Origin of the sequence: Dyadobacter arcticus, assembly GCF_011762185.1 — a bacterium.
GTDB lineage: Bacteria > Bacteroidota > Bacteroidia > Cytophagales > Spirosomataceae > Dyadobacter > Dyadobacter arcticus.
Genome location: NZ_JAASQJ010000008.1, coordinates 1 through 40,714, shown reverse-complemented (window position 1 = coordinate 40,714; position 40,714 = coordinate 1). Strand labels below are relative to the sequence as shown.

Genomic DNA, 40,714 nt, shown 5'->3' with positions numbered 1-40,714 from the left:
AGTGGGCCCACCTGGAATCGAACCAGGCACCTACTGATTATGAGTCACGTAAAAATAGAATTTTTTACTACTTTCTTATTTTTTGATATTTTTTCAAATGTTAATATATCAGGTAGTTAATAACTTTTTGGCTACTTTTATTTTTTGTTGTTTGTGGATATTTTCTAAATTTGTATTGCAAGTCTATTGCAACCACTACCAAATGACAAGAAATCATGGGTGTTATAACGGTTAATTTATTTCTGGACAAACGTACCTCAAAGGAGGGCGCAGGTATCGTAAAATGGTTGGTTTCCTTCGACGGAAAACAGAGACTTTTTACAACTGGAATAAAGGTGCAGGATGAGGATTGGGCGTTCCTGAAAAAACATAAAAGTGGAATTCCCGGCCAGGTCAAAAACGATTATCGAAGGAAGTTGTGGAACATGCTTTATGGCAACTATTTTGAAGAAGAGTACACTGGTAAAGAGGTTGAAGGTTTCCTTGCTCGTGCCAAGTCTATTATCTCCAATTTGGGAGATGATTTTAGCTTCGAGCTGTTTGCCTATAAAATAGGTATGTTTGGTCAGGAGCGCAAACCAACAGAAAACGGGAAGGATAAAAATAATGTAGTCGCCGCCCTCAAATTGAAAGCTGCGTTCATGACTGAACAAGGTAGAATCGGGAATGCTACCAGTTATTTGTCAGCGGCTGCTTCTCTTATCCGGTTTTCAGAATCCTTTACTATTATCCAAAGGCATGAATATTTAAACTTCATTGCTCCAAAGGGCAAGACTGTTGCCGCTGAGGATTTGGTAATGAAATTCGAACACCTGACACCGCAGTTGTTAACCATCTATGAAAGATGGATGCTCAAACACGGCAAAGCTGCAAAAAGCAAAAAAGGGAAAGCTTTGCCTGCTTCGTTAACTACGGTAGGTATCTACGGTCGCCACATCCGTTCGGTGTTTAATGATGCTATCGAAAATGGAATCGTTGGCCGGGACTTATATCCATTCACCAAAAATCGTTATACCATCCCAGCCGGTAACAACACAAAAAAAGCATTGACGAAGGTGGAAGTACTAAAAATTATGGAGTACCAATGTACGCCAGGTATGGAGCAGCGTAGTCGTGATCTGTGGGTATTTTCATATTTGTGCAACGGTATGAATATTAATGATATTTGCCGATTGAGATGGGAGGATATTCAGGCCGATAAATTGACCTTTGTCCGGCAAAAGACGGCGAGAAGTAGAAAGAGCAATCAGACACGTATCAAAGTGACTCTATTTCCCGAGACATTATCAATCATAGATAGATGGACAAATGGCGACAGACATCCTAGAAAGCACGTCTTCCCATTTCTTGAAAATGATATGGAAGCGTTAAGAGAAAGGATTATTATTAGCCAGGTAATCAAGATCACCAATCAATATATGAGAGGAATTGCGAAAGAGCTTAAAATCGAGCGTGATGTAAACACATATAGCGCCAGGCATTCCTTTGCAACGATCCTTCTGCAATCCGAAGCGCCACTCGCATTCATCAGTCAATCGCTCGGTCACACATCAATTTCAACCACGGAAAGCTATTTAGGTAGTTTTGATGATGAAAAAACGAAGAAATATCTCAGCGCGTTGTTATAGTCCTAAGCCTTGAACATCGTCTAGGTAGCCAGTATTGAAATTTCAAAGCATGAAGCACTTCAAGGAATATTTCACCTTTTTACAAAAATTTGACCTTCGCCTTTCAGAAATCAGGGATAAGCGCGAGCCTGCGGAACTTGGTCCAGTCTTTAAACCAGGATATGATATTACCCATCAGACCCGACATTTCTCATTGCAGTTTGCAAAGCGCCTGCAGATTTTAAAGGATTTGGCTATAATCGACATTATTGGAGCAGATACCAAGAGTCGAAAAGCATATCTGAATCAGACAAAAAAGCTTCAATCCTTATTCAACAGGTTTTGGGAGAATTACTTCCGCTGTTATCCTGCGAATAGCGAAAACTTTCAGGACAACTTTTTGCTTGTTATCGAATTCGCAGAAATCTTCTACACTGACCTTTTAGAAACCAATAAGACAGATGCGATCGTCACACCGGAGTTTTTGGAAGACCTTTGCGATTCGGTCCGGGAAAGAGAAGAAAGCCTGTCGGCCTTCATAGAGGAAGTCACTGTACTTGAAGAAGTAGGAGAACGTGATCTAGAGGTAGAAAAGATGACTGCTGGCGAAACATCAGCAATGCGAATTCGCCGTTTCCCTGTATTTATCGAAGGAATAGCAGATCAGTTTTTTAAAATCTTCAAGGAATATTTTGATGAGAAAGAACAGCAGCCATTGTTCTCGCTGCTGACCAACAACATTTCACCTAACCAGAAACTACTTTTTAATAGCAATGGCAACCAGCTGGCTGATGCTTTCAAGCAGCTCATAGAAGCCAATCTGATCGTTTCTTGTAACAAGGCAGAGCTTGAAAGTTGGATCATTGAGCATTTTCAGTATGTTTCAAATGGCCAGGCCAAGCCCTTCACAACTGGATATTTGAATGGAATCATTTCTTCGGATACTAAAATTTGCAAGTCGCCAATTCTTGATGTCATCAGGAACAGCGCCAGTGGCTTTGCCTTGGCTGCTGTTGGCAGAAGCAAAAAAGGGAGTGACAATTAAATAAAAATCAAAAAATATCGGTAGGCAAACGTGGGGTAACACTGCTTCCAACTTGTAACCCACCAAAACAAGCACCTAACATTGCGGTATCAAACAAAAAACGCTATTGTTATGGAGCAATACTCATTTGACCAGCTGCCCCGCGCAGTTTCAGAACTTCACAAAAAGCTCGACAGCATCCAGGATCTTCTTTTGGAATCCCGGCCGCCCATCCCCCCAGCCGTGGAGCTCTTGACGATTTCCCAGGCCGCTGAGTTTCTTAATCTTTCCGTGCAGACGCTGTATGGAAAAGTCTGTCACCGGGAGATCCCGGTCAGCAAGAAGGGCAAAAGGCTTTACTTCTATAAATCCGAATTAGAGGAATGGATCAAATCCGGCAAAAAGAAGACCATGACCGAACTCCGCGAGAAGCTTCCGTCCCTGGTGAGCACAGGCAAAGGAAGACGTCACTAAGCTGTTTACCTGATGATGTCAGCCAACAACTATCCGTTGAACCTGCCAGGCAGCTATATACGGGTGCAGACCGGCTATTACAAAAAGTGTATGCAGCCCACGGTCAGCAAGGAGTTTATGGAGATGTGGATCCCGTGGTCGGCCGAAATGCTCAGACAGGACCTAGAACCCAGTCAGATCAAGAAGATCAGAAAGTTTGATGGTTTCTGCTGTGTTCCCGACCACCTGGATTACAAAGAGATCGTCGGAAACTTTTACAATCTCTACCATCGGCTGGAAGCTAGGCACGAGCCAGGTGACCCAGCTGTTACGCTCGCGTTTATACAGCACATTTTCGGGGAACAGTTTGAGCTTGGCCTGGACTATTTAAGCCTGCTTTACCAGAGACCAACACAAAAGCTTCCGGTGCTGTGCCTGGTTTCCAGAGAGCGTAAAACCGGCAAGACAACTTTCTTAAACTTTCTGAAAATGATCTTTGGCAAGAACATGACCTTTAACGGCAACAGTGATTTCCGCTCGCAATTCAATTCCGACTGGATGAACACGTTGATCATTGCTGTCGATGAAGTGCTGCTCGATCGAAGGGAGGATTCAGAAAAGATAAAGAACCTGAGTACTGCCAAAAATTCCAAGGTTGAAGCCAAAGGAAAGGACAGGAAAGACACGGAATTTTTCGGCAAGTTTGTGCTGTGCTCCAACAATGAAGAAAACTTCATTGTCATCGACCCAGCCGAAACCCGGTATTGGATACGCAAGGTGCCGGTGCTTCCATCCGAAAACATCCATCTGTTGGACTTAATGGCTAGCGAGCTTCCATCCTTTCTGAATCACCTGCTTTCCCGGAACCTCTCAGTCCCCATACCTCAAACCAGGATGTGGTTTTCGGAAAGGCAGATCCGGACGGAAGCGTTGATGCGCGTCATTCGTAACAACCGAAACCGACTGGAAACGGAAATGCTCTTTATCCTTCGCGAGATCTTCGAGAATACGGGCATCAGCAAGCTCGAATTCACCAATAAGGACATGCTTGAACTTTTGAAACGGAATATGCCAAGGTTGACGCGCCAGCAGGTTTCCAATGTGCTGCAAAATGATTGGGGCTTAAAACCGGTGGCTAACAGTTTGAATTACCAGACCTATTTGTACAACAGCTGCAATGACCTTGCTGCGGTGCATTCAACCGGCAGGTATTACAGTGTTTCTATGGACTGGATTAGCCAAAAGTTTGATGAGGGGCTGTAAACTGCCACTTAACTAATTAAATATCAGCAGATAACATGCTCATCAAAGTATATCTATTTATGATGAGGTTTGATGAGCACGATGAGAAAACTCATCATGGCGAATATGCTTGATGAGGCTTTGATGAGCCCATAACTTACATGATTATCAATTATTTATATTCATTTCTCATCGTCTCATCATAAAAACGGCTTCTACCAGCCAGCTTAAAACGAGTGTTTGCTTATCAAAAAATAAAAACGTGAATATCAAGCAATTAAACCAGCTACCCATCACTGATTTTCTAAGTAAAATCGGCATCGAGCCCAGCTATAAAAGGGGTGAAAACCAATGGTATGTATCTCCTATCCGAGAGCCGGAGCATTCCCCATCGTTTAAGGTGAATACATCTATCAACAGATGGTATGACTACGGGCTTATGCAGGGCGGCAAGTTATTTGACCTGGCCGAAAGGCTCTATCCAAATCAGGAAGCAAGTAGTCTGATAGAAAAATTGAACAGTCTTTTTCTATTTGAACAGCAAATCCCAAACCCTTCATTGAAGGATAAGCCTATATGGCAAAGCGTTACTGAGAAACCAGTCAATGCTGCTGCAATTACAATCAACGAGATTAAGCCCTTGGGAAACAATCTGGCAATAACGAGCTATCTGGAAAGCCGGGGTATTCCGGTGGAAATTGCAAGGCCCTACTGTAAGGAAGTGTATTACCAGTTGGATGACAGAAAATATTTCGCTGTTGGATTTGAAAACAGGTCGGGCGGTTATGAGCTCAGAAATCCTAATTTTAAAGGTTCATCATCACCCAAGGATATTACGCACATTGACAACGGAGGCAAGTCCATCTGTGTGGTGGAAGGGTTCATGGACTTTCTTTCACTGCTTACTTTGCAGAAAAACGAGCATCCAATCCGCAGTGATTTTCTAATCCTGAATTCGGTAGCACTAGCAGACAGGAGTCTGAATATTTTGGAAGGTTACCGCAGCATTTTCCTGTACCTGGATCATGACAATGCTGGCAGAAAAACGCAGGAAAAATACCAGTCCGCAGGGCTCAAAACGGTTGACGCCTCGATCATTTACAAGCAGTACAAGGATGTCAATGACTATTTAGTCAGTCAGAAATCAAGCCAAAAAGAAGTGAAAAAGCAACAGACTTTCAAAAAGTCTGGAGGGCTGCATTTGTAAAAGTCTTCAGAGAGCAAGTTTGTGTTTTCGCTTCGCAAAAACCCGCCCCGCTCCCGCGTGACCGGAAACTTGCCTTTCTCTCCCGTTGGTCGCAAAAGGTTTAAAACAGATAATGGAATGTGAGATGGAAAAGACAGAAATCAAAGACCCAAAGCCCTATAATCCCAAAGGTGGAAGGCCGCCGAAAAAAGTAAAACGGCAGAGCCAACTAATGGTAAGGCTGACAGAAACCGAGCGCTTTCTGATCGAAGAAAAAGCAAAAGATGCAGGGATGAAACCAAGTGCCTGGTTGAGGCAAGCTGCCAAGAAAGCGAAAGTCTTAGCCAGGCTCCAACCGGATGACCTCAGACATCTGAGGACACTGACGGGTATGGCCAACAACCTCAATCAGCTCGCGCACCTTGCCCATAAAGAAGGATTGATATTTATCCGGCAATCCTGCAGAGAGCTGCTTTTGCAAATCGATTCGATCCTAAAAAAACTCGGCAGCGATGATCGGTAAGGTAACGATTGGCAGCAGCTTCGGAGGTGTAGTCCGGTATGCGATGGAAAAGCAGGATGCCAGTCTGCTACTGGCCGAAGGTGTGAGAACGGATCAAGTCCGTTCCATTATTGATGACTTTAATATGCAAAGGAAACTGAACCCCAACCTGACAAAGGCAGTCGGGCATATCTCACTCAGTTGGAACAGGGAAGATGCGGTCCACCTATCGCCTGAGATTATGCAGCAACGTGCTTTGGAGTACATGAAAAAGATGAAGATTACCGGCACGCAGTTTATCCTGGTGGAGCACCGGGACAAAAATCATCCGCATCTGCACATTATCTATAACCGGGTGAATAACGAAGGCAAGACAATCTCAGACCAGTTTCAAAAAGAGAGGAACCACAAAGTCTGTAAAGAGATCACGCTCAAATACGGATACCATTTGGGAAAATGCAAAAATCAGGTCAACCGGCAGCAGCTTAAAGGCGCAGACAAAGTCAGATTTGAATTATATGATGCAATTAAAATAGCAAGCGCTACCGCTGCAAGCTGGAATGAGTTGAACGCCAAGCTGGAAAGGCGAGGCATCGAAGCCATCTTCAAATACAAATCTGGCACCAACGAAATTCAGGGAGTCAGCTTCACCAAAGGCGGTCTTCAATTCAAAGGGTCTAAGATCGACCGGAGTTTGAGCTTTAGGAAGCTGGATGCAGTGATCCAGCAAAATCAAAAACAAGCGATGATGCAGCAGTTTCAAATCCAGCCAGGATATCTACCCGACCGCCCGCAAGAAAGATTCCAGCTCGCTACTCTCTCCCAGCAAACCATTGATGACAAAATACTTGATGACTTGCTCCGCCCTGTCCAGCAATATGACCAGCAGAGTACGAATCCAATAAAAAAGAAGAAACGTAAAAAATACTTAGGACAAAGCTTATGAAAAAGATAGAAGAACAACTCGAATCGATTGAAGAAGTGCTTTCACTTGTGATCAGGAAAAACGCGTCGATTGAGAATCTGATCCAAACTGCGGCCGAATCGCAAAACAAAACGCTTGCGGATACCCTGATTGACATAAAAAAAGATTTAAAACAGTATTCGTCGAGTCAAAATTTAGAGACTAACCTTTCGGAAATAAAGCAAGCAGTTGCAAGTGTGCCAAAAACTCCGGAAGTCCAGCACCACCATCACTTCGACCTTCAATCGAAGGGCTTTATTATCTCCGCAGCATTGCTGTTGCTCTCAACGGCCATAAGCATCGCAATGGCCATCAGCAACTACAACGAAAGCAGCCGACTGCAAGAAAGCGATACTAAATTCCGCATTGCCAGGCAGCTCAGTCCAGCTTTGATCGCAGAGGTCGATAGTATTTACTATGAAGATCCTGACCGGGCGGAACTTGAAACACAGAAGCGTGAGGCACATGAGATAACAGTCAGAGAAGCCGAAAAACTTTTGAAACAGAGGCAAAATGAGGCGAAGCAAGCGCGGGAGTTGCTTAACCATCTTAAAAGGGATTGATTTTGACTTCTGTTGTCGGATAATCTTCTTTGTTGATTTAAATGAATGAATTCGGCAGTAAAAGTTTATGAAAGGTAGTGTTGGGGCCACTTAGTTAAGCATTGTACCTGACTGGCCGCACCCTAGACGAGCAAGATGAGTAAAGGTGAAGTATTATTACGTCCTCGTAAAACAGCCCATTCGCTACGGCTTATTAACATTTATAAATTTATTGTAAACTTGAATTCTAGATCCAGAAAATGCAGAATCAAATAGAAATCTACCAAAGCCAGGACGGGCAGACACAGATAGAAGTAAAATTCGGGGAAGAAACCGTTTGGCTGGACGCTCATTCTTTAGCTGAAATATTTTCGGTTCAGCGTCCCGCTGTAGTAAAACATATCAGTAACATATATAAATCCAATGAGTTAGATCCTGCTGCAACCTGTTCCATTTTGGAACAGGTTGCAGCAGACGGAAAGAAAAGAAAGATGCACTTGTATAACCTGGATGTTATAATATCTGTTGGCTATAGGGTGAATTCAACAAAAGCCACTCAGTTCCGGCAATGGGCAACCCAGCGCTTAAAAGACTACCTGATCAAGGGTTATGCGATTAATGAGAAACAACTGAATCAAAAGCAGCAAGAGGTACAAACCCTAAGGGACGGAATCCGTATACTAAGCCGGGCAATTGAAACAAAGATGGGCGATAAAGATTTGACATTGCTCGACCAATTCGCCAAAGGTCTTGAATTACTAGACGACTACGATCATGAAAAATTGGATCCGAAGGGTATTACAACTCGCCAGGCGAAGTATCCGCAGGTATTAGATTACCGAAATATCATTGAGAGTATGAGAAGGGATTTCGACTCAGATATTTTTGGTAAGGAAAAGGATGATAGCTTCCAAAGCTCCGTAGCACAGATAAGCAAAGGGTTTGGAGAGATAGACTTTTACCCTTCAATTGAAGAGAAGGCCGCCACATTACTTTACCTGATCATTAAAAACCATTCATTTGTTGATGGAAATAAGCGAATTGCTGCTGCTTGTTTCCTGTTGTTCCTAGAAAATAATGACCTTTTAAAATCGGGGGCCGGGACGGCACTTATCAGCAATGAAGCTCTTGCAAGTTTGACGCTTTTTGCTGCGGCCAGCAAACCAGAAGAGATGGATACGGTTAAGAAGTTGATTATTAGTGTACTTAATAGGAATCAGTGAACTTCTTATTTATTTAAAAGGCCTAGGGTAACAGACTCATAACCCCTCGGTATTTTTTAGGTAAATACTGAGCAGAGCCATCTCCTTTCTAAATGATTTTACTATAGTGGGTACAGAAATACCGTGGTTAAAATGAAATATGGTAAATTTTTTTTTACCATATAAGAGGCTTTGGGCTGACAATATAGTACAGTTAGAAGCTTTCGTTAAACGTTTAATCGTACTTGTACAATCGTTATCCTTTTGATTTCGCCGAATTACTCAGTTAGGAATGTAGATAGATAAAAGAATAAATTAAAGTGATTGCTATGAACACGGTTTAGCGGTATTCCGGATTGTCAAAATGCCATCTCGCTCCGTCATCCCACGCTTCCCGGGAATTGCCGTAGGACGGATACCCGCCCTGCTCTTTGAGCATTTTGGCCAGGTGCATCAGGTTGTAGGTCATGAAGGTGGTGTTCCGGTTGGTGAACTCAGAGTCAAAACCTATCGGGGTAGACAACTTGTCTCCCTTCCACTCCGTATCCCCGTAGCTGGGTCCCGGGCCTACTGCGCCGATCCAGCCGCAATCTGCCTGGGGCGGGATTGAGTAGCCTACGTGCTGGAGCGAATACAGAATACCCATGGCACAATGCTTGATGCCATCTTCATTTCCTGTCACCATGCAGCCGCCCGCTTTGCCATAAAACAGGTATTGACCCTTCTCGTTCACTTGTCCACTCATGGCATACAGCCGCTCGATCAGCTTTTGAGCAACGGACGATTTTTCACCCAGCCAGATGGGCGTTCCAACGACCAGAATATCGGCATCCATAATTCGGGCAAACAGGGTGGGCCACTCGTCTTTTTCCCACCCGTACTGGGTCATGTCTGGATACACCCCACTGGCCACCTCGTGGTCGACCAGCCGAATCTGATCTACGCTTACGTTTTCTTTCGTCATTATGCGCATCGAGACCTCCATCAGGCTCCCAGTGTGGCTGGTGTCCGGCGATTTCTTAAGAGTGCAGTTGACGTATACTGCTTTCAGGTTAGAAAAATCGTTTTTCTTCATTTTGTAATTAGGTTAGTGTTTTGAAGTAGAGAATACGGTGCCACAGAGCACTCCATTCCGTGGCAGGTTGGTTCATCCCACCTTTGGGCAAATCCTGCTACTTTTAATGCCAAAAAATTGACCAGACGAAAACTGAATGACAGCTTCTACTTCTGGTCAAAATCAAAAATTGAATATCTTCCCGGTTATACTTGCAAGGCCTTATAGGTCGAATCCTGCCAAACCTAAGAAATTATACTTTCCAGCAATACCTGCTCCCGCAGACGTTGTTTTCAAAAAAGTTTGTGATTTATAGGCGGCACCCGATCCTGAATTCTCGAAAAGATTAATTGAGAATGATTGGAAAGCGCCAAGATTGTAGACATACTTATTATCCGGAGAAATCCACAATTCTTTGGAATCACCATTGGGAGCAATACCACTTCTGGCCTCTGTTTTTGTTAGCATTAACCCGGATGAGCCTACATTGAATGTCGAAACAAGATTGGTTTGAAAACTGGCGACGAATAATTTATCACCCGTAGAGTTCAATACGGTCCAGCAAGCTTCGTCAATCGCTGATGGTGAAGAAACCCCGTAATTGGCGGCCTTTGCTACTATAGAGCCGTTATCGTCCAAAACTGTTACACTATTGTCTAATTTAGCAGGAATCAGGTTAAAGTTCGAAACAAATAGTCTTGAATTGCCCGAAATAGCCCAATTGAAACCTATGGTCCCTGAAATACCCGGTTCTTCAAAATAACGCCGATTACTGACTGATCCATTGGCAAAATCATACACATAAACCCGGCTTGGATGTTGTTCGTCGAGCGAGGTTAATTTGGTAGCAAAATGGGCTATTCCCCATGTCGCTACGGCCAGTTTTTTTCCATCCGGGCTAAAACTTACCGTTGTAGGACCTCCATTTTCGCGAACGTACTTATCTAATTGCTTCTCAGGGCTTAGAGCTCCGGTTTTAGCATTAAATGTAAAAAGCTGAATGTTTCGTTCATTATCAGTCGCATCGGGCTGTGTCAGGTCCTGCGCATGAAATGCATTGTCCGGATAACGTTCAATTGCGGCTCCATCTTTTTGTACATTGGGATTATTCCATTGATTGCCAACAACTACCCAATACTCGTCGTCTATCCCTGATTTTTTGGTATAGGCTATACTTACGGGCCTGGTTCCTCCCGAAATGGTGTTGCTTTTAAAGGCGATATCGCCATTGGATTTATTTAGCGAAAAGACTGAAATTTGATTGCCGCCTGCGTTGGTATTGAGCAAATAATCGCCAATGATCTGAACGGCCCCCTGGGCGTCAAAATCGCCATGAGCATCACCACCAGCTTTTACATCAGCTCCACCCTTACTATTGGTGGGATATGCAGTTTCATCTGACAACGAACCATCTGCATGACGGGAAAATTTTACGACCTGATTTATATCTTCCCCATTTGTGGTCGTATAGAGATAGCCGACAACTTGAATAGATGGATCCGGGTTGTGGTCTTTTATACAGCCCTGAAAGAGTAAAATACTACATACGACTACGGCTTTGAGCAATTTTGATTGATATCCCATTTTGTGAATTTGAATTGGTTTATGATTGTATGAATTGAAATGCGGACTTGTTGAAAATAATCGAGCAAAATTTAATTACTGATGACAGGTCATCAGGTACTGATATTCATCATACAGATGAAATGATCAGTCTGATATTTCAGCTGTAAACCCAAGGTTAACTAGGTATTTGTCCTCAGGATCAAACCCCTCGAAGCGGCTAATGCTTCGCCGGCCGACCAAACCGATGCGCCAAACAAGACGACATCCTTGGCCAAAAATTGACCTGGAAGAGCAGAAAGGAACGGAAACCCATATCCTTCCTGTATTACGCCGGGAGTAGAAATCATGAAAGTCAGCGTGATAACAAAGGTTAGGACAGCTGCGATGCTGCCAATCGCGGACGCCTTTGGAGAGAAAGGTCTGCAAACGATCAGGATTCCGATGACAATTTCAATAAAGCCAAGCAGTCCTGAAAAAGAGGTAACGCTTAAAAAGTTGTAAGTCCATGAGAGCAGTGGACTATGCTCAACCAGGGGCTTAATCCCTTCGGCTTCGTAGGTGGTAAATTTCAGGATGCCTATCCAGATGAACACGATCGCCAGACCATATCGGATTAGTTGCGTTCCTATGTTTTCCAGCTTGGCGTCATTGGGAAAATCAACAGGTAAAGTTGTGTTTTTCATACGTTCCAAAAGATTAAGTGCTAGCCCTTTAATCTCTTAGTCGCTGATTAGACTAAACCTTACAACTATTTTTGGGTTCTATAAATATCTGCTTCCTTCAAGCCTGGTTTTTATGTGTGACACTGATTGCAACTACCTAATAATCAATTCATTAATTATAGATTATTTCTCATCTAACTGCGTAGTAATTTTCTCCTGCAGAGCTTCCTTGAATTGCTGATCCAGGCCAGTATCATCATTCAACTTATTATCCAGAAGTTTCTTTATACTACGATTTATCATAAGGCTCTGCTTTTGATAAGTCCGGCAAGGGTTACAGCATGCCAGGTGAAGCAACAACTCCAGGTGCTCACTAAACCGAATTGAATCAATCTGCTTCTTTTCGATCAGAAAAGTCGCTTTGCGGCAATTACAGTATATCTTTTTTAAGGAGTTCATGTTGGTTTGCTAGTTCAAATTTTTTTGAAGACAAGCCCTCAGATTCAATTTGGCCCTATGAATAATCACCCAAAAGTTAGCTGGCGTTATGGAGAGTTCATCGCAGATTGTAACCGTTGGCTTCTCATCCATATGCTTCATCGTAAAAACTGAAAACCAGAGATTGGGCAGCTTCTTCATACATTTCTGGAGAATTTCCATTAATTCTGTAGCATCTTCTGCTTCATCAGTGACTATTTCGAATTCAACAGGCCTGTGTTTCACAATCCAGTGACCATCATGTTCATTAAAGAATGGATTCAGCTCAGAAATGTCAAGCATTTCGAGCCGCGCAGACAATTTTTTCCTATGTATGTCGCTAATCTTGTGTTTCAGGATTGCTGTAAGCCAGGTAATTTCGGAACATCTGGCTTCAAACTTATCCATTCGTTCAAGGGCAGCCAACAATGTTTCCTGAACCAAATCCCTGGCTAAATCTTGATTTTTGATACGTTTAAGTGCAAAGTTATGCAGGTAGTCGGCATACCTTGCCACCCATTTATGCGGATCAAGGGGGTGTGTGGACGAAAGCCCGCGTGCTTTTCTGCTATACATATCTCAATGCATATGTTTTGCCTGGTTTAAGACGCTGTTCCATATTAAGCTTAAGCCTTTGATAACCTAATTTTACTCAAGGAATCACCTGAGGGAAGTTTTCCTGTTCTATTAGTCGCAATACTGAACCAAACCTTACAATAATAAATCAGAAATTGAATTTAGGCTATCAGCTGAAAATTAATTTGTACGGGCATGGCGCTGCCCTTACTTTAGTTTATCCTACCTTTCACTTCGATGTACGTTAACTCTAAGCTTGTGTGCCGCTGTCCGGTCCGATTACCGGATACGTAATTTGGTTTGGAAAGACAATTTTGTAAGACGCTGATGGCTGCACTGCCAGGAATATAAAAAGGATTACAATAAGAGCGCATCTAGATCTGCCATTGAAAATTCTGGCTTTTTTAAACTGAATCATACGATTGGAATTAAAGATGGAAAATACGACTGCCAAGGTAGGCTTCAGTTTCCTGCTGGGAAATGACCAGAATTCCCGAATATTTGATGTTTTTGCCCATAAATGCAATATTTTAGCAGGGGCATTGATGGATGGACCGGCCGAAAGTTATGCACTGGTTATATTTCGGACCCAGGTTTTAAGATATATGATAGAGCCGGGCGATATAGGCAATTAATCGGGAAATACAGGCATTGATTCATATTACTAGGGCCGGTAAATTTGTTTTAATATTTAAGGAAATAGAGTTGTTTTCTGCAAACTATGAGACAATTATCAAAAACTGCACATAGATTCTACTTATCAGAGTTATAGTAAGGGCTATTGGCACTCATATTCTACCCTTCGGAATTATCCCCCTCAAATAATCTTATCTTTTAGTTCACTGTGAAAGATGGAAAGCTCATGTACTTTCCTGCCATTCCTAAGTTAAATTATTCACAGTGAGTAAATTAACAATCGTTGGCCTAATTGACTTCAAAGTCAAATAGTACGGTATTTTGACTATTTCTCATATCATTTTAAATGTAGTATAAACAATCAGCTTCATTATCACTAAACTATTTACTTTATGAAAAACGTACTTGTTTTGATTTTGCTTTGCATGTCCATCTGTTCCTGCAATGACCATGGTACACCTAATGCTTCTGCTGACATTCTTTATGTTCAAACCAATAACTTTGAAGACAACCAAAATGCAGTACTTGCCTATAAGGTTAAGAGCGATGGGTCATTGGAACCCTTGATGGGCAGTCCTTTTCTTACCAAAGGCTCGGGCGTTGGTAACCCTATGCAAATATTAGGTCCACTTGATTCTGATTATGAATTAAGGGTATCCGCAGATGGGAAATTCCTTATGGCTGTAAATTCGGGCAGCAATACGATTGCTGTGTTTAGCATAAAAGCCGATGGAGCACTTGAGCATGTTCCCGGATCACCCTTTCCATCCAATGGGCAAACACCGGTTGCGTTAGATATTTCAGGCAATTTTGTATTTGTTCTCAACAAGAGTCAAGACCCTTTGCACGCTACTCCGCAGCTCCCGAACTATTCTACTTTTACAATCGATGGTGCGGGAAAATTGACGCCTGTTCCAGGTGCGAAATTTGAAACGACAGCAGGTACCTCTCCTTCCAATGCCCTGGTTTCCCGTGATGGCAAATTTTTATTCGGTACCGACTTTCTTGGTTTCATGTTAATGCCCCCTGTTGGCACCTTACGCACCTTTACAATCAGTGGTTCGGGTTCCTTAACCCCGGTAGCGGGCTCGCCTTACGTGGTACCAGGCATGAACGGCACAGCATTGGGATTATGGCAGCATCCATCAGGATCCGTATTGTATGTGGGTAACCCGTTACAGGGAATGGTGAATGTGTATTCAATTGATGGCGTCACTGGTGCTCTAACCCTTCAAACATCAGTAGCTGCCGGAAAAGCCGCGTGCTGGATCCGTACCAACAAAGCTGGCGATCGCATGTACGTTCTTAACTCAGGCGATAATACCGTACAAGTATACAACACTTCAAATCCCACGGCTCCTTCGTCTATGCAAACGTTCGAGCTAAAAAACTCGGGGCCTATCTATCCGGGACCAGGAGGTGCAGCGTTTAAAACAAGTCAGGATTTCTCCATTGTTTTTTCTTCAGCAGAGGACAAGTTGTTTATAGTTAATCAACATACCAATGCGGACTTTAGCATTGGCAACTTCAACTTTTTACATTCTTTGAAAATTGCTGCTGACGGAATGGTAACAGAAGAAATGGAACCGGTTCAAATACCAGTTCCTAACACCGTTAGGCCAAAAGGCTCGGCAGTGGTAAGCAGGTAAAACACAAATAGGATCAGATTACCATTACGGTCGTCTTCAAGCATCCATCAAGGCTGGCATACTTATTTAAAATTTACTGTATACCTGCTGATTACCAACAGCATTTTCAACTTTTAACCAAATACTGCGATGAAAAAATTACTTGTTTTAATGGCCGCATTTCTATTCTCCTTCAGTGTTTACGCTCAGGAAAAAGACAAAAAAATGGACAAGATGGATAAGATGGAAGCATCAACCAAGGATTGCGTGATGATGCACGACGGAAAAATGATGGTCATGAAGGGTGGTGAAACAATGGCAATGGCAGAAGAAATGACATTAGCAAACGGGACAATGGTCATGACGGATGGAATGGTTAAGATGAAGGATGGCAATACCCAAATGCTCAAGGAAGGCCAGTGTGTTTACATGGACGGGAAAATTGGCAAAATGAAGATGAATAAGATGAAGATGAAGGATAAGAAAGAGGGAACAAAGTAACCTCGTTAAATGCTGGCCAGGTACATATAAAATTGTACTTGGCCAGTTATACAATGGAAATCCAAAAGTGAGGAAGTAGCCTGGATTTGCGGTGCCTTGACGATTAAAACACATCTGGAACGGCCAACGAAACGCCTTTCAGCCCGGGCGTGTGATCGGTTTCCTATATTGTTGGGGGTAATTTGTTAAGCGCGTCACCATTGTACTCAGAAGGTATGCCGACGGCTAATGGTTTGACCTCGATTGCTGAAATGGGAGATAATATGCCTTTAAGTACTTATATTAAATCAAAAACCAGCATTTTTACACCACTCTCACCAATACTGGTAGTAGTTTACAATTGAATCGACAACCCGATTTTCAAGGTTGGGGAAAACGACAGGGGAGAAGGACTTAAAAGGCTGGCTCAACAGGGGAATGCCACAGACCTTGCTGCATTTTTGGAAACAAAACGGGCGTTAAAAGCGTCTATATCCTGGCGGCACCTACTACCACGGTGCTTCTTCCAATGATCAACGGCGCGCCAGGCAGCAGTGTTTCCAAGGAGCTTTCGGTTGCAAGTGGAGACCGCCTGGCGATTGCCACCATGTACGGGTTTTCGAATGACTGGTTTTTTACCAGTGTGGATAACGGTGTGGATCCGGCCCAGAAAGGGGATATTTCTTCAAGTATCAAATTATACGACAACGGAACTGCGCTAGACCAATTCCCGGGAGGTGGCCTTACCCAGTTTAATCTGGCGGTAACCCCGCTGGCGGAAAGTAAACCCATTGCAGCAGTACCAAACCCAAATCCTTACACGACGCTTCCTGCTATTTCTGACTTTATCAAAGTCACCATCAAGTAAATGACGCAAATCAAAGTCCATACATTTATCTTTGATAAGGGGTAAATGCATGGCTTATGTTTTAAACCGAAAAATATATGAAATGGCAATTTGAAGACCGGATGACATACGGCCAGTTTAAAGTCAGCGTTGGTGAAGGATCGCTTAAAGGCGATGGGCTTCTCAATGGGAGCAAGGAAGTACTATCTACGATTGTCCTGAATACTGGCTCGGACCAGCAGGTTGTGATTGATAAAATCACCCATACATTTCCCTCCGGCTCAATCCTTCCGCTTGTCTCAAACCAGCACTTCTTATTCAATAATCCACAGCCTTTGATCGCCTGGCAGTTTAACAGGAGTTTTTACTGTATTGCCGACCACGACGCCGAAGTGGGTTGTGTGGGTTTTCTGTTTTACGGCATTCAAAATCCGCTTTTTATTGCTCTGTCAGAACAGGAAATGAAAGGGATTTCAATCATCCAAACCATGTGTGTGGAAGATATGTCAGTCAAAGACAAGATGCAGGGCGAGATGCTGCGTACGCTTTTGAAGCGGCTGATCATCAAAGTCACACGGATCGCCAAAAGGCAAACAGAAAATTACGACTGCTTCACAGAAGAGAAAATGGATGTAATCCGCATGTTCAATTTGCTGGTCGAAGCCAATTACCGCTCACAGCACGAGGTGCAGTTTTATGCCCAGGCCATGAACAAGTCGCCCAAGACACTTACCAATATCTTTGGATTATGCAATTATCCTTCTCCCTCCAAGCTTATCCAGAGACGAATCATTTCAGAGGCCAAGCGTTATCTCTATTTCACCAATAAATCGGCAAAGGAGATTGCCTGTGAGCTAGGATTTACTAGTATGGCTCATTTCAGCCGGTTTTTCAAGCTAAATGCAGGGATTAATTTTTCAGAATTTAGAGGGCAGCAGTTACTCACGACTGAAAGCCAATTCAAATTGCCCAAACACTTGTAAAAAGAACTATGGAGAAGACAATGTTGATTTTTATCAGAACACTCTAACGAGTATTATGTATAAATGTAAGGAAGATTAATAGCTAGATGCCCAGATGTGAAGATTAGGGAGTCTTACTTAGAATGTTAGAACAATTGATAATCTGAAAAGCAATGATTTGTTTACATTCTGGAATGGCTTAAATTATTCACTGATAGCCTCTTAATTTGGCCAAGGTTCTTATTGAAATCAGATATAACCCGATTGCAATGGCAACAATATGGACAAGCTATTTGTTATATATTTTGCTGTTATAGCAGCCAAGATCGCAACTATCCAGAGGCTAAACACATATTTTGTCCAAGGTAGCTTATTCATTTGCCTATTAATGACGTCACTATTCATTGCTTCGACTCTGATATTCCTTCCTTTAACGCACTCCATAAAACCTGGGAGTTATGTGGAGAGAATTGGCTTTTCAATCAGTTCGATAGCATTATCAATTCCATTCTCAGTGTGCAGCAAATCAGCCATCCGCCGGCTGTTATTATAAAGATTTGGTTTAGTCAGCAGTTCATATCCGGCAGTAATCAACTGGTCCTGTGTTAATTTTTTTAAAGGTATTGGTTTAAGCGCGCAGCCTTTTTGAAAAGCTAATTGTCCCCAAAAATGCTGGTCCCCCATGGGGTAAAGCACCGGACAAGTCAAAAATGGTTTTCCTGCACGAAGACATTCCGCCATCGTACCAATTCCACCGTGGTGAATCACTGCTTTTACACGAGGGAGTAATTTTTCATATGGAGCCGACTCGATGATCTTAATGGATTTATATTCCTTTAAATCGCCTGTATTTTCAAACCCCCATCCTTTAACTATGATTATGCGTGTGTTTAGCTTTTCAGCGAGCTGAATCATTGCTTGCTGCATGTTCAGCTTAGTTGCCAATGGCATACTGCCAAAGGTCACTAGCAAGGGCGGAGAACCTTCTTGTAGAAATTTCATCACGTCAGGGCTAAGTGTAGCAGGAGATTCACCATACCAGAATCCTGTGAAATGGCTATTAGCAGGATAGTCGCCAGGCTCTTTTAACAAATGGTGGCTTACACCATAAATAGATGGAAGTTCTTTATAATCTTCTGTTAGCGAAGACAGCCCATTTTCCTGCCGAAATTTCAGGACGGGTTTATGCATCATCCGGTAGCTAAATTCAGTCAATTTATAGCTGAATTTATTGAGCATCGACGGTAGGCCAACACCGCTCAAAACAGGATTAACGAATTCTGCTGTCGGCTCAAAAGCAGGAATGACGTTTGCACGGATCATTTTGTTTGGAAACTGATCCGCAAAGAATCCAGCAAGGGTTTTGCCATGGAATAAAATCTTATCACTCTGTAGGGAAACTTTATAAAAAGTGTCCAGCGCACTCTGGATCATGGGATGCACCCAACGACCAAAGTTTCTTTGTGCAAGAATCGGATTTCTCATCATTTGCTTCCCTTCCTCAGAGTCGAGGAGGGCTTGAAAATCAGCATCGACCGGCACAAAGTCCAATTTGTACGATCTGGCCAATGATTCAAAATTTCTGGCAGTTGATAATACCACCTGGTGTCCCCGCCGTTGAAGAGCTTCTCCCAATACGGCATAAGGCTGAACATCACCACGAGTTCCTAAGGTCAACAAGGCAATTTTCATGAGTGATCAATTTAAATTTAAATAAAGTGAATTGGTTTTTTTAGTTCTTGATAAAAAGAACTAGTTAGGTAAATTTAAACTGCTTTGTTGTTGTGCATTTTAATTTGTCTCCATCGTTCAAGGATAATCGGAAATTCAACAATCATCATTTTGTACAAGCTAGAAACATTGTTCAATTCTTGGGCAAACTCGTCTTCAAGGCCCCTGCTGGCGCGGATGTCATCAAGCATAAGGCAATAGTTTTTGAATCTAGAAGTCATCTCCTGCTGATCGAGCATTTTCTTAAAATTGATGTGAAAATAGCGTTTGCGCTGCCCGCCAACTGTTTTTGACTCAATCATATTAACTGCCAACAAGAACTTTAACGCGTTCGAAATAGCACTTTTACTTACTTTAAAATAGCTAACCATATCTTCAAACGTAGCCTGATCTTGTTGACTAAATAACAAATACACAAATACACGGGCTGCTACAGGACTTAATCCCATGCCTTCCATGACAACCCCATAATCTTCTATTTTACTTCTGTGATTTTCCAACCTAAGTTAATTCTTGAATCCAAAGCTAATCATTTTAAATTGGTTCTCGAATAAGAGAACCAAAATATTATCTTTGGATATGAGGTAGGTTTGGTAATATTTCCGAATCGTCTTCAAAAAAATACGGTGGTTTTTATGTACTCTCAGCGCCTCCAATTTTTCTTCCCTTCTAGAGCGGGGCCGGTATCCTCAGACGTCATTTCTAAATCTTAGTCGTTCGATTTTCCTTTGCAACACTTGTTTGTCGGTTTTTGATTTAGTCAAGGCAACAGCCTGCTTGTAGTGATTGAGCGCTATTTCGATGTCTATACTGGCGTACAAGTAGCCCAACAGCCCGTGATAAAAACCATTATCTATTAAACTCAGTTTTTCAACTTCCCGAATTGCTTTATCGTGACCGTAAACCTTTGCGTATGCAAAGGCCCTGTTTAACGCTGTCACGGGAGAATACTCGATTAATATAAGCTCATTGTAGAGCTGAAGGATATATTTCCACTTGTTCTCATCATTCGGTGTGGTGTGCCAATAGGCGATGCTGGCTTCCAAATGATACTTGGAAATATGACCTCCTTTGAATGCGTTGACCAGGTAATAATTCCCTTTTTCGGTCAATGCTTTGTCCCATAAGTCTTTGTTTTGTTCATCAAACAACACAGCTGCTCCATCTTTGTCCACCCGCGCTTCCAGTCTCGAACTTTGAAAACACATTAAAGAAAGTAGTGCATTTGTTTGGGGCAGATTGGTGTCCGGGTTTTCAGCTAAGATCAACGTGAGCCTGATGGCTTCTGAGCAAAGCTCCTCCCGGATGAACTGACTTTTGTTTTTCGAAAAATAACCTTCGTTGAACAGCAGGTATAAAGTCTTTAATACTGTATCTAACCGGGATGTGACTTCATCTTTATTCAATGGCTCAATCCGAAAATTATCGGTTCGCAGACTCGCTCTTGCTCGGAGCAATCGTTTTTTTATAGTCTCTTGTTTTGTAAGAAAAGCATTGGCTATCTCTTCAACACTGAAACCGCACAGGACCTGAAGGGCCAAACAAATTTGTCCTTCGGTTGAATTAGCTGGGTTACAGACAGAAAAAATCATCGCCAGTTGACTATCAGAGATTGTCTTCTCATCAAGCGCCAGTTCTTCCTGTGCGACAGATTCATCAGACATAACTATGTCTTGGACCTGATTTTCGAAAATTGCTAAGCGCTTAAAGTGATCTTTGGTTTTATTTTTAGCCACAACATAAAGCCACGCGGTAGGGTTCTCTGGTATCCCATTGATCATCCAAGTTTCGTAGGCTTTCAGGAAGGTATCGCTTGCAATGTCTTCGGCGATTTCAATGTACTTAAAACCAAACTGACGACATATTACCGCCGTCAGCTTGGTATATTCCAATCTAAATAAATGTGGCAACAAATTGTGGCTCACGCTTTCGTCCATCCCATTTCTTACTGATATGCTTTTAAGTAGTTATCAAGGAAACCCATCGCTTTGGCAAATCTCAAAGGATCAGAAAAATACTCTCTTTCTTTTACAATTTTCCCATTACGTAACTCGGCATAGGCGGTAACCTCAAAATTTTCGGTGGAAGCACTTGTTGTCACTACATCAAACGAGTAAACTGAGCAGACAGCATCACCATTAACAAACTGGCGCTCGATCTTATATGTCTTCTTTGTACTGATGAACATTTGCACCTTCGTTATGAAGTCATTTGCTCCCCTTGCTGTTGAGAACGGGTTATCAAAAACAAAATCACGGTCAAGAAGATCTGAAAGACCCGCGCCCTTATTGTTCTCTATAAAAATGATGTGGAGAAATTTGTTGATGATTTCAAGGGATCTCTCATCACCACCCTTTTCAACTTTTGAATTTGCACCTATGGTCTGGCCAAAACTGTTGCCCGCATGCAATAAACCAAGTGCCAGTGTATAAATGAATAGCTTTTTCACTTGAAGCAGTTAAGTACGCTTTTAGATTTAATTGGTATCCTCGGACGCCACTAGGGCTCTTACTTCGACGTTGCCACCGATTGTTAATGCTGGGCATCCTTTTGCCATTGCGACAGCCTCATCGAGGTCGGTCGCTTTTATAATCGAATACCCATTGATAAACTCTTTTAGTTCGGTATAAGGTCCATCCGTCACTACATTATCAGGTCTGACGGTTTTGCTTTGAGATATCGAGAGCCGGTTGCCCCGATCTACCAGCTTGTTCTGTGCAGCTATGCCACCCAACCAATTCATCCATTCGGTCAACACCTGCTGCATCTGTTCGGGTGAAGGCTGTACTGCTGGGTTGAGGCTGTTTCGGAAGATTAATGCGAATTCTTTCATTTTTGATAAGATTTTGTTGTTTATGCCTCTATGACGATCGGCAATTCAGAACGGGGACAAGATTTATAATTTTTTTGACATAGATGTGACGCAGCTCACTGTATGTCTAAAAGCAGGTAATGGTCGAATGAAGAATAACTTTTGCTTCAAGAGCGGTCCGCTAATCTCGAAATGTATTAGTTCGGGGCCTGCATAAGTAAATCTCCATATTGTTAAGTATTAACTGCGTTTCATCTTCATACAACGTCGGGTATCTGTGGCGATGATGCACCGACAGCGGTTAAACCTGCCTGTCTAACGTTCGAGGGTTTCATGAGACAATTATTCTATGGTTTTGATAACAAGTCTTTGATCTTAGTCGCACTTTGTAACTATAGAAGTTGCACAATCATTCATCCCACTTTGTAGTTGTGGGCGATCATTGTTTCAAATGTCCGAAATTGAACAAGAAATTTCAGCACACATCCTTCTGAGTGCAAATAAACGGGTTTTAAATTGTGGTATTAGATTTGAACAATCCCTAATGGCTATGTGGATAATCGATTGATTGTCCTGCAATAAGTTGGAGCAAAATGCTCTGACCGATCTTCCCAAATAGCATTGTTCAACCTATACTAATAATCTGTTATGACACTTATTCGAGTGGCTCTATGGCTAATTATTTCCTTACTATGCGTAAGCACATCAGGTCTTGCCCAGCGTTCCACTGATCCTCCGTTAATGAGTCAGCCTCTCACTAAAAAACTTATTGATAGTGTGGAGCGTGCTTTAACTAGGTTTTATATTTTCCCTGATAAAGCAGCCTTGATGGGCAAACAATTGCAGACAAAATTCAAACAGGGCCGGTACGATACAATCACAAATCCAAACAAGCTAGCCGCTCAATTGGGCCAGGATCTGCAATCAGTGTACGCGGACGGTCATATGTTCGTGCGCTATGATCCGGATTTTGCCAAGGAGTTAACGGAGATTGATCCGAACAGGAGAAGAATCGAGGACTCACTCGCTCTGATCGATGCAGTGGACGAAAATTTCGGTTTGAATAAAGTAGAAATTCTGGACGGTAACATTGGTTATGTGCCGGTTTACAGCTTTACCTCATTTACCGAACGGGCACGGCCATCTTTTGTCTCGGCCTTACGTTTCCTTTCCCAGACACGGGCACTGATTATTGATATGCGTTACAATGGAGGGGGTAGTCCGGACATGGTGAGCCAACTGGGCAGCTATTTCTTTTCTGCTCGAACGCCTTTTACGACCATCGAAAACCGGGTCAGGGATTCTACATTTGTATATTGGGCGGATCCGGCCAAGGCAGATGGCTTGTACTTATCCATGCCGGTTTATATCCTGACCAGCCACAGCACCTTTTCGGCGGCCGAAGACTTCAGTTACAGTATGCAGCAAGCCAAACGAGCGCTGATCGTAGGTGATACTACAGGAGGTGGAGCGCATCCGGCAAGGCCATTTCAACTCGGCCAGGGTTTTTTGATTAATCTACCCTTCGCACAGTCCATCAACCCGTATTCCAAAACCAATTGGGAGGGCATCGGTGTATTACCTAATATTCCTACGCAGTCCGGCGGTGCATTGGAAAAAGCCCAGGAGCTGATCTTAACCACGGCGATGAAACAAACGTCAAGTGACATTCAGAAAAGAAAGCTGCAATGGGCCGTCCACGAGCTGAAAGCCCGCCAGCAGCAATTTGTTGTTGCCGCGAGTGCATTAGCTAAATTTTCGGGTAATTATGATGGCTTGTTGGTCTATGTGAAAAATAGTAAGCTATGGTGTAAAAACACGGGCCGGGGCAATGAAATTACCTCCCTTAATCCAATTATGCAAGATTGGTTTACGCTCAATGAACAGGTTCATTTCCAATTCATAAAGGGTCCCGATGATAAAACGTCTGGGTTAAAAATGCATTGGCGCGATGGACGGGAAACGCCGGTTGACAAAATTGGAAATTAAAGCCAGCAACGCCGTGCTGATACAATCAAGCAGAAGGCGCAGCTGCCCGGTTTAACAGACTGTTTCCTTGCCACAGGTGATTGGCAAAACAATCCTCACATATATGTTAGGGAATTTGGAAAAGTCAGTTCCCCAGGCTTCTACTTTTTCTGTCTCATAAAACGTCCGATCGGTGCGACTTTTTAAACCAGGAAGGGAAGGGGACAAGTGTCTCACGTTCGAAGATTTTATGAGAACTGCCTAACGTGTAAAGGACAAGTGACTCAGGAATAAGGCTTTTGAGTCAATTCATAAGACAGGACGAAACATTTGTCTCATCCCGTCTTAAATTGTATCAACGCTTACAATAAGATTTCAAAAACCATATCCTGTTTTGGATTAAAAGCTTGAATCTTTTTAGCAATGGGGGAAACACTTGCCAGCTCCATCACAAACTTTTGAAAACTCTCAGAAGAGTCCCAAGTGGCATAATTGATTAAAACCGTCCTTTCCTGATTTTGGTGAATTTTGGCTGAAATGAAACCTGGAAAGCGGCTTACTTCTTTCTCGAAGAAATCGCGGATCTGGGAAACCAGTGTTTCAAGTTCTTCCTCTTTTAACTCAAATCGCACAATAACATTCAGCTGTTTATTTATCATAATCTAAGTGAATCAATGTTAGGAACTCATCAGTGCCGCCAGTTAAGCCAGATCACCAAAACCACCGGTAACAAAATGGTCGTGTCCGGTAATATAGGAAGCGCGGTCTGAAACGAGAAAAGCAATTGTTTCAGCTATTTCCTGGGCTGTACCAATTCTGCGCAGTGGGATTCCTCCAAATAGTTGTTCAACTGTGATGCCCATTCCGGTGGCTAGCAGCTTGCGTCCATCATCTCCCCCTTCGGTTGCGATCGCACCTGGAGTAACTAAGTTTACCCGTACACCGGCTGGTGCAAGTTCCCCGGCCGAAGACCCGGTGTAGCTGTCGAGGGCTGCTTTTGCTGCTCCATAATGGGCAAGGAAACCATGAAAAGGAAGCAGGCCGCCTGCTGATATATTTACAATAGCCCCCGAGCGGCTTCGACGAAGAGCAGGTAATAAAGGTTTTGTTACCCGTACAGCACTCATAAAGTTGATCAATAGGGACTCAATCCACTCTTCGTCTGATATGGACTCAATTCCAGGAAGTATAGGCGTAGTCGCTCCCACGTTATTGACAAGAATATCTAGCCCGCCAAGGGTTTCCAAGGCTTCTTCTGCAACGGCAGTTGCGCCAGCCAGCGTGCTCACGTCACCCTGAATAAAGCTTGCATTGGTCGGAGTCTGCTCGTGGCGCGAGCGTGCAGAAACTGCTACGGTAGCACCTCCGTCCAGTAAGCGCTGGGCAGTGGCAGCTCCAATTCCGCGCGAACCGCCTGTTATAAGCACTTTTTTCCCTTCAAATTCATTTGCGTAGTCAATCATGTTTTCTCAGTTTTTAATGGCCTAATTGAACCACACAAAACTAAGTTTGACTATCGAAAGAAAATGTGAAGTAGAATACCAAATGTGTGTGAATTAGTTCACATACAGGTTGTTCACTTTTTTGTCGCAATTTTTTGATTTCGGATTTTAGACAAAAATTCCCGAGTCATGCCTAAATAAGACGCGATAATGTAAAGCGGAATCCGTTGCACGAGCTCCGGGTTATTCTTAGCAAATTCTGCATATCGTTCTTCTGCTGACAAGCTTAACTGTGATATGACCCGCCGCTGTATTGCAACTGCTATCTGCTGGGCCCTTTGCATCATCGTAAGGGCGAAGTGCGGTATTTCTTTCAACAATAATTGTTCACTCTCATAACTCCACTGGATGAGCGTACTATCCTCAATCGCTTCTACAAATAACGTCGCAGGTTCTTTGTATAAAAAACTTCCTGGATCTCCGATCATTGCCCCTTCCACGGCTAGTGAGATGGTATGTTCCTGTCCATCAATACCAATAAAAAAAGCTCTGAGTGACCCGCTCACTACAAAGGTGCGATATCTTGATACAAAGCCAGGTTGCTCTACAAATTGTTTTCGCTTCACTTTATTAATCCTGAGTACCGACAGAAACAACTCCTTCTCCGCCTCATTAAGTCTTATGTGGGGAGCAATGTGATCAAGTATCGATGAAAACTCTTCCATGCAAGAGACTATTTTATGATAATCCGTAAAGTAATTTGTTTACATCAATAACCATGGAAAAATGATGAAGAATAAATGACTCAAAAAGGATTGGCACTCAAAATGACTGATTTGGCGAGCTTTTAAACTAAATGACTAAGGGAGCTATCTCACGTTCGAGGGTTTTATGATACACTACCACAACATCGGCTAATGCTATTGCATTTTCAATGCCAAAAAGCTTTCTTTGATATTAGCAGTAATAAGCATCGGTATTTGTTATTCTAGATCTCATGAATGAGACTATTCGTAACGCCATCCAAAAAGACTTATGGCGGTTTATGATCATCGGAAGTTTCTTGTTCTCTATATTTTGTGTTTTGGTCAAAGGCAATGTCCCAACTGAAAGACTACCACTTCGATATTATATGCTAGCCGGTGCAGCATCTCTGGCAGTTGAAGCAATTCTCTATCTCGCAATTAGGAACTGGTCGAAGCGCAGCAAAACTCGGGTCACCTGGTTAATAGTTTTTCTCTGGCTAGGAGTTTGTTTGATGCACGGAAGGGTTTAGACCATGATGCGCTAACTCAATCAGCTTGTCTCATTTAACGTCCGAAATCTGATTCATTGTGCGAGCTAATACGGTCATAAAATACAGTATCAGGATTGGTGGGTTTGTGAGATTGTCTTTCAAATCTACCCATCCTTGCTTACCTTCATCGGAACAGTGACATCTAACAGGGGTTCTTTTAGTAAATGGACAAAAAATAGCGTTAAGTGATTTACGTTCTCAACGGGCGTAAGCCGTTATCCTTAAATTGCCCTACTTTTTGAAAAGTATATCTGCCTAACCGGTTAATATGTGCAAACCTGGCCGGAGAAAGATGCTCAAACCGGGTCGCCGGGCGATCATTTTCATCGACCGTATGGCCATCCGCCTGATGTTTTTTAAGTACTTCCTGAGTATATACCGTATTCCAAACCACAACCAAATTTGTCAGAACATTCAAGCAGACCGAATACCCCTTGTATATTGTAATTTCTTATGGTATAATAGATAAGAGCCACTTAGCAAGAAAATCGCCAACAAGGGAAAAAGTAAATCAGTAAAAGGTTGTTCTGTAGCAATTTGAGAATAAATCGCACCTATGATATCAAATGTCAAACCTGCATAGGCCCATTCTTTCAGCCGGGGATATTTGGGGTTAACCACAGCAATAAGTCCAAGGAGACGGGCCACCCCTAGAAAGGGAGCCAGATAGGTCGGAAAGTCGATATCTGTTAATTGCTTAAGAGAAGCAGGGTGTGATACAATCCCGTACACCGAACCAATGCCTAAGGCAGGAATTAAAATGCCGGTGCAAATCCAATAATATACTTTGACTTTTTTCACTTGCTTTTATTTGTTAGGGCTATGAGTTATCATCCATTGAATACCAAATTTATCAGTGAGCATACCGACATAATCACCCCAGAAAGCTTTATTCATTGCCATGGTTACCTGGCCTTCCTGAGATAGTCCGTTGAAAAACTTATCCGCCTCTTTCTCAGATTCCGTAACTACAGTAAGGGTGATATTCGTACCCATATCCATTGTCTGCCCCATAGATTCCAACACGTCTGATGCTAATAGATGTGTGGTAGTACCCATCGGAAGAGACATATGCATTATCTTTTGCTGGTCTTCTTCAGAGATTTTGTCTCCTCCGGGCATATCTTTAAATCTTTGGATGAGAGTGAAATCACTACCGAAAATTGATTTGTAAAAGAGCATCGCTTCTTCTGTGTTGCCCCTAAAGTTTACATAAGGATTGATCGTTATCATATAATTGTTGTTTTACTCTACAAAGGTAGATACAGAAAAATCCTGGGGGCCATGCAATTACGTCAAACTAACATGGCGATTGCGACAAAATTGATATATTTGCTATGTGAAAGAGATCTCGCTTATTATTCCTCATAAAGCTCTGATATCCTCTGTGGAAGATGCAAGACAGATGTTTTCAAGGGTAAACGAGCATCTCCGACAGCAGGGCAAGCAAGCGATGTTTAATGTTAAATTAGTTGGCCTCACCAGGGAAGTAAGTTTGGGAGGTGGCCAATATGTGATAAAAACCGATGCCATGATAGGAGATATAGCTCGACCTGATTTGATTTTAATCCCCTCAATCGATGAAGAAATTATCCCTCTTTTAACTTTTAATTTAAGATTTAACCCCTGGATTATCAGCAATTATTTGAAGGGTTCCGAAATCGCAAGCCTCTGTACAGGGTCTTTTCTGTTGGCTTCCACTGGGTTGTTGAAGGAAAATTATTGTGCTACGCACTGGCATTATGCGAATGAATTCAGAGCGTATTTTCCTAACGTTAAACTTGTTGAATACAAAATACTCACCGAGCAAAATGGAATTTATACGAGTGGTGGTTCTACGTCTTATTGGAACTTGCTTTTGCATCTTGTTGAGAAATATACTGACAAAGCAACAGCGGTATGGGCTTCAAAATATTTCGCCTTAGATATAAGCAGAAATAGTCAGTCGCAGTATGCCATTTTCAACGGACAAAAGGAACATAAGGATAAAGAGGTTCTTACCGTTCAAGAATTCATAGAATTGAATTATGGTGAAAAAATGACCGTGGAAGTATTGTCAAGTTTGGTTAATATCGGTAGACGGACTTTTGAAAGAAGATTTAGAAAGGCAACTAACAATGCAATTATTGAATATATTCAAAGGGTAAAGATCGAAGTTGCAAAAAAGCTACTTGAGGCGGGTCGAAAAACAGTAAACGAAGTGATGTTTGAGGTGGGTTATACGGATACTAATGCCTTCAGGGAGCTGTTTCTCAAAATAGCCGGATTAACGCCTTTCGAGTATCGAAATAAATATAATAAGTTATAGAGGCAGAAAATTTTGACAAGTAAAATATACCCCAACCATGATGACTGTTACGGAACAATGAAACAATAATGGGCCGAACTTCCGCTCAAGATAGTTTCCATAACAAATAATGACGATGGCAATCGAAATCCCGAGCATTTGTTGAATATAAATGAGTAAACTCGACTTTATATCTTGTCCAAACAGATAATAGCTAGTCCAGGCTAAGAATAAAACCCAGGTAATGTCCATTCTTTTAATAAATTAAATCCTGGGATTAGCAATACAACAACCCCGAGTGTTTTCCAAACACCTAGAATAACGGAAACGTAGCCCGGATATCCCATTTTTATTAATAAAGCGAAATAAGGGTTTGCTTCAAAATATCATTAATTCCTTCATTAGGGAATACCAATGATATGAGCCCTGTAATTATCCAGTATGCTACCAGACTCCTCTTTGAATTGTTTTTTAGTTTTGATGATTGCTTTGCTTCTGCCTGCGCCATTTTTATAGTATCTGCATAATGACGCAATTTTACCAAGAATAATTTTATTATATTTTTACAAATGATAAAAAATCATTTTCCACTCCGAATTCTGCTCAGAGACACCTGCGTTATTCCAAGATAGTTTGCAATGTCTCCAAGACGTATTCTTTGAAGCAAGCCATTACTTTCGGTAACGAATATATTATAGCGTTCCCTGGCATTTTCTTCCAGCATCTCACTTATTCTTTTCATCATCCCTAAAGTTCCGAAAGAGAACAGTTTACTAAAAAGCGCTTCAATAGAATGATGTTTTTTACAAGGAGTAAGCACATCGTCTCTATGAATTTGCAATATTTCGGTATTTTCTAAGGCAATAAGCATGTATTTCGATGGTTTTTGAGTGATGTAACTGCTGAACTCTGTAAAAATGATATTTTCTTTAAAAAAGTGGATATTCCTCTCCAAAGTACTCCACGATTCCTCTGAAATGACGCCATTTATTCCTGCGCAAAGGACGCCACTGGTTTGCTGAAAAGTGTCGGATTTTGACAGGAGTTTATGTATGGATTTCTGGTTGAAAAACCTGTAAAAGCATAGATTCCTCGTGAAAGTACGCCACTTATTCCTTGGCAAAGTACGCCACTGAGCAGAGAGTTTAACCGCCCATTACCATATTGTTTAGGTGTTACCTAACCCCTTATGGAATGGCCAATAGACTCCTGAGCATGCATAAATTACGACAGATACTTATTTTCCTGGAGCGAGGGGTATCGATTCGCAACATCGAAAAAGAAGTAAAAATATCAAGGAAGACCATTGGGCTTTACCAGCAGAAATTCCTGCAAACGGGCCTTGGGTTTCAACAGCTTCTGCTTGTCAAAGACCAAGAACTGGAACGCCTGATCAACGTTGAGCGTGCTAGCATACCAGAGGATACTGACCCCAGGAAAGCCCAGTTCTATGGTCAGATCGACTATTTTGCGCATGAATTGAAAGATACCGGTGTTACCCGGTTACTTCTGTGGGAGGAATATATCAGGGAAAATCCAGGGGGCCTTCAGTACTCTAGGTTCTGCAAACTTTTACAGGAACATCTCAAAATTGCCCAGGCCTCCATGCATTTTGAGCACCATCCGGCAAAGATGATGCAGGTGGATTTTGCTGGCGACCCTCTATATTTTGTGGATACTTCAAGCGGTGAGCTGATCGCATGCCCTGTCTTCGTGGCTGTATTGCCTTCTAGCGGATACGGATATGTAGAAGCCTTGCCGAACATGAAACTAGCCCAGGTCGTGAAGGCATTGAACAACGCATTGGCCTATTTTGGCGGTGTACCATTAGGGGCCAAATCCGATAATATGAAACAGTGGGTATCGCGTAGCTCGCGTTACGAGCCCACCTTTACTGATATGCTGGAACAATGGGCCAGCCACAACCATATTGCCCTTTACGCTGCCCGCCCACATAAACCCAAGGACAAGGCGGCCGTGGAGAATTTTGTTAAAATCACCTACCGCCGTATTTACGCCCACTTACGTAACGACACCTTCCATAATTTGGCTAGCCTCAATGCAGCCATTAAAGAGAAGCTGGCATTGCATCACCAGATGAACTTCCAGAAAAAGACGTTCAGCCGCCTGGAATTATTTACTGCCCAGGAAGCCCCGCAGCTTCAACCTTTACCGGAATCACCCTATCAAGTCCGGCACTACACCAAAGCCAAAGTCCAAAAGAACTATCATGTGGTCATCGGTGAAGACTGGCACTTTTATAGCGTCCCGTTCCGCTACATTGGCAAAGAGGTGCGGATTGCTTATTGCGAAGACACTGTTGAGATTTACCATGATAACCAGCGGATTGCCTTGCACAGCAGGAATTATCGGAGCCATGGATATACCACTTTGAAAGAGCATATGCCGCAGGCACATCAGGTTGTGTCCAGGCAACAGGGCTGGGACCCGGAATACTACCTGAGAAAAGCCAGCGAGAACGGTCCCTGCACCTACGAGTTCTTCAAAAAGGTCATGGATAGCAAACTAATCATCGACCAGTCCTATACTTCCTGTCTAGGCCTGTTAAGACTGATCAAATCCTATGGGGCCGTCCGGATGGAAAATGCCTGTAAGCGCGCTTTAACGGGTTATAAGTTCAGTTACATCGCTGTAAAAAACATCCTGGACCATAATATGGACCTGATCCAGGACCTGGAAAGTAAGGAATACCGTATCCCTGAGCACCCTAATCTAAGAGGGCCCGAAGCCTATCAAGAATAATTATTATCACTATAACCTGTTCAAAATGAATACACAAAACACCCTGGACCTATTAAGGTTGCTCAAACTGGCCGGCATGGCAAAACGCTATGAGGCCGTTCTCTCATTACCTGTCCACGAACTGGTCGATGTACACTCCCTGGTTGGCGTCATCACACAAGCCGAAGTCGAATATCGGCAACATGCAAAAACCTCAAAATACCTGAAGGCCAGCAAACTCCGCTACAATGCCCTGCCGGAAGACATCCTGTGCACACCCGACAGAGGGATTATAAGGGAACAAGTTCTGAGGCTGTCAGACGGAATGTTCATCGAAAAGGGAGAGAATATCTTGATAACGGGTGCTACCGGCTGTGGCAAGAGCTTTTTGGCCTGCGCCTTGGGCCGTAGTGCTTGTCTGCTGGGATTACGGACCCAGTACTTCGGGATGAACAAATTCCTGGACGCCCTGGCGCAAGCCCGGCTTGACGGCACCTATCTGAAATGGATCAGGGCGATATCAGCAAACAAACTGTTGATCCTGGACGACTTTGGGTTAAAGCAACTGACCAACGATGCTAGGATCGCCCTGCTGGATATACTGGAAGACCGCTACGGCAATGGTTCTACAATCATAACCTCGCAACTTCCAGTGGACAACTGGTACAACTTCATAGACGAGCCAACGCTCGCAGATGCGATCATGGACCGGCTCTCAGCATCCGCTCATAGAATTGCCTTAACTGGAAAATCACTGAGAAAAAGAAAAAATCAGTAAGTTTAAATTATCACTCTCGCTCAGTGCCATTAAGCCACTTTTGGGTGGCGTACTTTGCTCAGGAATTAATGGCGTCTTTTGCCCAGGAACACTGGAGTACTTTCGCAGGAATATCTAAAAAAGGTCATAATAAATTCCTTATCATCATTGTAGATGATTGATTTTACCGGGCCTGACTGAATAAAATAGAAATGCTGGCGCACTTTATCAGCTTTAAAGCAAAAACTCTCCTTTGTAATAAGTTTTTGCTTTAAAAGCCTTTAATAAATTCGATTTAGCATTTGTATCAATAGTAATTATGCTATTTAAAAGGTTGTTTAGGTCTGTCATTTCTATACTGCTTTTTAATACTTCTTTAACTCGCTTCAATATTCAAGAAATGAGGAAAAACACTCCATTAATACCAAATCACTTTTCGTCAGGTGACTTTACTGAATGGGCAGAAATGCACTTTTTACAAGCCTACCTTATAATAAGTCAAGATATTTGAACTGATCAAATTGACCAAGCAGGCTTCATTGAAGAATGGTTATTTTGAAGGTATCTTATGCTTGGTTGAGTATTCTGGTTTTGAAATATTCGATACCTCTTGCCCTTTGTGAAAATATGTAAAATAACAGCGTGACGTATCGGTATACTGCTTTGATACAAGACTACAAGGCATAACTGCCTACCGTTGAGGGATAAATTACTTATTCTGCGTTCAAGGTTATTTATTTTTTGCAAACACTGTACAATAGCCGGCATATTTCTTTCAAAGCCACCAGGTAAAAAAATTCAGTAGACCCGCTTTTTCGTCGCTTAGATTTTTAAAATCATGGATCTTTTTGCAGGAATTCTTAGAAAGGTTCCCTTTTTAGCTCCAATCCATTTATCTACAATGAGTATCGACGTAGTTCCTTCTAATCCATAGAATATTTCGTCGTTGACATCGTGCTGGTGGGCAACTGATCCGTCGGACTCAGGTTCTAGCCACCATCCTAAAATACTATATTTTTCATCTGTTTCGACACAAAGTAGAGTAAAGGCTTTAATTGCTTTTGTTATAAGAATTGAATTACTTCGATTGTATTAACCTTTATACTCATGGAATTCACTAATGGTCCAATAGTAACCGTCAGGATCTCTAAGTGAAAATTCGTTTTTGGTTGAGTTTGGATTTAATTGGATTTCTTCTTCAATAGGATAGCGCATTTTCTCGACATTCTGTCGAATATCGTTCAAGTTGTTAGTCCTGAAATAAAGGATAAGACCGTTTCCGGGAGCGATAGCCGGGTTTATCATAGTAGGGTGCCCATGTTCTCCCCATTTATGAAGACAGATTAGAACATCATCATTTTCAGACACCAGGATATCAAATTTATTTCCTCCATGCCTACTTCTGCATCGAAATACTTCTTGGTACCATTTAGAGCTGGCTTCGATATCTTTTACAGCTATTATTGGGTCGACTTTTATCATCGCATAGCTTTGCTTTTTAACCTGAGTATTCTACCATACCTCATGCAGCGTGAATACGCAAATCACTATTTTACTGGTCACAGCCCCTAAAACAGAACTGTTAGTGACCCGTTATTGTTTTGCTTCTACAACAGCCAGATTATTTATAATTTTCCATTCGTTGTCAACGTCAAGCACCAGCGAGTTGTACGACAAGAAATCGTTTTCAGCACTTTCCAAACGTAGCTTTACACTTGCGATAGTGCTACCCTCGTCAATACTTTCAATTTTTATTTTTCTGGGGAGCCCACCGAAAATGCCTTCTCTGATATTTGAGAGATATTTTTCTCTATCGATTATCGTAACCCCCGAAGTTCCCATAAATCCGTTATTGGTTACTCTAAAGTCCTTATGCAAAACTTTGTCTAATATAACTGTATCCCTATTATCGCCGCCTTTAACAAAATTTATAACCGCCTGCTCTATCTTTTCTCTCGTATTCATAATTCTTATTTCAATTTCCTTTCAAAAAATTCAATGGTACGTTTCCAGGACAGTTCCGCTGCGGCTTTTTCATAACGGGGCGTGGTATCATTGTGGAAACCATGATTTGTTTGAGGATATATATAAGTGGTATACGCTTTATTACTTGCTTTCAATGCCGCTTCGTATGCCGGCCACCCGGCGTTATAACTGGTATCCAATTCTGCATAATGCAAAAGAAGCGGAGCCTTAATATGAGGCACATCTTCCACTGGTGGTTGTCCCCCGTAGAAAGGTACTGCGGCAGACAAGTCTGTGATTTTCACGGCCATTAAGTTAGCTATTGTTCCTCCAAAACAAAAACCTACTACTCCAATTTTCCCATTGCACTTTTCATGGTCTTTCAAATAGTGATATGCAGCAATAAAGTCTTCGAGCATTTCTTCGGTAGTACGTTTACTATGCATTTCCCTGCCTTCGTCATTACTACCGGGATAGCCCCCAAGCGGAGTTAGGGCATCAGGTGCAAGTGAAATAAAGCCTTCCAGAGCCACCCTTCTTGCCACATCCTCGATATGCGGGTTAAGCCCCCTATTTTCATGAACCACGATAATTCCCCGGAATTTCTTATTTAAATCGACCGGAAGCGACAGCAAAGCTTCTATATTTCCACCTCCTTTTGGAGACTGATAGCTCACATACTCTGATTGTATCCGTGGATCCCCGGGTGTAACCTGAACCTTTCCATCATAATCAGGCATTAAAAAATTTAACAGATCGGAAGCAGTCATCCCGCCAGCGGCATGTTCAGAAAGCTTCCGGGTAAAGTCCTCTTTGTTCAAACGGTTATGCACATAATCGTCATAGAGGTTAAATACTTCCTGTGAGATGTCTTCTTTTTTGATTTCTTTCATATAGTATCTATATAATTATTAAAAAGAGTGCTGTTGATCGAAAATGACTAAATCTGTTCGAATAGCAACGTAGCCGGTTTTCTCACTTTCTTTGAAGATTGATTTAAATCCTCTCCAGAGCGATAACCTACTGCTGCAATCACAACTGCATTAAGTCCTCTATCGGTAAATTCTAAGATGTGGTTGTATTTATTCGGCTCAAAGCCATCCATTGGACAAGCATCTATTTTGAGTTCGGCGCAAGCCATCAGGAGATTTGATAAGGCAAGGTAAGGCTGCATCTTTAACCAAGTCATCTTTTCTGCCTCAGGCTTCTCCGAAAGTTTAGCTTTCATAAACTCTGCATAGCCTGTTAAACTTTCCGGGTCTGGTTCCTGAACTTCTGCTTTTAATTGAATATAATCATCAATAAGTTTTGATTTTACATCCGTAAAATTACAGAACACAAATAAATGAGCACAGTCTTTAATTTGGTGCTGGCCTGATGACACCACTCGCAGTTTTTCTTTTAGTTGCCGGTTATCAATACTGAGAACTTTATACAATTGTACTCCGTAAGATGAAACTGAAAGACGGATTGCTTCTTTCAATTTCTCCAAATCTTGTCCGCTTACTTTTTTTGCCGGATTAAAGCTTTTTGTAGCATATCGACAGTTTAAATTTTTGAGCATTTCATAACTAAATGTCCTGATTCAGAATATAATTTTTAATAGTGAAGTCTTCTTTGAAACCCAGTTTATCATACAGGCCTTTTCCCATGACGGAGGCTTGTAAGATAATGTAAGAGGCTTCGAGGGTTGCAGCACGGTTCAAGACAAACTCCATAATTTCCTCAGCGAAACCCATTCTTCTCCTTTCCGGGATAACACCTACCCCGTAGACCCCAATTACATCGTTTGTTTGATAAACCATTGCCGTTCCTACTGGCTCTCCCTGATATGAAGCCAGATAAAATTCTATATCCTTATATGATTTTGTGGGAAGTTCTTCGCTTATCCGGTAGCCGAAGGCTTTCGGATAAACCTCTGCCCATACTTTCGCCTGTTCTGTACTTAAAACTCGTGCAAATTTTAAGTTCAATTGCTTTTTAGAGCGCTCTTGTAGTTTAAAAGACATCCCAATCAGCAGAGATCTTTCTGTAAAGCCTGCACGCTCTAAAATCTGACATGATGCACTTTTATCTATATCCCAATAGGGAACCACCAAATTTTTTGAGTTCGAATGGATCTGATCTTTAGCGGCTTCTGCACTCTCTTCTGTTATTTCTTGCCGGAACCAGAGGCGATTGGGCCAATCTGAATTCTCGACATAACAATAATTTAAGTTATCCGATTCAAAGCAGTATCCAAACGGCTTAGCTGCTTGTTGCCAAAATGAAAGCAGGTTATCAATATTGGCTTCTACGATATTCATCGTCTCTTTCATTTCAGTTTGATGAGTAATATTCCTGCCAGCATAAATGTTACACCTATTAATTTCCTAAAGGTTGACGGCTCGCTTGCTAAGTTTAACCAACCGTAATGGCCTGCCACAACAGCGAAAATCAACTGTCCGGACAGTCCTATAGAAATCATGGTTGAGAGGCCTAACTTGGGAATGATATAATAATATAGACTAATACCGAGCACACTAAAAAGTCCGCCGATAAACCATAAATAAAGAGGAACTTGTTTTATTGTACCCGGGCTCGGTAAAGTTTTTACCGTAAGCAAAACGATAGTCAGCGCGAACGCCGTACTGCTGACAGATTGGGCAACCGAAGCTAAAATAGGTTTCTTTAATATTTCACCCAAATGAGCATTAAAGACTACCTGAATAGCCAAAAATACACCTCCGATAAATGCTAAGATCGCCAGGAAGAATTGATTCATAGGCCAAAGGTAGGCTGATGGATTTACGGCGCCCTTTACATATGTTGATTCGGCTCGTTTATTTTAAATCTTTCCTGATCCTGCTTAGCTGAGTTGGGGTAATGCCGAGATGTGAGGCAATATGTTGCAGTGGAATTCTTTGGTCGACATTAGAATGTTGCGTGATAAATTTCAAATAACGGACCGTTGCGTTTTCTAATACCAGCGACACTTCCCTTTGTTCTTTTTCTATAATCCAGTTGCGTTCAAGGTAGGCAATATAAAAATTCTTCAAGTCATCGTTGTCGAAGATCAACTCCCGGTATTTATGATATTCCATACTGATAATTACGGAATCTTCTAAAGCTTCCAAGGTAAATGTTGAAGGTGTTTTTTGCATGGCGGACACCTTTGAGCCTGCAAAATCATTCTCTAGGAAAAGATTTTTGTTATAGATATTCCCGTTCAGATCTGCACAAAAAGCTCTTAAAATACCCTTACATATAAAGTAAAGTTTACGTGAAATTTCACCTTCTCTCAGTACAATTTCGCTCTTTTTAGGAGTTTCAAATCGAACTATCTCAAGGATATGAGACCAGGATTGTTCGGAAATGGGAGAATAACTCTCAAACTTCGATTTCAGGACTGATGTGTACCTATCTTCGTCAATCATATTGAAGTAAATTTACTTTTTATCATAATTTCTCTTTCTTAGGTTTCATCTAACGGATGTTCTGTCGGCGTGTCTCGTTGGCGTCTCATCGGTAAAATATAAGTGTTTGCCGATCCAGGAACGTTACTGTTCGCCCTAGGCGAAGCTTCTTATAAGCAAAAATACCCAATTCGGCGGTTAAGTCTGCATTGCGCTTTATTATGTTAGAGGTTGTTATTTGTGAATTTGATAGGCTGGCTTTATCCTATCCGGCAGCGAGCATTTTAGTGAATTTGCCTGTGTCCAATCGGGCTAGGTCAAATATTGGTAGGCCTTTTTAATATATCACCAGTCTCATTGAACGTCCGGTTTGGTAGGTATGGGATGACGGCCAAGATTCTGGACCAAACCTTGAAGAAGCGTTCTCAAATTGTCGTCTCACAAATCAATGTCTCATTTTCATGTAGCGTCCTAAAATAAGTTTACATTTTCGAATTGAATTTAGTAGTTCATGCTTATAGTCCTACCATTGGTTTACATTATCTCAACTAAAAATCAGCTGGCGATTTCAGATCTACTTCCCTTTTCTTGTAGTAATTCTTCCAGCGTCTTCGCAAGTCACCCGTCTGCTGATGGGCTTGCTGCGGGGTCATCATGTCACAACTGCTATGGGGGCGTAATGAATTATAGATCAGGACAGCTTGGGCAATCCCTTTTTTGGCTACAGCCAGGTTAGGATAGTGATCGGCTAATAGCTCCTGTTTCAATATCCCGTTCACCCGTTCCGCGATAGCGTTTTCCAATGGATCTCCACTTTGCGTCATGCTGATTTGGATGGTATTATCCTTTAAAAGATTGACATACTCCAGGCAACAATACTGCACGCCCCGGTCGCTGTGGTGAATCAATCCACTCGTGTCCGGGCAGTATTTCAAGGCCATCGACAATGCTTTTAGGCTGCCCATCGCACTCAGCGTTTCCGATACACAATATCCGACGATTTTTCGGCTATAAGCATCGGTCACTAAGCTCAAGTAAGCAAAGCCATCACCTACCAAAATATAAGTTATATCGCTCACCCATAATAAGTTGGGCGCCTTGGGTACATACTCACGTATCAGATTCGGGTACTTCTTCTGCCAGTGATTAGAAAAGGTAGTCTGAACCTTACGTCGACGCTTTTTTACTAATAGCTTATGCTCTCGTAGCAAGTCAAATAATGCATCTCGACCCATCTTTAGCTGGTGTTCCTGGACAAAACCCTGCATCAGCACGAGTAACTTTCTGGTGCCTAATCGGGGTTGCAGCGAGCGGTGGAGCAACACTTGCTGAATAACCAGCTCGGCTTCGAAGCAGGCCTGGCTATTATTTTTTTCGAATTGATAAAATGCCTGCCTACTATAACCAAGCAGTGCACACAACGCTGACAGGCTTTGTCGCTTTCCGTTGTGCCTCACTTTTTCGACCGCTTGGTGCCAAACTTTTTTCGGATCGGGACTTGCAGCTCATTCTCGGCAATATCGAGCATGGCATTCAGCAGCTTATTGCGTAGTTGTTCCTGCTCCAAAAGTTTTTGGAGTTTCTCAGCGGTGGGCGGTTGATTGAGTTTAGGCTTCATGAGATCTGAAGATAAGACCACACCTTTTAGTTTAGCCTGTTGTTGCGCTTGATACTTGAGCACACACCGATTTATGGTGGCTTTACTGATGCCATACTTCTTCTCCAGTTGCAGGTAGGTGCACCCACCCAGCAAGTATTCTCGTACTACTTTTTGTCGTTTGTTCATTTTACAGCTCAGTTAGGCTGTAAACCTATTTTAGGACATGACATCAGAAATTAGCTGAGTTGATGAGACATTTACATTCCCAACTACGTTGAGATTTCGCCTTCAGGAATGACCTGCCAGTAGATCAACAATAACCTTTGTTTATAGGAGGCAGGTGAAAATTTAATCGGTGGTATTTCCGTACTCTCCGAAGGCTTCATTTTTCTATTCCCGTAATTCCTAAAACAGGCATTTCATGCATTTTTTAATTACGCAATAGTGGTACAGTAAAACAAATTATCGAATACTACGAACTGGCAGGTTAAACTGTACTTTGAATGATGTTTGGATACTCTTGACTTTGAAGACAGGGCATACCAGTGTCTGCCGTTCCATGCTCTTGAGAAGCATATTGCAAGAGAAATTATCATAAGGGGCTACCCGGCCCTTCGATATAAAAGCTGGAATAAATGAAGATGGTTATAGGAACATCAAGAGGTGTTACCGTAGTCGGCAGGTGAATTTACCTATTGGGGCGAACAATCTATGAGCACATCAACATTATGTTGAAACGTAATAGAAATTGAGTAGGCTTCAAGTTGTCTTATCTGTGCAATGTTTATCAAGTTTATAATATCAGATTCGAACCGTCGGCCTCTTGTATGCCAAGAGGGTTTGGTTCTTCGCTAAATACGTTAACCTGCTATTTGTGATCTTCAACGAATGCAAGTAGTCAATGACAGCTGCAAAAAGGAAGGTTGGTTGCAATAAATAGATGCTTAGGAAAGTTTTGTTTCGGCGTTGTTCAAGCCGATTTCCGCTAAAAAACTATTGCAACTTTTATTGCAACCAAAAGAAAAAGGACTTAGCTTTTGAAGCTAAGTCCTTGATTTCCAAGTGGGCCCACCTGGAATCGAACCAGGCACCTACTGATTATGAGTCA

45 protein-coding genes are annotated in these 40,714 nt (G+C 42.2%); 18 read left to right on the top strand and 27 right to left on the bottom strand.

Translation table 11 applies throughout. The features are described 5' to 3' along the window. The first annotated feature begins 215 nt into the window (after nucleotides 1-215). The 9 genes from FHS68_RS26050 to FHS68_RS26010 all read left to right on the top strand — a co-directional run bounded on the left by FHS68_RS26050 (nucleotide 216) and on the right by FHS68_RS26010 (nucleotide 8,743). Nucleotides 216-1,628 carry a site-specific integrase gene (locus tag FHS68_RS26050; protein ID WP_167277186.1) on the top strand — a complete coding sequence of 471 codons (1,413 nt, stop codon included), beginning with the start codon at nucleotides 216-218 and terminating at the stop codon, nucleotides 1,626-1,628. A 49-nt stretch (nucleotides 1,629-1,677) separates the two neighbouring features. After that, entirely contained in the window at nucleotides 1,678-2,652 is a 975-nt protein-coding gene (locus FHS68_RS26045; protein ID WP_167277183.1) for a hypothetical protein, read from the top strand. Between the two features lie 111 nt (nucleotides 2,653-2,763). Further along, the gene (locus FHS68_RS26040) at nucleotides 2,764-3,105 is read left to right on the top strand and encodes a helix-turn-helix domain-containing protein (RefSeq protein ID WP_167277181.1); all 342 of its coding nucleotides are present in this window, start codon (nucleotides 2,764-2,766) and stop codon (nucleotides 3,103-3,105) included. 12 nt (nucleotides 3,106-3,117) lie between these two features. Then, on the top strand, nucleotides 3,118-4,347 hold the full coding sequence (locus FHS68_RS26035) for a primase-helicase family protein (protein WP_208408464.1): 1,230 nt from the start codon (nucleotides 3,118-3,120) through the stop codon (nucleotides 4,345-4,347). 241 nt (nucleotides 4,348-4,588) lie between these two features. Continuing rightward, nucleotides 4,589-5,533 (top strand): toprim domain-containing protein, encoded by a 945-nt coding sequence (locus FHS68_RS26615; protein ID WP_167277178.1) that lies wholly within the window; start codon nucleotides 4,589-4,591, stop codon nucleotides 5,531-5,533. Between the two features lie 124 nt (nucleotides 5,534-5,657). Beyond that, complete coding sequence (locus tag FHS68_RS26025) at nucleotides 5,658-6,035, top strand: plasmid mobilization protein (RefSeq protein WP_167277175.1); 378 nt, start codon at nucleotides 5,658-5,660, stop codon at nucleotides 6,033-6,035. Next, on the top strand, nucleotides 6,025-6,960 hold the full coding sequence (locus tag FHS68_RS26020) for a relaxase/mobilization nuclease domain-containing protein (protein ID WP_167277173.1): 936 nt from the start codon (nucleotides 6,025-6,027) through the stop codon (nucleotides 6,958-6,960). Before FHS68_RS26025 ends, FHS68_RS26020 begins: the two co-directional genes overlap by 11 nt. Further along, on the top strand, nucleotides 6,957-7,541 hold the full coding sequence (locus tag FHS68_RS26015) for a hypothetical protein (protein ID WP_167277170.1): 585 nt from the start codon (nucleotides 6,957-6,959) through the stop codon (nucleotides 7,539-7,541). The genes FHS68_RS26020 and FHS68_RS26015 overlap by 4 nt, the downstream gene beginning before the upstream one ends. Before the next feature lie 239 nt (nucleotides 7,542-7,780). Next, nucleotides 7,781-8,743, top strand: coding sequence for a virulence RhuM family protein/type II toxin-antitoxin system death-on-curing family toxin (locus FHS68_RS26010; RefSeq protein WP_167277167.1), 963 nt, complete (start codon nucleotides 7,781-7,783; stop codon nucleotides 8,741-8,743). A 319-nt stretch (nucleotides 8,744-9,062) separates the two neighbouring features. Here FHS68_RS26010 and FHS68_RS26005 read toward each other — a convergent pair whose 3' ends face one another. From FHS68_RS26005 to FHS68_RS25985, 4 genes are all read right to left on the bottom strand, one after another. Next, nucleotides 9,063-9,797, bottom strand: coding sequence for a flavodoxin family protein (locus FHS68_RS26005; protein WP_167277164.1), 735 nt, complete (start codon nucleotides 9,795-9,797; stop codon nucleotides 9,063-9,065). 201 nt (nucleotides 9,798-9,998) lie between these two features. Then, nucleotides 9,999-11,360, bottom strand: a complete 1,362-nt coding sequence (locus FHS68_RS26000) for a lactonase family protein (protein WP_167277162.1) — start codon at nucleotides 11,358-11,360, stop codon at nucleotides 9,999-10,001. 161 nt (nucleotides 11,361-11,521) lie between these two features. Further along, a complete protein-coding gene (locus FHS68_RS25995) occupies nucleotides 11,522-12,025 on the bottom strand; it encodes a YkgB family protein (protein WP_167277160.1) in 504 nt (167 codons plus the stop codon). A gap of 447 nt (nucleotides 12,026-12,472) precedes the next feature. Continuing rightward, complete coding sequence (locus tag FHS68_RS25985; RefSeq protein WP_167277153.1) at nucleotides 12,473-13,057, bottom strand: sigma-70 family RNA polymerase sigma factor; 585 nt, start codon at nucleotides 13,055-13,057, stop codon at nucleotides 12,473-12,475. Between the two features lie 434 nt (nucleotides 13,058-13,491). Here FHS68_RS25985 and FHS68_RS25980 point away from each other — a divergent pair, with 434 nt between their 5' ends. From FHS68_RS25980 to FHS68_RS25960, 5 genes are all read left to right on the top strand, one after another. Continuing rightward, the gene (locus FHS68_RS25980; protein ID WP_167277151.1) at nucleotides 13,492-13,692 is read left to right on the top strand and encodes a hypothetical protein; all 201 of its coding nucleotides are present in this window, start codon (nucleotides 13,492-13,494) and stop codon (nucleotides 13,690-13,692) included. A 393-nt stretch (nucleotides 13,693-14,085) separates the two neighbouring features. Further along, complete coding sequence (locus FHS68_RS25975) at nucleotides 14,086-15,342, top strand: beta-propeller fold lactonase family protein (RefSeq protein WP_167277148.1); 1,257 nt, start codon at nucleotides 14,086-14,088, stop codon at nucleotides 15,340-15,342. Nucleotides 15,343-15,471: 129 nt separating this feature from the next. After that, complete coding sequence (locus FHS68_RS25970) at nucleotides 15,472-15,822, top strand: DUF6799 domain-containing protein (protein WP_167277145.1); 351 nt, start codon at nucleotides 15,472-15,474, stop codon at nucleotides 15,820-15,822. A gap of 508 nt (nucleotides 15,823-16,330) precedes the next feature. Next, on the top strand, nucleotides 16,331-16,669 hold the full coding sequence (locus tag FHS68_RS25965; RefSeq protein WP_167277143.1) for a spondin domain-containing protein: 339 nt from the start codon (nucleotides 16,331-16,333) through the stop codon (nucleotides 16,667-16,669). A gap of 77 nt (nucleotides 16,670-16,746) precedes the next feature. Then, nucleotides 16,747-17,631 carry a helix-turn-helix domain-containing protein gene (locus FHS68_RS25960; RefSeq protein ID WP_167277140.1) on the top strand — a complete coding sequence of 295 codons (885 nt, stop codon included), beginning with the start codon at nucleotides 16,747-16,749 and terminating at the stop codon, nucleotides 17,629-17,631. A gap of 435 nt (nucleotides 17,632-18,066) precedes the next feature. Here the strand turns inward: FHS68_RS25960 and FHS68_RS25955 are convergent, their stop codons facing one another. From FHS68_RS25955 to FHS68_RS25935, 5 genes are all read right to left on the bottom strand, one after another. Continuing rightward, nucleotides 18,067-19,302 (bottom strand): glycosyltransferase, encoded by a 1,236-nt coding sequence (locus tag FHS68_RS25955; RefSeq protein WP_167277137.1) that lies wholly within the window; start codon nucleotides 19,300-19,302, stop codon nucleotides 18,067-18,069. A gap of 74 nt (nucleotides 19,303-19,376) precedes the next feature. Continuing rightward, nucleotides 19,377-19,841, bottom strand: coding sequence for a GbsR/MarR family transcriptional regulator (locus FHS68_RS25950; protein ID WP_167277134.1), 465 nt, complete (start codon nucleotides 19,839-19,841; stop codon nucleotides 19,377-19,379). Between the two features lie 189 nt (nucleotides 19,842-20,030). Continuing rightward, nucleotides 20,031-21,278: an RNA polymerase sigma factor gene (locus FHS68_RS25945; RefSeq protein ID WP_208408463.1), complete on the bottom strand. Its 1,248-nt coding sequence runs from the start codon at nucleotides 21,276-21,278 to the stop codon at nucleotides 20,031-20,033. A gap of 8 nt (nucleotides 21,279-21,286) precedes the next feature. After that, on the bottom strand, nucleotides 21,287-21,790 hold the full coding sequence (locus FHS68_RS25940; protein WP_167277131.1) for a nuclear transport factor 2 family protein: 504 nt from the start codon (nucleotides 21,788-21,790) through the stop codon (nucleotides 21,287-21,289). A gap of 27 nt (nucleotides 21,791-21,817) precedes the next feature. Further along, entirely contained in the window at nucleotides 21,818-22,174 is a 357-nt protein-coding gene (locus FHS68_RS25935) for a YciI family protein (RefSeq protein WP_167277129.1), read from the bottom strand. A 720-nt stretch (nucleotides 22,175-22,894) separates the two neighbouring features. Here FHS68_RS25935 and FHS68_RS25930 point away from each other — a divergent pair. Then, entirely contained in the window at nucleotides 22,895-24,142 is a 1,248-nt protein-coding gene (locus FHS68_RS25930) for a S41 family peptidase (RefSeq protein WP_167277126.1), read from the top strand. A gap of 341 nt (nucleotides 24,143-24,483) precedes the next feature. On the opposite strand, the gene FHS68_RS25925 is transcribed toward FHS68_RS25930, so the two are convergent. The 6 genes from FHS68_RS25925 to FHS68_RS25900 all read right to left on the bottom strand — a co-directional run bounded on the left by FHS68_RS25925 (nucleotide 24,484) and on the right by FHS68_RS25900 (nucleotide 28,093). Beyond that, nucleotides 24,484-24,780, bottom strand: a complete 297-nt coding sequence (locus tag FHS68_RS25925; protein ID WP_167277123.1) for an antibiotic biosynthesis monooxygenase — start codon at nucleotides 24,778-24,780, stop codon at nucleotides 24,484-24,486. A gap of 42 nt (nucleotides 24,781-24,822) precedes the next feature. Continuing rightward, nucleotides 24,823-25,584, bottom strand: a complete 762-nt coding sequence (locus FHS68_RS25920) for an oxidoreductase (RefSeq protein WP_167277120.1) — start codon at nucleotides 25,582-25,584, stop codon at nucleotides 24,823-24,825. A 113-nt stretch (nucleotides 25,585-25,697) separates the two neighbouring features. Next, a complete protein-coding gene (locus FHS68_RS25915) occupies nucleotides 25,698-26,288 on the bottom strand; it encodes a Crp/Fnr family transcriptional regulator (RefSeq protein ID WP_167277117.1) in 591 nt (196 codons plus the stop codon). Nucleotides 26,289-27,050: 762 nt separating this feature from the next. Continuing rightward, entirely contained in the window at nucleotides 27,051-27,278 is a 228-nt protein-coding gene (locus FHS68_RS25910) for a Tn3 family transposase (protein ID WP_167277114.1), read from the bottom strand. Then, nucleotides 27,275-27,661 carry a DoxX family protein gene (locus FHS68_RS25905; RefSeq protein WP_167277111.1) on the bottom strand — a complete coding sequence of 129 codons (387 nt, stop codon included), beginning with the start codon at nucleotides 27,659-27,661 and terminating at the stop codon, nucleotides 27,275-27,277. The genes FHS68_RS25910 and FHS68_RS25905 overlap by 4 nt, the downstream gene beginning before the upstream one ends. Before the next feature lie 6 nt (nucleotides 27,662-27,667). After that, a complete protein-coding gene (locus FHS68_RS25900) occupies nucleotides 27,668-28,093 on the bottom strand; it encodes a VOC family protein (protein ID WP_167277108.1) in 426 nt (141 codons plus the stop codon). Between the two features lie 106 nt (nucleotides 28,094-28,199). Between FHS68_RS25900 and FHS68_RS25895 the strand changes: the two genes are divergently transcribed. Then, nucleotides 28,200-29,168 (top strand): GlxA family transcriptional regulator, encoded by a 969-nt coding sequence (locus FHS68_RS25895; RefSeq protein WP_167277106.1) that lies wholly within the window; start codon nucleotides 28,200-28,202, stop codon nucleotides 29,166-29,168. Here FHS68_RS25895 and FHS68_RS26895 read toward each other — a convergent pair. The 3 genes from FHS68_RS26895 to FHS68_RS25880 all read right to left on the bottom strand — a co-directional run bounded on the left by FHS68_RS26895 (nucleotide 29,163) and on the right by FHS68_RS25880 (nucleotide 30,018). Further along, a complete protein-coding gene (locus FHS68_RS26895) occupies nucleotides 29,163-29,399 on the bottom strand; it encodes a DUF1097 family protein (RefSeq protein WP_167277103.1) in 237 nt (78 codons plus the stop codon). The genes FHS68_RS25895 and FHS68_RS26895 overlap by 6 nt on opposite strands. Beyond that, nucleotides 29,372-29,494: a hypothetical protein gene (locus tag FHS68_RS26890; RefSeq protein ID WP_167277100.1), complete on the bottom strand. Its 123-nt coding sequence runs from the start codon at nucleotides 29,492-29,494 to the stop codon at nucleotides 29,372-29,374. The genes FHS68_RS26895 and FHS68_RS26890 overlap by 28 nt, the downstream gene beginning before the upstream one ends. 233 nt (nucleotides 29,495-29,727) lie before the next feature. After that, nucleotides 29,728-30,018: a Crp/Fnr family transcriptional regulator gene (locus FHS68_RS25880; protein ID WP_167277097.1), complete on the bottom strand. Its 291-nt coding sequence runs from the start codon at nucleotides 30,016-30,018 to the stop codon at nucleotides 29,728-29,730. A gap of 323 nt (nucleotides 30,019-30,341) precedes the next feature. On the opposite strand from FHS68_RS25880, the gene istA reads away from it, so the two are divergent. Together istA and istB are read left to right on the top strand one after the other, a co-directional pair. After that, complete coding sequence (gene istA, locus FHS68_RS25875) at nucleotides 30,342-31,910, top strand: IS21 family transposase (protein WP_208408461.1); 1,569 nt, start codon at nucleotides 30,342-30,344, stop codon at nucleotides 31,908-31,910. Between the two features lie 25 nt (nucleotides 31,911-31,935). After that, nucleotides 31,936-32,667: an IS21-like element helper ATPase IstB gene (gene istB, locus FHS68_RS25870; protein ID WP_167277094.1), complete on the top strand. Its 732-nt coding sequence runs from the start codon at nucleotides 31,936-31,938 to the stop codon at nucleotides 32,665-32,667. Between the two features lie 1,071 nt (nucleotides 32,668-33,738). Here istB and FHS68_RS25865 read toward each other — a convergent pair. The 9 genes from FHS68_RS25865 to FHS68_RS25825 form a co-directional block, all read right to left on the bottom strand. Next, a complete protein-coding gene (locus tag FHS68_RS25865) occupies nucleotides 33,739-34,128 on the bottom strand; it encodes a VOC family protein (RefSeq protein WP_167277092.1) in 390 nt (129 codons plus the stop codon). 111 nt (nucleotides 34,129-34,239) lie between these two features. Continuing rightward, nucleotides 34,240-34,611, bottom strand: coding sequence for a nuclear transport factor 2 family protein (locus FHS68_RS25860; protein ID WP_167277089.1), 372 nt, complete (start codon nucleotides 34,609-34,611; stop codon nucleotides 34,240-34,242). Between the two features lie 5 nt (nucleotides 34,612-34,616). After that, complete coding sequence (locus FHS68_RS25855) at nucleotides 34,617-35,504, bottom strand: dienelactone hydrolase family protein (RefSeq protein WP_167277086.1); 888 nt, start codon at nucleotides 35,502-35,504, stop codon at nucleotides 34,617-34,619. Between the two features lie 47 nt (nucleotides 35,505-35,551). Beyond that, nucleotides 35,552-36,175: an NAD(P)H-dependent oxidoreductase gene (locus FHS68_RS25850; RefSeq protein WP_167277083.1), complete on the bottom strand. Its 624-nt coding sequence runs from the start codon at nucleotides 36,173-36,175 to the stop codon at nucleotides 35,552-35,554. A 7-nt stretch (nucleotides 36,176-36,182) separates the two neighbouring features. Beyond that, nucleotides 36,183-36,929 carry a GNAT family N-acetyltransferase gene (locus tag FHS68_RS25845; RefSeq protein ID WP_167277080.1) on the bottom strand — a complete coding sequence of 249 codons (747 nt, stop codon included), beginning with the start codon at nucleotides 36,927-36,929 and terminating at the stop codon, nucleotides 36,183-36,185. Continuing rightward, the gene (locus FHS68_RS25840; protein ID WP_167277076.1) at nucleotides 36,926-37,375 is read right to left on the bottom strand and encodes a DMT family transporter; all 450 of its coding nucleotides are present in this window, start codon (nucleotides 37,373-37,375) and stop codon (nucleotides 36,926-36,928) included. The genes FHS68_RS25845 and FHS68_RS25840 overlap by 4 nt, the downstream gene beginning before the upstream one ends. 58 nt (nucleotides 37,376-37,433) lie before the next feature. Beyond that, nucleotides 37,434-38,027: a Crp/Fnr family transcriptional regulator gene (locus FHS68_RS25835; protein WP_167277073.1), complete on the bottom strand. Its 594-nt coding sequence runs from the start codon at nucleotides 38,025-38,027 to the stop codon at nucleotides 37,434-37,436. Between the two features lie 527 nt (nucleotides 38,028-38,554). Then, a complete protein-coding gene (locus FHS68_RS25830) occupies nucleotides 38,555-39,463 on the bottom strand; it encodes an IS3 family transposase (protein WP_167277070.1) in 909 nt (302 codons plus the stop codon). Further along, a complete protein-coding gene (locus FHS68_RS25825) occupies nucleotides 39,460-39,792 on the bottom strand; it encodes a helix-turn-helix domain-containing protein (RefSeq protein WP_167277067.1) in 333 nt (110 codons plus the stop codon). The genes FHS68_RS25830 and FHS68_RS25825 overlap by 4 nt, the downstream gene beginning before the upstream one ends. Nucleotides 39,793-40,714 lie beyond the last annotated feature (922 nt).

Coding starts and splice junctions, on each gene's coding strand:
- FHS68_RS25955 (WP_167277137.1), bottom strand. CDS start 19,302: ATGAAAATTGCCTTGTTGACCTTAGGAACTCGTGGTGATGTTCAGCCT.
- FHS68_RS25935 (WP_167277129.1), bottom strand. CDS start 22,174: ATGAAAGAATTCGCATTAATCTTCCGAAACAGCCTCAACCCAGCAGTA.
- FHS68_RS25900 (WP_167277108.1), bottom strand. CDS start 28,093: ATGATAACGATCAATCCTTATGTAAACTTTAGGGGCAACACAGAAGAA.
- FHS68_RS26035 (WP_208408464.1), top strand. CDS start 3,118: ATGATGTCAGCCAACAACTATCCGTTGAACCTGCCAGGCAGCTATATA.
- FHS68_RS25860 (WP_167277089.1), bottom strand. CDS start 34,611: ATGAATACGAGAGAAAAGATAGAGCAGGCGGTTATAAATTTTGTTAAA.
- FHS68_RS26005 (WP_167277164.1), bottom strand. CDS start 9,797: ATGAAGAAAAACGATTTTTCTAACCTGAAAGCAGTATACGTCAACTGC.
- FHS68_RS25850 (WP_167277083.1), bottom strand. CDS start 36,175: ATGCTCAAAAATTTAAACTGTCGATATGCTACAAAAAGCTTTAATCCG.
- FHS68_RS26050 (WP_167277186.1), top strand. CDS start 216: ATGGGTGTTATAACGGTTAATTTATTTCTGGACAAACGTACCTCAAAG.
- FHS68_RS25960 (WP_167277140.1), top strand. CDS start 16,747: ATGAAATGGCAATTTGAAGACCGGATGACATACGGCCAGTTTAAAGTC.
- FHS68_RS25845 (WP_167277080.1), bottom strand. CDS start 36,929: ATGAAAGAGACGATGAATATCGTAGAAGCCAATATTGATAACCTGCTT.
- FHS68_RS25855 (WP_167277086.1), bottom strand. CDS start 35,504: ATGAAAGAAATCAAAAAAGAAGACATCTCACAGGAAGTATTTAACCTC.
- FHS68_RS25995 (WP_167277160.1), bottom strand. CDS start 12,025: ATGAAAAACACAACTTTACCTGTTGATTTTCCCAATGACGCCAAGCTG.
- FHS68_RS26020 (WP_167277173.1), top strand. CDS start 6,025: ATGATCGGTAAGGTAACGATTGGCAGCAGCTTCGGAGGTGTAGTCCGG.
- FHS68_RS26890 (WP_167277100.1), bottom strand. CDS start 29,494: ATGGGATATCCGGGCTACGTTTCCGTTATTCTAGGTGTTTGGAAAACA.
- FHS68_RS25825 (WP_167277067.1), bottom strand. CDS start 39,792: ATGAACAAACGACAAAAAGTAGTACGAGAATACTTGCTGGGTGGGTGC.
- FHS68_RS25865 (WP_167277092.1), bottom strand. CDS start 34,128: ATGATAAAAGTCGACCCAATAATAGCTGTAAAAGATATCGAAGCCAGC.
- FHS68_RS25840 (WP_167277076.1), bottom strand. CDS start 37,375: ATGAATCAATTCTTCCTGGCGATCTTAGCATTTATCGGAGGTGTATTT.
- FHS68_RS25925 (WP_167277123.1), bottom strand. CDS start 24,780: ATGATAAATAAACAGCTGAATGTTATTGTGCGATTTGAGTTAAAAGAG.
- FHS68_RS26045 (WP_167277183.1), top strand. CDS start 1,678: ATGAAGCACTTCAAGGAATATTTCACCTTTTTACAAAAATTTGACCTT.
- FHS68_RS25975 (WP_167277148.1), top strand. CDS start 14,086: ATGAAAAACGTACTTGTTTTGATTTTGCTTTGCATGTCCATCTGTTCC.
- FHS68_RS26025 (WP_167277175.1), top strand. CDS start 5,658: ATGGAAAAGACAGAAATCAAAGACCCAAAGCCCTATAATCCCAAAGGT.
- FHS68_RS26015 (WP_167277170.1), top strand. CDS start 6,957: ATGAAAAAGATAGAAGAACAACTCGAATCGATTGAAGAAGTGCTTTCA.
- FHS68_RS25980 (WP_167277151.1), top strand. CDS start 13,492: ATGGAAAATACGACTGCCAAGGTAGGCTTCAGTTTCCTGCTGGGAAAT.
- FHS68_RS25970 (WP_167277145.1), top strand. CDS start 15,472: ATGAAAAAATTACTTGTTTTAATGGCCGCATTTCTATTCTCCTTCAGT.
- FHS68_RS25835 (WP_167277073.1), bottom strand. CDS start 38,027: ATGATTGACGAAGATAGGTACACATCAGTCCTGAAATCGAAGTTTGAG.
- FHS68_RS25985 (WP_167277153.1), bottom strand. CDS start 13,057: ATGTATAGCAGAAAAGCACGCGGGCTTTCGTCCACACACCCCCTTGAT.
- FHS68_RS26000 (WP_167277162.1), bottom strand. CDS start 11,360: ATGGGATATCAATCAAAATTGCTCAAAGCCGTAGTCGTATGTAGTATT.
- FHS68_RS25945 (WP_208408463.1), bottom strand. CDS start 21,278: ATGGACGAAAGCGTGAGCCACAATTTGTTGCCACATTTATTTAGATTG.
- FHS68_RS25915 (WP_167277117.1), bottom strand. CDS start 26,288: ATGGAAGAGTTTTCATCGATACTTGATCACATTGCTCCCCACATAAGA.
- FHS68_RS25930 (WP_167277126.1), top strand. CDS start 22,895: ATGAGTCAGCCTCTCACTAAAAAACTTATTGATAGTGTGGAGCGTGCT.
- FHS68_RS25920 (WP_167277120.1), bottom strand. CDS start 25,584: ATGATTGACTACGCAAATGAATTTGAAGGGAAAAAAGTGCTTATAACA.
- istB (WP_167277094.1), top strand. CDS start 31,936: ATGAATACACAAAACACCCTGGACCTATTAAGGTTGCTCAAACTGGCC.
- FHS68_RS25965 (WP_167277143.1), top strand. CDS start 16,331: ATGATCAACGGCGCGCCAGGCAGCAGTGTTTCCAAGGAGCTTTCGGTT.
- FHS68_RS26010 (WP_167277167.1), top strand. CDS start 7,781: ATGCAGAATCAAATAGAAATCTACCAAAGCCAGGACGGGCAGACACAG.
- FHS68_RS25880 (WP_167277097.1), bottom strand. CDS start 30,018: ATGCTTATTGCCTTAGAAAATACCGAAATATTGCAAATTCATAGAGAC.
- istA (WP_208408461.1), top strand. CDS start 30,342: ATGGCCAATAGACTCCTGAGCATGCATAAATTACGACAGATACTTATT.
- FHS68_RS26040 (WP_167277181.1), top strand. CDS start 2,764: ATGGAGCAATACTCATTTGACCAGCTGCCCCGCGCAGTTTCAGAACTT.
- FHS68_RS26895 (WP_167277103.1), bottom strand. CDS start 29,399: ATGGACATTACCTGGGTTTTATTCTTAGCCTGGACTAGCTATTATCTG.